This window comes from Mixta sp. BE291, assembly GCF_031457955.1.
Taxonomy (GTDB): Bacteria; Pseudomonadota; Gammaproteobacteria; order Enterobacterales; family Enterobacteriaceae; genus Mixta.
The window spans coordinates 1-57,671 of the sequence record NZ_JAVDXN010000009.1; the positions used below are offsets into that span (position 1 = coordinate 1).

General features: G+C 53.7%; 50 protein-coding genes, 1 pseudogene and 1 riboswitch (1 of these 52 running past the window's edge). Of the genes and pseudogenes, 26 read left to right on the plus strand and 25 right to left on the minus strand.

All coding sequences use genetic code 11. The features are described from left to right. The 3 genes and pseudogenes from J2X14_RS17615 to btuB all read right to left on the minus strand — a co-directional run. Positions 1–290 (minus strand): annotated as a pseudogene (locus tag J2X14_RS17615) (hypothetical protein); the annotation flags it as partial. Further along, positions 290–1,141, minus strand: coding sequence for a glutamate racemase (gene murI, locus J2X14_RS17620; protein WP_352412480.1), 852 nt, complete (start codon positions 1,139–1,141; stop codon positions 290–292). The pseudogene J2X14_RS17615 and the gene murI, both read right to left, overlap by 1 nt. Further along, the gene (btuB, locus tag J2X14_RS17625; RefSeq protein WP_352412481.1) at positions 1,086–2,966 is read right to left on the minus strand and encodes a TonB-dependent vitamin B12 receptor BtuB; all 1,881 of its coding nucleotides are present in this window, start codon (positions 2,964–2,966) and stop codon (positions 1,086–1,088) included. The genes murI and btuB overlap by 56 nt, the downstream gene beginning before the upstream one ends. Positions 2,967–3,035: 69 nt before the next feature. Next, positions 3,036–3,216: riboswitch (cobalamin riboswitch) on the minus strand. A 121-nt stretch (positions 3,217–3,337) separates the two neighbouring features. On the opposite strand from btuB, the gene trmA reads away from it, so the two are divergent. Continuing rightward, positions 3,338–4,438: a tRNA (uridine(54)-C5)-methyltransferase TrmA gene (gene trmA / locus J2X14_RS17630; RefSeq protein ID WP_352412482.1), complete on the plus strand. Its 1,101-nt coding sequence runs from the start codon at positions 3,338–3,340 to the stop codon at positions 4,436–4,438. On the opposite strand, the gene J2X14_RS17635 is transcribed toward trmA, so the two are convergent. The 3 genes from J2X14_RS17635 to fabR all read right to left on the minus strand — a co-directional run bounded on the left by J2X14_RS17635 (position 4,435) and on the right by fabR (position 5,774). Next, positions 4,435–4,704, minus strand: a complete 270-nt coding sequence (locus J2X14_RS17635) for a hypothetical protein (protein WP_352412483.1) — start codon at positions 4,702–4,704, stop codon at positions 4,435–4,437. The genes trmA and J2X14_RS17635 overlap by 4 nt on opposite strands. A gap of 63 nt (positions 4,705–4,767) precedes the next feature. Next, entirely contained in the window at positions 4,768–5,115 is a 348-nt protein-coding gene (locus J2X14_RS17640) for a YijD family membrane protein (protein ID WP_352412484.1), read from the minus strand. Positions 5,116–5,132: 17 nt separating this feature from the next. Continuing rightward, entirely contained in the window at positions 5,133–5,774 is a 642-nt protein-coding gene (fabR, locus tag J2X14_RS17645) for an HTH-type transcriptional repressor FabR (protein ID WP_352412485.1), read from the minus strand. Between the two features lie 195 nt (positions 5,775–5,969). Here fabR and sthA point away from each other — a divergent pair, with 195 nt between their 5' ends. After that, complete coding sequence (gene sthA, locus J2X14_RS17650; RefSeq protein ID WP_352412486.1) at positions 5,970–7,370, plus strand: Si-specific NAD(P)(+) transhydrogenase; 1,401 nt, start codon at positions 5,970–5,972, stop codon at positions 7,368–7,370. Here the strand turns inward: sthA and oxyR are convergent. Beyond that, on the minus strand, positions 7,353–8,270 hold the full coding sequence (gene oxyR, locus J2X14_RS17655) for a DNA-binding transcriptional regulator OxyR (protein WP_352412487.1): 918 nt from the start codon (positions 8,268–8,270) through the stop codon (positions 7,353–7,355). The genes sthA and oxyR overlap by 18 nt on opposite strands. Positions 8,271–8,410: 140 nt before the next feature. Here oxyR and J2X14_RS17660 point away from each other — a divergent pair, with 140 nt between their 5' ends. Beyond that, positions 8,411–9,145, plus strand: a complete 735-nt coding sequence (locus J2X14_RS17660) for a glutathione peroxidase (protein WP_352412488.1) — start codon at positions 8,411–8,413, stop codon at positions 9,143–9,145. A 120-nt stretch (positions 9,146–9,265) separates the two neighbouring features. Here J2X14_RS17660 and argH read toward each other — a convergent pair whose 3' ends face one another. The 4 genes from argH to argC all read right to left on the minus strand — a co-directional run bounded on the left by argH (position 9,266) and on the right by argC (position 13,760). Next, on the minus strand, positions 9,266–10,639 hold the full coding sequence (gene argH / locus J2X14_RS17665; protein ID WP_352412489.1) for an argininosuccinate lyase: 1,374 nt from the start codon (positions 10,637–10,639) through the stop codon (positions 9,266–9,268). A gap of 89 nt (positions 10,640–10,728) precedes the next feature. Further along, positions 10,729–11,940, minus strand: coding sequence for an argininosuccinate synthase (locus J2X14_RS17670; protein WP_352412490.1), 1,212 nt, complete (start codon positions 11,938–11,940; stop codon positions 10,729–10,731). Between the two features lie 25 nt (positions 11,941–11,965). After that, entirely contained in the window at positions 11,966–12,742 is a 777-nt protein-coding gene (argB, locus tag J2X14_RS17675) for an acetylglutamate kinase (protein WP_352412491.1), read from the minus strand. 13 nt (positions 12,743–12,755) lie between these two features. Then, positions 12,756–13,760: an N-acetyl-gamma-glutamyl-phosphate reductase gene (argC, locus tag J2X14_RS17680; protein WP_352412492.1), complete on the minus strand. Its 1,005-nt coding sequence runs from the start codon at positions 13,758–13,760 to the stop codon at positions 12,756–12,758. A gap of 177 nt (positions 13,761–13,937) precedes the next feature. On the opposite strand from argC, the gene argE reads away from it, so the two are divergent. Next, positions 13,938–15,086, plus strand: coding sequence for an acetylornithine deacetylase (gene argE / locus J2X14_RS17685; RefSeq protein WP_352412493.1), 1,149 nt, complete (start codon positions 13,938–13,940; stop codon positions 15,084–15,086). A gap of 243 nt (positions 15,087–15,329) precedes the next feature. Further along, positions 15,330–17,981: a phosphoenolpyruvate carboxylase gene (ppc, locus tag J2X14_RS17690; RefSeq protein ID WP_352412494.1), complete on the plus strand. Its 2,652-nt coding sequence runs from the start codon at positions 15,330–15,332 to the stop codon at positions 17,979–17,981. 155 nt (positions 17,982–18,136) lie between these two features. Here the strand turns inward: ppc and metF are convergent, their stop codons facing one another. Beyond that, positions 18,137–19,039, minus strand: coding sequence for a methylenetetrahydrofolate reductase (metF, locus tag J2X14_RS17695; RefSeq protein WP_352412495.1), 903 nt, complete (start codon positions 19,037–19,039; stop codon positions 18,137–18,139). Positions 19,040–19,563: 524 nt separating this feature from the next. On the opposite strand from metF, the gene J2X14_RS17700 reads away from it, so the two are divergent. The 4 genes from J2X14_RS17700 (at position 19,564) to J2X14_RS17715 (ending at position 25,957) form a co-directional block, all read left to right on the plus strand. Continuing rightward, positions 19,564–21,291 (plus strand): type I secretion system permease/ATPase, encoded by a 1,728-nt coding sequence (locus tag J2X14_RS17700; protein WP_352412496.1) that lies wholly within the window; start codon positions 19,564–19,566, stop codon positions 21,289–21,291. Positions 21,292–21,320: 29 nt separating this feature from the next. Beyond that, complete coding sequence (locus J2X14_RS17705; RefSeq protein WP_352412497.1) at positions 21,321–22,664, plus strand: HlyD family type I secretion periplasmic adaptor subunit; 1,344 nt, start codon at positions 21,321–21,323, stop codon at positions 22,662–22,664. A gap of 2 nt (positions 22,665–22,666) precedes the next feature. Further along, positions 22,667–24,031, plus strand: a complete 1,365-nt coding sequence (locus tag J2X14_RS17710) for a TolC family outer membrane protein (protein ID WP_352412498.1) — start codon at positions 22,667–22,669, stop codon at positions 24,029–24,031. Positions 24,032–24,199: 168 nt separating this feature from the next. Continuing rightward, on the plus strand, positions 24,200–25,957 hold the full coding sequence (locus J2X14_RS17715) for a polyurethane esterase (protein WP_352412499.1): 1,758 nt from the start codon (positions 24,200–24,202) through the stop codon (positions 25,955–25,957). A 34-nt stretch (positions 25,958–25,991) separates the two neighbouring features. On the opposite strand, the gene J2X14_RS17720 is transcribed toward J2X14_RS17715, so the two are convergent. Both J2X14_RS17720 and metB read right to left on the minus strand, forming a co-directional pair. Further along, complete coding sequence (locus J2X14_RS17720; RefSeq protein ID WP_352412500.1) at positions 25,992–28,427, minus strand: bifunctional aspartate kinase/homoserine dehydrogenase II; 2,436 nt, start codon at positions 28,425–28,427, stop codon at positions 25,992–25,994. Positions 28,428–28,430: 3 nt separating this feature from the next. After that, positions 28,431–29,591, minus strand: a complete 1,161-nt coding sequence (gene metB, locus J2X14_RS17725; protein ID WP_352412501.1) for a cystathionine gamma-synthase — start codon at positions 29,589–29,591, stop codon at positions 28,431–28,433. A 281-nt stretch (positions 29,592–29,872) separates the two neighbouring features. Between metB and metJ the strand changes: the two genes are divergently transcribed. After that, complete coding sequence (metJ, locus tag J2X14_RS17730; RefSeq protein WP_038629044.1) at positions 29,873–30,190, plus strand: met regulon transcriptional regulator MetJ; 318 nt, start codon at positions 29,873–29,875, stop codon at positions 30,188–30,190. Positions 30,191–30,282: 92 nt separating this feature from the next. Here metJ and rpmE read toward each other — a convergent pair whose 3' ends face one another. Next, positions 30,283–30,495: a 50S ribosomal protein L31 gene (rpmE, locus tag J2X14_RS17735; RefSeq protein ID WP_085069375.1), complete on the minus strand. Its 213-nt coding sequence runs from the start codon at positions 30,493–30,495 to the stop codon at positions 30,283–30,285. Between the two features lie 217 nt (positions 30,496–30,712). Between rpmE and priA the strand changes: the two genes are divergently transcribed. The 7 genes from priA (at position 30,713) to rraA (ending at position 38,931) form a co-directional block, all read left to right on the plus strand. Then, a complete protein-coding gene (priA, locus tag J2X14_RS17740) occupies positions 30,713–32,908 on the plus strand; it encodes a primosomal protein N' (protein ID WP_352412502.1) in 2,196 nt (731 codons plus the stop codon). A gap of 229 nt (positions 32,909–33,137) precedes the next feature. Next, the gene (cytR, locus tag J2X14_RS17745; protein ID WP_352412503.1) at positions 33,138–34,163 is read left to right on the plus strand and encodes a DNA-binding transcriptional regulator CytR; all 1,026 of its coding nucleotides are present in this window, start codon (positions 33,138–33,140) and stop codon (positions 34,161–34,163) included. A gap of 176 nt (positions 34,164–34,339) precedes the next feature. Continuing rightward, positions 34,340–35,305, plus strand: a complete 966-nt coding sequence (gene ftsN, locus J2X14_RS17750) for a cell division protein FtsN (protein WP_352412504.1) — start codon at positions 34,340–34,342, stop codon at positions 35,303–35,305. A gap of 90 nt (positions 35,306–35,395) precedes the next feature. Then, positions 35,396–35,926, plus strand: a complete 531-nt coding sequence (gene hslV / locus J2X14_RS17755) for an ATP-dependent protease subunit HslV (protein WP_085069368.1) — start codon at positions 35,396–35,398, stop codon at positions 35,924–35,926. Between the two features lie 11 nt (positions 35,927–35,937). Then, positions 35,938–37,269 carry an ATP-dependent protease ATPase subunit HslU gene (gene hslU / locus J2X14_RS17760; RefSeq protein ID WP_352412505.1) on the plus strand — a complete coding sequence of 444 codons (1,332 nt, stop codon included), beginning with the start codon at positions 35,938–35,940 and terminating at the stop codon, positions 37,267–37,269. A gap of 159 nt (positions 37,270–37,428) precedes the next feature. Continuing rightward, entirely contained in the window at positions 37,429–38,349 is a 921-nt protein-coding gene (locus J2X14_RS17765) for a 1,4-dihydroxy-2-naphthoate polyprenyltransferase (protein ID WP_352412506.1), read from the plus strand. 96 nt (positions 38,350–38,445) lie between these two features. Then, the gene (gene rraA, locus J2X14_RS17770; RefSeq protein WP_352412507.1) at positions 38,446–38,931 is read left to right on the plus strand and encodes a ribonuclease E activity regulator RraA; all 486 of its coding nucleotides are present in this window, start codon (positions 38,446–38,448) and stop codon (positions 38,929–38,931) included. Between the two features lie 108 nt (positions 38,932–39,039). Here rraA and zapB read toward each other — a convergent pair whose 3' ends face one another. Continuing rightward, a complete protein-coding gene (gene zapB / locus J2X14_RS17775) occupies positions 39,040–39,279 on the minus strand; it encodes a cell division protein ZapB (protein WP_352412508.1) in 240 nt (79 codons plus the stop codon). Between the two features lie 440 nt (positions 39,280–39,719). Here zapB and J2X14_RS17780 point away from each other — a divergent pair, with 440 nt between their 5' ends. The 3 genes from J2X14_RS17780 to glpX all read left to right on the plus strand — a co-directional run bounded on the left by J2X14_RS17780 (position 39,720) and on the right by glpX (position 43,228). Beyond that, positions 39,720–40,577 carry an MIP/aquaporin family protein gene (locus tag J2X14_RS17780; protein WP_352412509.1) on the plus strand — a complete coding sequence of 286 codons (858 nt, stop codon included), beginning with the start codon at positions 39,720–39,722 and terminating at the stop codon, positions 40,575–40,577. A gap of 30 nt (positions 40,578–40,607) precedes the next feature. Continuing rightward, on the plus strand, positions 40,608–42,122 hold the full coding sequence (gene glpK / locus J2X14_RS17785) for a glycerol kinase GlpK (RefSeq protein WP_352412589.1): 1,515 nt from the start codon (positions 40,608–40,610) through the stop codon (positions 42,120–42,122). Between the two features lie 95 nt (positions 42,123–42,217). Next, entirely contained in the window at positions 42,218–43,228 is a 1,011-nt protein-coding gene (gene glpX, locus J2X14_RS17790; RefSeq protein WP_352412510.1) for a class II fructose-bisphosphatase, read from the plus strand. Between the two features lie 3 nt (positions 43,229–43,231). On the opposite strand, the gene emrD is transcribed toward glpX, so the two are convergent. Further along, on the minus strand, positions 43,232–44,410 hold the full coding sequence (gene emrD / locus J2X14_RS17795) for a multidrug efflux MFS transporter EmrD (protein WP_352412511.1): 1,179 nt from the start codon (positions 44,408–44,410) through the stop codon (positions 43,232–43,234). A gap of 303 nt (positions 44,411–44,713) precedes the next feature. On the opposite strand from emrD, the gene fpr reads away from it, so the two are divergent. Beyond that, the gene (gene fpr, locus J2X14_RS17800) at positions 44,714–45,460 is read left to right on the plus strand and encodes a ferredoxin--NADP(+) reductase (protein ID WP_352412512.1); all 747 of its coding nucleotides are present in this window, start codon (positions 44,714–44,716) and stop codon (positions 45,458–45,460) included. Here the strand turns inward: fpr and J2X14_RS17805 are convergent. After that, a complete protein-coding gene (locus J2X14_RS17805; RefSeq protein WP_352412513.1) occupies positions 45,451–45,903 on the minus strand; it encodes a DUF805 domain-containing protein in 453 nt (150 codons plus the stop codon). The genes fpr and J2X14_RS17805 overlap by 10 nt on opposite strands. 103 nt (positions 45,904–46,006) lie before the next feature. On the opposite strand from J2X14_RS17805, the gene J2X14_RS17810 reads away from it, so the two are divergent. Then, positions 46,007–46,609, plus strand: a complete 603-nt coding sequence (locus tag J2X14_RS17810; RefSeq protein ID WP_352412514.1) for a DUF1454 family protein — start codon at positions 46,007–46,009, stop codon at positions 46,607–46,609. A gap of 124 nt (positions 46,610–46,733) precedes the next feature. After that, positions 46,734–47,498, plus strand: coding sequence for a triose-phosphate isomerase (gene tpiA, locus J2X14_RS17815; RefSeq protein ID WP_352412590.1), 765 nt, complete (start codon positions 46,734–46,736; stop codon positions 47,496–47,498). A 40-nt stretch (positions 47,499–47,538) separates the two neighbouring features. On the opposite strand, the gene J2X14_RS17820 is transcribed toward tpiA, so the two are convergent. The 6 genes from J2X14_RS17820 to cpxP form a co-directional block, all read right to left on the minus strand. Beyond that, positions 47,539–48,294, minus strand: a complete 756-nt coding sequence (locus J2X14_RS17820) for a CDP-diacylglycerol diphosphatase (protein ID WP_352412515.1) — start codon at positions 48,292–48,294, stop codon at positions 47,539–47,541. A gap of 80 nt (positions 48,295–48,374) precedes the next feature. Next, positions 48,375–49,364 carry a sulfate ABC transporter substrate-binding protein gene (locus tag J2X14_RS17825; protein WP_352412516.1) on the minus strand — a complete coding sequence of 330 codons (990 nt, stop codon included), beginning with the start codon at positions 49,362–49,364 and terminating at the stop codon, positions 48,375–48,377. A gap of 142 nt (positions 49,365–49,506) precedes the next feature. Next, the gene (gene pfkA, locus J2X14_RS17830; RefSeq protein ID WP_352412517.1) at positions 49,507–50,469 is read right to left on the minus strand and encodes a 6-phosphofructokinase; all 963 of its coding nucleotides are present in this window, start codon (positions 50,467–50,469) and stop codon (positions 49,507–49,509) included. Positions 50,470–50,687: 218 nt separating this feature from the next. Continuing rightward, complete coding sequence (gene fieF / locus J2X14_RS17835) at positions 50,688–51,584, minus strand: CDF family cation-efflux transporter FieF (RefSeq protein WP_352412518.1); 897 nt, start codon at positions 51,582–51,584, stop codon at positions 50,688–50,690. A gap of 449 nt (positions 51,585–52,033) precedes the next feature. Further along, complete coding sequence (locus tag J2X14_RS17840; RefSeq protein WP_352412591.1) at positions 52,034–53,065, minus strand: glycosyltransferase family 9 protein; 1,032 nt, start codon at positions 53,063–53,065, stop codon at positions 52,034–52,036. 697 nt (positions 53,066–53,762) lie between these two features. After that, entirely contained in the window at positions 53,763–54,278 is a 516-nt protein-coding gene (gene cpxP, locus J2X14_RS17845) for a cell-envelope stress modulator CpxP (protein WP_352412519.1), read from the minus strand. Positions 54,279–54,429: 151 nt separating this feature from the next. Here cpxP and cpxR point away from each other — a divergent pair, with 151 nt between their 5' ends. Genes cpxR through trmL form a run of 3 tightly spaced genes read left to right on the plus strand, consistent with a single transcriptional unit; the run spans position 54,430 to position 57,007 of the window. Continuing rightward, on the plus strand, positions 54,430–55,128 hold the full coding sequence (gene cpxR, locus J2X14_RS17850) for an envelope stress response regulator transcription factor CpxR (protein WP_352412520.1): 699 nt from the start codon (positions 54,430–54,432) through the stop codon (positions 55,126–55,128). Continuing rightward, positions 55,125–56,498, plus strand: coding sequence for an envelope stress sensor histidine kinase CpxA (cpxA, locus tag J2X14_RS17855; protein WP_352412521.1), 1,374 nt, complete (start codon positions 55,125–55,127; stop codon positions 56,496–56,498). Before cpxR ends, cpxA begins: the two co-directional genes overlap by 4 nt. 35 nt (positions 56,499–56,533) lie before the next feature. Then, on the plus strand, positions 56,534–57,007 hold the full coding sequence (trmL, locus tag J2X14_RS17860; RefSeq protein ID WP_352412522.1) for a tRNA (uridine(34)/cytosine(34)/5-carboxymethylaminomethyluridine(34)-2'-O)-methyltransferase TrmL: 474 nt from the start codon (positions 56,534–56,536) through the stop codon (positions 57,005–57,007). 17 nt (positions 57,008–57,024) lie between these two features. Here trmL and cysE read toward each other — a convergent pair whose 3' ends face one another. Next, on the minus strand, positions 57,025–57,671 hold the 3' portion of the coding sequence (cysE, locus tag J2X14_RS17865; protein WP_352412523.1) for a serine O-acetyltransferase. Its footprint extends 175 nt past the window's final position; the window shows 647 of its 822 coding nt (coding positions 176–822); its start codon lies off the right edge, out of view; it ends in the stop codon at positions 57,025–57,027.

Genomic DNA, 57,671 nt, shown 5'->3' on the forward strand with positions numbered 1-57,671 from the left:
ACGTGTTCACTCTGAGACTTGATACTGCAATATTTTTTGCGATATCCCGTCCGTGAGTGCCCACACAGATTGTCTGATAAATTGTTAAAGAGCGGCGCCACATTCTCAGTGGCGCGGGCTGCGTATATTACGCTTTCCCGCTGAAGAGTCAAGAGTTTATTTTCTTTTCCCTTCCTGACATGGCCGACTAAGAAGTCGTTGTTCCGTGTCAGTGGAGGCGCATTATAGGGAGTTCTTTTTTCCTGACAAGCACTAATTTCAAAAATAAATTCGGATGTTGTTTTTTTCATCAAAGTGCGAGTTTTTCCAGCTTTTCGAAGCCATGACGCTGTAAAACGGGCATTAATTGTACTGTTTCCGGCGTTATTTCCATACACAACGCCAGATTGTCATGCGTTGAGCAGGCCTTTGGCGCTTCATGTTCCAGCAGCCATACGGTTCGTCGGGCTATCGCCGCACCAGAATCAATCAATCGGGTGCCTTCCGGCAGCACCGCCTGCAGCTCATCGGCTAATAGAGGAAAGTGCGTACATCCCAGCACAACGGTATCGGGCGGCTCAGACATACGCAGCCAGGGCTGTAAAATGCGACGAATCGCTTCAAGAGGAATAACTTGCCCGTGGAGCTTCATTTCGGCCAGTTCCACCAGCTCTGCTGACCCGAGCATTTCGGTTTTGCACTCGCTGGCAAATTGCGCCACCAGATCGCGTGTATAAGGACGACGTACCGTTGCCCGCGTCGCCAATAGTCCGACAATACCGTTGCGGGTCAGTCTGGCGGCAGGCTTAATCGCCGGAACCACCCCGACAACCGGAAAAGCGAAGCGCGCGCGTAATGCAGGCAGGGAAACAGTGCTGGCCGTGTTGCAGGCAATAACGACCATCGCAAGTGGATAGCGCTTTACCACCGCATCAACAATGTCCACCACGCGGGAGACGATAAACTCTTCGCTTTTCTCCCCATAAGGAAAAGCGACATTATCAAAAGCGTAAATGTAATGAAGGTTCGGCAACAGCTGCCGAACCTCATTATAGACAGAGAGGCCGCCCACGCCGGAATCAAACACCAGCACGGTAGGCCGTAACTCAGAAGCTGTAGATTCCGCTGAGGTAGTACTCTCTTCCTGCAGTTGGATAGCCATACACTGTCTCGTAATCTTTATCGAACAGGTTGGCAATTCTACCACGAACCGTCAGGCGAGAGGTGAGCGGATAAGAAGCGGAGATATCCACCAGGCTGACGCCGCCCAGTTTTACGCGACGAGTTGGATAGCTGTTAAAGTCCTGATCGTAACGTTGACCTAAATAGTGCCAGGTTAAGGACCAGTCAAACTGATAGAACGTCCAGTCCATTTGATATTTAACCTGCTGTTTAGCACGGCGAAGCAATACCTCATTGGTTTCGCCATCGCGCGGATCCACATAATCATAAGATATTTGATGACTAAGCGGCCCGGTATCAAACTGTGCGGTTGCCTCAACTCCTTTAATACGAGCTTTTCCAATATTGTAATAGCGGAACGTTGCCGGATCGCCGCTAATCAAATTATCGATATCGTTACGATACGCGGAAACACGCCAGTTCACCGCACCGGTCAACCCTTCTACGCCCCCTTCCCACTGTTTACTTTTCTCTGGATTAAGGTCAGGGTTGCCATAATTTTGGCTATAAACCTGTCCTAAGTTGGGGGCCTTAAACGCCGTACCGTAAGAAGCAAACAGGCGATAGCCTTCCACAAACTCCCAAGCGGCGGCGGTTTGCCATGTGCTGTGCCAGCCAAATTGATTGTTATCATCGCCACGCAATGCGCCTTCCAGCGTCACGCTGCCTAACTGCTGCTGAGCGGTAAGATAGATGCCCGTATTACGCTGCTCATAGCCCTCATCCAGATAGTTAGTGCCGGGTTTGGTCGTTTCTTTTTGCCAGTCGACGCCAGCGCTTAACGCACCATTACCCACCTGAAAAGTATTGCCCCACTGCAAGTTATATTGCTCAAGATCATCCAACGTGCCATAAGCGCTGTAGCGACCAACACGAGGATCATAGTAATAATCTTTGCTATGGCTGTAGCTGGCTATTAACTGAGTAGAATAGATGCCATCCTGGAATTTCAGGCCGCTGTCCCATGTTCGGCTATAGAGCTGGCGCGTATCCTGCAGTACGCCAGGAACCAACTGATTATTTGAGTCGTAAGTATATGACGCATCAATATCTGTACGGTTATCAAAACCATATCCACGCACGAAGCCGCTGAATCGATCATCAAACTGATGTTCCAGTGAGCCATAAAGCGTTTTGCTCATAAACCCATCGCGGTCTGGCTGCACCGGGCCACTGCTGCTTGGAAATCCCGCTTTAACATCATAGCCTTTGGTGTAGGTGTAATTACCCGCCAGCGTTAGTTTGGTTGCGTCGCCCAGCATTTGTTGTGTTGCAGCATCGTAGGATTGATAGCCATTGGAGCCCAGGCCCGCAGTTAAAGTTGTGCCCGGCCGATCACGCCCGGTAATAATGTTAATAACGCCGCCAATAGCATCGGAACCGTACACGGCTGAACGCGCGCCGCGGATATATTCGATACGCTGCACCAACGAAATTGGGATTTGACTCAAATCGGAAGAACCGCTAATACCCGCCTGATTCAGTCGAATGCCATCAATCAGAATCAGGACATGCCTCGATTCGGTACCCCGAATAAATAACGAACTGAGCTGCCCCATACCGCCGCTTACAGCGACGTCAACACCGGGCAGACGCCGCATAACATCGACCAGAGTCTTCGCCTGCCAGCGATCGATATCCTCATGAGTAACAATAGTTGTTGGGGCTAGTACAGAGGAAACGGGCTGAGCATAGCGGTTAGCCGTCACCGTCATCGCATCGCTTTTTGCAGCAACGGCGGATTGCGCCCAGAGAGAAACCGCCGTGACAGCAAGTGCCAACGGCGTTTTTTTTGTTATGATCATCGATTTCAAGCATCCAAAAAACACAGCAGGATGCCGCAGGCATACGGCTGATAGTACGCGATAGCCGTAAAGTGCGACGTATTACCGGCAGGTCTTCGGGCTTGGAATCGATTAAATGGCGAAGACTTCCCATCAAATGACAGTGTCTGCGTTAGCAATCGCCACGACATTCCTTACCGCTGCGCGTCAGCTCCAGAGTTTCACTGGATTCCCTATTAACTCAGCAAGAGGCCGGCTCGCGCAGTCTACAATTGAGGTTTATGGAAGTCCAGACTTCCGGCCAGCCAGACGCGTGTCGATCACAGTACTGGACATCACCTGGTGAATCCCTACAATCGCCCGGCAAGTTAGCCACTCAATCAGGAAAAGCCATGACGCCCGAAAAACTGCCTGTCGAACAGTATGAAACCCAGCTCGCGGAGAAAACCACGCGCCTGCAAAACATGATGGCCCCTTTTGCTGCGCCCGCCGTTGAGGTCTATCGCTCGCCGGTCAGCCATTATCGTATGCGCGCCGAGTTTCGTATCTGGCATGAGGGCAACGACCTTTACCACATCATGTTTGATCAGCAGACGCGCGATCGTATCCGCGTTGATCAATTCCCGGCGGCAAGCGAACTGATTAACCAGCTTATGCCGCTGATGATAGGCAGAATCCGCGATAACGATACGCTGCGTCGTAAGCTTTTCCAGATCGACTACCTTTCGACGATGAGCGGCCAGGTGGTGATCACGCTGATTTATCATCGCAAACTGGATGATATCTGGCAGCAGGCGGCGGCAGCGCTGCGTAATGAACTGCGGGCGCAGGGCTTTGATCTGCAACTGATTGGCCGGGCGACGAAAACCAAAATCTCTCTCGACCGCGATTATGTCGATGAGTGTTTGCCGGTGGCGGGCCGCGATATGATTTATCGCCAGATTGAGAACAGCTTTACCCAGCCTAATGCCGCCATGAATATTCAGATGCTGGAATGGGCGCTGGATGTGACCAAAGATGCCTCTGGCGATTTGCTGGAACTCTACTGCGGCAACGGTAACTTTTCTCTGGCGCTGGCGCGCAATTTCCGCCGGGTGCTAGCTACCGAGATCGCGAAACCATCGGTCGCGGCGGCGCAGTATAATATTGCGGCGAATCAGATCGATAACGTGCAGATTATCCGTATGTCAGCAGAAGAGTTTACTCAGGCAATGAAAGGTGTGCGCACCTTTAACCGCCTGCAAGGCATCAATCTGGCGGATTATCAGTGCGAAACCATTTTTGTCGATCCGCCGCGTAGTGGCCTTGATGAAGAGACGGTAAAACTGGTGCAGGACTATCCGCAGATTCTCTATATTTCCTGTAATCCGCAAACGCTGTGCGCGAACCTGGAAACGTTGTCGCAGACGCATGAGATCACGCGTCTGGCGCTGTTCGATCAGTTCCCTTACACCCATCATATGGAGTGCGGCGTCCTGCTGACCCGACGCTAAAACTGAAACGGGAAAGAGACACCGACATAGTCAGGATCGGGGTAGTGCGAGCGCGCTGAACAGCGGCTGCGCTCGGCCTTGCTATCCGCTTTCCTGCTGGAGGAAAGGCAATCCTGGTATCGTTGTGTCTGGCTGCGTTCATCGCCATGGATGCGGCCTGGCGTCGAAGCCGGATAAACAGCATTGCCCGGCGACCATTCTCTACCGTGATAGTCGCTGCAGCTCACACCTAAAAACATCACGACTAACAAGCTATATTTGCGCATTACTTACCTCCCTGTAAGTTTATTTATTTCAGCGCAGCCACCCTGGCTGCGCCGCAAGCCGCGTTAGCTTCTACGACGCAGCCTGGTACCAATCCAGAAAATCAGTGCCACCATTAATACCACGGGCAGGAAGTTAGAACCAATCTCCGGGTAGTCGGCACGCACAATCGCACTATAAACCAGGATTCCCAGCAGGAAAAAGGCGGCGGCCAGCGAAGGCATTCCGTCCGGCATGGCGCGATTAAGATAGCGTTGATGCAAACACCAGGCGGCAAGGCCCAGCGCAATCAGCGGGAAAATTGAAAACGGCACAAAAGAGTTGAAAAGCACTGAAAAGGAGCCGTTGATCGCAAGGCCGGTAATAAACGCCAGCGCTAATGTTCCTTTGTCACGTGAATGCTTGTCTGTCATGTCATCTCCTTTTGCATTTAGTTATGGTTATCAAGCGTAACGGCCGTGCGTTCTTGTTCACGACGATACCAGTAATAGGCGCCTTTAGAAATCATGCGCAATTGTAAAACCAGACGCTCTTCCAGCTTACGTCGTTGTTCAACATCGATATCCAGCGCCTCGGCACCGGCGTTAAAAACAATAATCACCATCGCTTCCGCCTGCGCTTCGGTAAAGCTACGCGGCATACGATTTTCTAATTCGAGATAGTCCGCCAGTTCGGCGATAAAATGCTGAATTTCACGTGCGACAGCGGCGCGGAAAGCGGCAGAGGTGCCGGAGCGTTCGCGCAGCAACAGGCGAAACGCATTAGGATTACTGTCGATAAATTCCATAAAGGTGGCGACGGAGGTTTTGATGACGCTGCCGCCTTTCGCGATACGCTGACGCGCCTGACGCATAAGCTGCCTTAACATCAGGCCGCTTTCATCCACCATGGTTAAACCCAGCTCATCGACATCACGGAAATGGCGGTAAAAAGAGGTTGGCGCGATTCCGGCTTCACGCGCAACTTCACGCAGGCTCAGGCTGGCAAAACTGCGTTCGGCACTTAATTGGCTGAATGCTGCTTCAATTAGCGAACGTCGTGTACGTTCTTTTTGCTGTGCTCTAACGCCCATTTTTCCGCCTGTTAGCCTGCCGAATGCTCACTATAACAAATAACTCAGCGTACAGTCCGGCAAAGTTTGTGACCGACTGTTAACCCTCCATGTTTAGCGAATTGCGTCTAAAATCACTCGAAGAATTGGGATGTCGGCGTCGGGAATGTTAGAATCTCGTTGCTAAAATGTATATAAAATAAAGGAAGTGCCGGTATGCAACATGCTTACGATTACGATGTTATTGTGATTGGGTCCGGTCCCGGCGGTGAAGGCGCCGCGATGGGCCTGGTCAAACAAGGGGCCCATATCGCCGTTATTGAGCGCTATCACAATATTGGCGGCGGCTGCACACATTGGGGGACGATACCGTCCAAAGCTTTACGCCATGCAGTCAGCCGTACCATCGAATTCAACCAAAACCCTTTATACAGCGATCACTCCCGCCACCTTCGCTCTTCATTCGCCGATATCCTTAACCATACAGAAAACGTTATCAGTCAGCAGACGCGTATGCGCCAAAGCTTTTATGAGCGCAACCGCTGCGAACTTCATCAGGGCGACGCGCGCTTTATTGATATGAACACCATCGCGTTAACCCGTCCTGATGGTTCCGTTGAGCGCCTGACGGCAGAGAAATTCGTTATCGCCTGCGGCTCGCGTCCTTATCATCCGGTTGACGTTGATTTTACCCATCCGCGCATTTATGACTCTGACTCGATCCTTAACCTGCACCACGAGCCGGGCCACGTCATTATCTACGGCGCCGGGGTGATTGGCTGTGAATATGCCTCTATTTTCCGCGGCCTGAATGTAAAAGTGGATTTGATCAATACGCGCGACCGCCTGCTGGCGTTCCTCGATCAGGAGATGTCCGATGCGCTCTCCTACCATTTCTGGAACAGCGGCGTGGTGATTCGTCATAACGAAGAGTTCGAGAAAATCGAAGGCGTGAATGACGGCGTGGTGATGCACCTGAAGTCTGGCAAAAAATTGAAGGCGGATTGCCTGCTGTATGCCAACGGACGCACGGGCAACACCGATTCTCTGTCACTGGAAAACGTTGGGCTGGAAGCTGACGGTCGCGGCCTGTTAAAAGTTAACAGCATGTACCAGACGGCGCAGCCGCATATCTATGCGGTAGGCGACGTTATCGGTTATCCGAGCCTGGCTTCCGCCGCTTACGACCAGGGGCGCATTGCCGCGCAGGCGGTGATTAAAGGCGAAGCGACGGCGCATCTGATTGAAGACATTCCGACCGGTATCTATACCATTCCTGAAATCAGTTCGGTAGGGAAAACTGAACAGCAGCTGACGGCGATGAAAGTGCCTTATGAAGTGGGCCGGGCGCAGTTTAAACATCTGGCGCGCGCGCAGATTGTCGGCATGAATGTTGGCAGCCTGAAAATCCTGTTCCATCGCGATACCAAAGAGATCCTCGGCATTCACTGCTTTGGCGAACGTGCAGCGGAGATTATTCACATCGGCCAGGCGATTATGGAGCAAAAAAATGGTGGCAACACGATCGAATATTTCGTGAATACCACCTTTAACTATCCCACGATGGCGGAAGCGTATCGCGTTGCCGCGCTGAACGGCTTAAACCGCCTGTTTTAACGTGGTTTCCATATAGGCCTGCATTTGGGTACGGATAGCCTCGGCCAGTTGCTCATAACGGCTGCGCAGAGGCGATCCCGGGCGATAAACCAGCGCGATAGTGCGCTGCGGCACCGGCTTGTAGCAGGAAACGTAGGTGATGCCGTCGCGGGTGCGGTCCTGCGGCACCGCCAGCGCGGGCAGCAGCGTAATGCCGCTTCCTGCCGCTACCATATTGCGCAGCGTTTCGAGGCTGGTAGCACGGAAATGCGTATCTTCATCGGCACCCGCCTGGAAACAGAAGCCCATCGCCTGATCGCGCAGGCAGTGCCCATCTTCCAGCATCAGCAACTTCTCGCCAGAAAGATCGGACATCGGCACACGATCGCGATCTTTCCACGGGTGATCCTGCCAGATCGCCAACTTCATTGGCTCATCGAACAACGGCACCTCGATAAAGGCTTCGCTCTCTTTAACCAGCGCAACGATCGCGCAGTCGAGCTTACCGCTATCCAGCTGGCTTAACAGCTGCTGCGTTTGCGCTTCATGCAGATACATTTCCAGCTTAGGGAAGCTTTGATGCAGTTGAGGAATAATGTGCGGCAGCAGATAAGGCCCAACCGTTGGAATTAAGCCGATATGCAGCGGGCCGGACATCGCTTCGCCCTGCTGGCTGGCCATCTCTTTCAGCACTTTCACTTCACGCAGCACGGTGCGCGCCTGATCCACCAGCAGCATGCCCGCCTGGGTGAACAGCACTTTACGGCTGGTGCGCTCCAGCAGCATCACGCCCAGCTCATCTTCCAGCTTACGGATCTGACCGCTTAAGGTCGGCTGGCTGACATGACAGGCGTCGGCGGCGCGACGGAAATGGCGATGTTCCGCCAAAGAGACCAGGTATTCAAGATCACGAATATTCATTTTATCCTCCGAGCCACGATAGCCCGTGGCAATGAATAGAATAGCAATGAACGATTAGCCCTATCAAGCGGTGATGGGAATAATGCACACCAGAAGTTCATCATATCAAACGCAACGTTAACGAAGAGGTATTGATTCTTATGTTTGCAAGTCAGGAAGGTAAACGCGTCCCACAGGTAACTTTTCATACGCGTCAGGGCGATAGCTGGGTCGATGTGACAACTGACGAGCTGTTTAAGGGCAAAACCGTTATCGTATTTTCGCTGCCGGGCGCCTTTACGCCTACCTGCTCCTCCAGCCATCTGCCGCGTTACAACGAGCTGGCGAGCGTGTTTGCACAGCACGGCGTGGACAGCGTACTGTGTGTTTCCGTTAACGACACCTTCGTTATGAATGCCTGGAAAGCCGATCAGCACGCAGAAAACATCACCTTTATTCCCGATGGCAACGGTGATTTCACCCGTGGCATGGAGATGCTGGTTGAGAAGGCTGACTTAGGTTTCGGTCCGCGCTCATGGCGTTATTCAATGCTGGTGCGTGACGGCGTGGTAGCAAAAATGTTCGTTGAGCCGAACAAGCCGGGCGACCCGTTCGAAGTTTCTGATGCCGATACCATGCTGCGTTACCTGGCACCGGAATTTAAAGTGCAGGAATCGGTCTCGCTGTTTACTAAACCGGGCTGCCCGTTCTGTACCAAAGCGAAGCAGATGCTGATCGATCGCGGCATTCAGTTTGAAGAAATTGTGCTGGGACAAGATGCCACTACCGTTAGCCTGCGCGCTGTGACCGGTCGTGCGACCGTGCCGCAGGTCTTTATCGGCGGACGCCACATTGGCGGCAGCGACGATCTGGAAAAATTCTTTAACCTTGTTTAAAAATTCGGGAGCCGACCCCGTTACCCTGGTCGGCTTTCAGATGTGCCCATAACAAAAAATAATTGAAGTCAGAGGTTGGCGGGCTAGTATGCCCGCCCTTTTTTTGCCCGCTGAACAGGGCTATTGCAGGCGCTGTTTGGCTGCTGCAATGGCGTTAGCCACCTGCTGCGGCGCCACGCCCCCTTTGGCATTACGCTTATCCAGACAGGACTGCAGCGAAAGAATGGGATACACATCCTGTTCGATCTGCGGACTGAACTGCTGAAGCTGTGCCAGCGTCAACGCTTCCAGCGCCACGCCCTGGCCGATGGCCGCCACTACCGCTTCGCCCACGATATGATGCGCTTCGCGGAACGGGATACCTTTCGCCACCAGATAATCCGCCAGTTCGGTCGCATTGGCGTAGCCCTGCTCCGCCGCTTCCTGACAGCGCGGACGTTTTACCTGAATGCCATCCAGCACCAGCACCGACATATGCAGGCAGTCGAGCCAGGTATCCAGCGCGTCAAATAGCCCTTCTTTGTCTTCCTGCATATCTTTGTTATAGGCCAGCGGCAACCCTTTCAGCGTCATCATCATGCCGGTGAGCGCGCCCTGTACCCGACCGCATTTGCCACGAATCAGCTCCAGCGCATCCGGGTTTTTCTTCTGCGGCATCAGCGATGAGCCGGAAGTTACCCGATCGGATAACTCAACAAAGTTGGCTTCGCCGGTGTTGAAAAAGATCAGGTCTTCCGCAAAACGCGACAGATGCACCATACCGATCGCCGCATCCGAAAGCAGCTCCAGCGCATGATCGCGATCGGAAACGCTGTCCAGGCTGTTGCGGGTGGCGCTGGCAAAACCCAGCCATTGCGCCAGCTGGTCGCGATCGATCTCATAAGCGGTTCCCGCCAGTGCGCCGCTGCCCAGCGGGCTGACATCCAGACGCTTCAGGGTATCCTGCAGGCGACTTTCGTCACGCGCCAGCATCTCAACGTAGGCCAGGCACCAGTGCGCGAAGGTCACCGGCTGCGCGCGTTGCAGGTGCGTATAACCCGGCATCACCGCATCCTGATTGGCCTCGGCGGTTGCGACTAACGCCTGTTGCAGCTCACGCACCGCGCTCAGCAGCAGTAAAACCTGCTCTTTACACCAGAGTTTTAAATCGGTCGCAACCTGATCGTTACGGCTGCGTCCGGTATGCAGCTTTTTGCCTAACGCGCCCACTTTTTCAATCAGACGGCCTTCAACCCAGCTATGGATATCCTCAGCGTCGCTTTGCAGAATCTGCTGCGGATCGGCTTGCACCTCTTCCAGCAGCGTATTCAGCGCCACTTCCAGCTGCTGCTGCTCATCCTGAGTCAGTACGTTAACGGTCACCAGCGCTTTTGACCAGGCAACAGAACCGATAATATCCTGCTCCGCCAGGCGATAATCAAAGCGCAGCGAATCATTGAACTGTTTAAACCGTCCGTCAGCCGCTTGTGTAAACCGTCCACCCCATAGTGCCATCTTGAATGCTCCTGAAATCTGTTGCGCGCAAGGCTCAGCCTGGCGTGTGATCGGGGCGGCGTACTGCTTGCCGCCCGTTGCCGTTCCGGTTATTTCTTCTCGTTCAGCGCCCGAATGCGTGAAGAGAGAGAGAACAGACGGATAAAGCCGCCCGCGTGGCTGTGATCGTAAACTTCATCTTCGCCAAAGGTCGCGAACTCTTCAGAGTAAAGGCTGTTAGCTGATTGTTTCTGAATCGCCGTCACCTGGCCTTTATAAAGCTGCAGCACCACTTCGCCGTTGACTTCGCTGGCCAGCGACTCGGCTGCCGCCTGAATTGATTTACGCAGCGGCGCGAACCAGCGTCCGTCATACACCACGTAAGACATCTCCAGGCCCAGCTGCTCGCGCCATTTAAAGCTATCGCGATCCAGCACCAGCTGTTCTACCGCGCGCAGCGCGTTAACCATAATGGTGCCGCCGGGCGTTTCATAGCAGCCGCGCGACTTAATGCCCACCAGACGGTTTTCCACGATATCGATACGACCCACGCCATGCTTCGCGCCCAGCGCATTCAGTTTATCCAGGCACTGGAACGGGCTTGAGCGCTCGCCGTTCACCGCGACTACGCGGCCTTTTTCAACCGTGACGGTGACCTGCTCCGGCTGATCCGGCGCTTCCAGCGGATCAACGGTCCAGACCCAGCAATCTTTATTCGGTGCGTTCCACGGGCTTTCCAGCACGCCGCCTTCGGTAGAAATATGCCAGGCGTTTTCATCACGGCTGTAGATTTTTTCCAGCGAGGCGGTGGTCGGGATATTGCGCTCTTTCAGATAGTCGAGCAGCGCTTCACGCGAACGCAGGTTCCACTCACGCCATGGCGCCACCACTTTCAGCTGCGGAGCCAGCGCGGTATAGGTGGTTTCAAAACGCACCTGGTCGTTACCTTTACCGGTCGCGCCGTGACATAACGCATCGGCGCCGACTTTCAGCGCCAGTTCAACCTGCGCTTTGGCGATAATCGGACGCGCCATAGAGGTGCCCAGCAGATAAGTGCCTTCATACAGCGCGCCGGTTTGCAGCACCGGATAAACGTAGTCGCTAATAAATTCTTCACGCAGATCGGCGATATGGCACTCGGACGCTCCTGACTGCAGCGCTTTTTTCTCTACGCCGACTAAATCTTCGCGATCCTGACCAATATCCGCCACGAAGGCGACCACTTCACAACCGTAGTTCTCTTTCAGCCAAGGAATAATGGCCGAAGTATCCAGGCCGCCCGAATAAGCCAGAACGATTTTTTTGATGTCTTGATTTTGCATATCTTAATCCTTGAATGTTTTTACTTTATGCGTGAATCCGGGTGCCGATAGACACACCGTTAAACAGAGAAGGCAGCTGCTCAGCGTGACGCCAGCTGGCGATATCGACCGGACGCCCCAGCGTCCGCGCCGCATCCAGAGCCGCATGCACTTTGACAATCATGCCATCGGTAATAATGCCCTGCGCGATCAGCTGTTCCGCTTTCGCCGCCGTCATTTCAGCAATCCGCTGGCCTTTGCCATCCAGAATCCCGCTGACGTCAGAGAGTAAAACCAGATCCGCGCCCAGGGTGGCCGCCAGCGCCGTGGCCGCCTGATCGGCGTTAACGTTCATTAACTGGCCCGCTTCGGTAATACCGATGGAGCTGACAACCGGCATATAACCTGCCTGCAGCAGCGTATTCAGCAAGGCAGGCGAGCCCGGCAGCGCATTACCTACGTGACCCAGCTCGTCATCAAACGGTGCAACGTTCGCCATACCGCCGTCGCCCAGACAGAGTCCTACCGCCTGAATATGATGTTTCTTCGCCCAGGCCAGCAGCATTTTATTGGCGGTGCCCGCCAGCGCGCCGGTGATAATGTCGATCTGATCGGCGGGCGTCACGCGTAAGCCATTTTTCTTCTGTACCGGCAGCGCCAGCTTTTTCATCAGTTCGTCGACCAGGCAGCCGCCGCCGTGAACGATCAGCAGCGGGCGCTGATGCGCTTCCCGATAGGTCACCAATGCCGTAAACAGACGCGCCAGCGCTTCTTCGCTATCCAGCAACACGCCGCCCAGTTTGATAATTAATGGAGTTGTCATCGTGGTTATCCGCTTAAATAAGTGACTGGGTTTCCGGGAAACCGAAACGAATATTGAGGCACTGCACCGCCTGCGAGGCCGCGCCCTTCAACAGATTGTCTTCCGCCGCCACCACAATCAAGTGCTCATCCTGTACCGCGAAGCCGATATCGCAAAACGGCAGGCCAACCACCGATTTCAACGCCGGTACGCCCTGCTCATAAAGACGCACCAGCGGCTTATCCTGATAGGCGTTATGGAAAGCTTCGGCGACATCGTCGCGACTGACGCCCGGCTGCAGGCGACAGGTAATGGTGGCAAGGATGCCGCGCGGGAAATTCCCCAGATGCGGGGTAAAAATAACCGGCACGCCAAGATGCGCGACGATTTCAGGATGGTGGCGATGATTAAAGATGCCGTAAGGTTGCAGGCTCACTTCACAGAAGCTGTTGTTGATGCTGGCTTTGCGTCCGGCACCGCTTACGCCGCTGGTGGCGTTAATCACCGGCCACTGCGCATCATTCAGCAAGCCCGCTTCAATCAGCGGTTTTAGCGCCAGCTGTGCGGCGGTGGGATAGCAGCCGGGCACCGCGATCAGCTGCGCCTCTTTGATAGCGTCATGCTGCCACTCCGCCAGGCCGTAAACGGCCTTATCCAGCCATGCCGCATGCTGATGGCTAAAACCGTAATAGCGCGTATAAAAATCAGCATCGTTAACGCGGAACGCGCCGGAGAGATCAAACACCACGCAGCCCGCCGCCAAAAACTGCGGAGCCAGATCGTGGCTTACTTCATGCGCGGTGGCCAGGAACACCACATCCACTTTGTCGGCCCAGACTGAGACATCGCTCAGCGGCTCCAGCGGCAGATCAAGGATCCCTTTTAGCTGCGGATGCAGGTCGGAAAGACGTTTTCCGGCATCCGGGCTTTGCGCTGAAACCGCTAAAGCGGTTATGTTCATATGCGGATGACGATTCAGGAAGGTCGCCAGCTCAACGCCAGCATAGCCACTGGCACCTACAATCAGCGTATTCAACATCAGGCTGTATACCTTTTACAGTCAGTCAGATCCGGTGTGCAGCCGTGTCGCCGCGCGCCCATGAAGTTTAACGTCAGTCAGCGGGTTAATTCATTTCCCATCCCGCGCACGTTATTGTATTTTTATTCACTATTAATGCATGAATATTGATACATCCTAACTCAAGGACCGTCAACAGTGAAGACAAAATTACCGCCATTTATCGAACTTTACCGCCAGCTGATAGCCACGCCATCCATCAGCGCGACCGACAGCGCGCTCGATCAGAGCAATGAAAGTTTAATCACTCTGCTGGCGGGCTGGTTTCGTGATTTAGGGTTCAGTGTGGACGTTCAGCCGGTGCCGGGCACGCGGCATAAATTTAATATGCTGGCGAAAAGCGGCGCGGGTGCGGGCGGCCTGCTGCTGGCTGGGCATACCGATACGGTGCCCTTTGATGACGGGCGCTGGACGCGCGATCCCTTTACCCTCGCCGAGCATGACAACAAGCTGTACGGCCTTGGCACGGCGGATATGAAAGGGTTCTTCGCTTTTATTCTTGATACGCTGCGTGACACGGATATCAGCACGCTGAAAAAGCCGCTCTATATTCTTGCCACGGCGGATGAAGAAACCACTATGGCAGGCGCTAAATATTTTGCTGAGTCCACCACGCTGCGTCCCGACTGCGCGATTATTGGCGAGCCGACGTCGTTGAAACCGGTGCGGGCGCATAAAGGCCATCTCTCTAACGCGATTCGCATCGAAGGGCAATCGGGACATTCCAGCGATCCGTCACGCGGCGTTAATGCTATTGAGCTAATGCATGAATCAATCGGCCATCTAATGCAGCTGCGTAATACGCTAAAAGAGCGTTATCACCATGACGGCTTCGCTATCCCTTATCCCACCATGAATTTTGGTCATATCCACGGCGGCGACGCGGCAAACCGCATTTGCGCCTGCTGTGAGTTACATATGGATATTCGTCCGCTGCCGGGCCTGACGCTGACCGATCTGGATGAACTATTAAATGAGGCGCTGGCACCGGTGAGCATGCGCTGGCCGGGCCGATTAACGGTGGCTGAGCTGCATCCGCCGATTCCGGGCTATGAATGTCCGCGTGAGCATCAGCTGGTGCAGGTGGTGGAGAAGCTGCTGGGTACGCCAACCGAGGTGGTGAATTACTGTACCGAAGCGCCCTTTATTCAGCAGCTCTGCCCGACGTTGGTGCTGGGGCCGGGATCGATTAATCAGGCGCATCAGCCCGATGAATTTATCGATATGGCATTTATCAAGCCGACGCGCGCGCTGATCGGTCAACTGGTTAACCATTTTTGTTACTGATTACCATTATTTGGGGCAATTCACTGCTAAAACGGTAAATTGCTCCCGCAAAGTTTCAACTTTGCCGATAAGAATAACTTATCCCACTCCGCTATGATTAAATTTCTTAATTTACCAGTAGTTAGCGACATTAGGCGGCATGTTTTACGCAATTGACGAAAGATAAGTTACATGGCTAGATAAAAGGCAGTGTTATGCCCGCAAGGGTGAAAATTAAAAGACAAGAAGGGTGTCAGGGGTCATATGAACGAACAATATTCCGCAATGCGAAGTAATGTCAGTATGCTCGGCAAACTGCTCGGGGATACAATTAAGGATGCGCTGGGAGAAAACATCCTTGATCGGGTGGAAACCATCCGCAAACTCTCCAAGTCATCCCGTGCGGGAAATGAGACTCATCGTCAGGAGCTGTTAACCACCTTACAGAATCTTTCTAATGATGAATTACTGCCGGTCGCGCGCGCTTTCAGCCAGTTTCTTAACCTGACTAACGTTGCGGAACAATTCCAGACCATTTCCCCTAACGGCGAAGGCGCTAACCACCCTGAGCTGATGAAAAAAGCGTTTGAGCGCCTGAAGCAGCAGCCTGACCTGAACGAAGCGGATATCCGCGCCGCGATTGAATCGCTGTCGCTGGAGCTGGTGCTCACCGCCCATCCCACGGAAATTACGCGCCGCACCCTGATTCATAAGCTGGTTGAGGTGAATACCTGCTTAAAGCAGCTCGATCACAACGATATCTCTGACTATGACCGCAACCAGATCATGCGTCGTCTGCGTCAGCTGGTCGCGCAGGCCTGGCATACCGATGAGATTCGTAAATATCGCCCTTCCCCCGTTGATGAAGCGAAATGGGGCTTTGCGGTAATAGAAAACAGCCTGTGGGATGGCGTGCCCAATTTTCTGCGCGAACTGAACGAACAGGTTGAAGAAACGTTCGGCTATACGCTGCCGGTGGATTTTGTTCCGGTGCAGTTTACCTCCTGGATGGGCGGCGATCGCGACGGTAACCCCAACGTTACCGCTAATATCACTCATCATGTGTTACAGCTAAGCCGCTGGAAAGCCGCCGATCTTTTCCTGCGCGACATTGGCATTTTGGTCTCTGAGCTATCGATGTCGGAGTGTACCGAAGAGCTACGCGAGCTGTGCGGCGATCCACAGGCGCTGGAGCCTTACCGCGAAATTCTAAAACGCCTGCGTACGCAGTTGATGATCACGCAGGCTTACCTGGAGCGCCGCCTGAAAGGCGAGCGCCTGCCGCGCCCGGAAGGGCTGCTGATTTCCAACGATCAGCTGTGGGATCCGCTGTATGCCTGTTACCAGTCGCTACAGGCGTGCGGCATGGGCATTATTGCCAACGGACAGCTGCTTGATACGCTGCGCCGGGTGAAATGCTTTGGCGTTCCGCTGGTGCGCATCGATCTGCGTCAGGAAAGCACGCGTCATACCGAAGCGCTGGCGGAAGTCACGCGCTACCTCGGCCTCGGTGATTACGAAAGCTGGTCTGAAGCGGATAAACAGGCGTTCCTGATCCGTGAGCTGAACTCGAAACGCCCGCTGCTGCCGCGTCAGTGGGAGCCGAGCGCAGAGACGCGCGAAGTGCTGGAAACCTGCCGCGTAGCGGCGGAAGCGCCGCGCGGCTCCATTGCTGCCTATGTTATTTCGATGGCGAAAACGCCTTCCGATGTGCTGGCGGTGCATTTGCTGTTAAAAGAAGCCGGTATTCCTTTTGCACTGCCGGTCGCGCCGCTGTTTGAAACGCTGGACGATCTGAATAACGCCAATGATGTGATGTCGCAGCTGCTCAGCATCGACTGGTATCGCGGCTTTATTCAGGGCAAGCAGATGGTGATGATCGGCTATTCCGATTCAGCCAAAGACGCTGGCGTGATGGCCGCCTCCTGGGCGCAATATCAGGCGCAGGACGCCCTGATTAAAACCTGTGAAAAAGCGGGCATCGCCCTGACGCTGTTTCATGGACGTGGCGGCACCATTGGTCGCGGCGGCGCACCGGCACAGGCCGCGCTGCTTTCCCAGCCGCCGGGCAGCCTGAAAGGCGGGCTGCGCGTCACCGAACAGGGAGAGATGATCCGCTTTAAATATGGCCTGCCGGAAGTCGCCGTCGCCAGCCTGTCGCTCTACACCAGCGCGATACTCGAAGCGAATCTGTTGCCGCCGCCGGAGCCGAAAAACGAATGGCGCGAGATGATGAATCAGCTTTCTGAAACCTCTTGCGCGATCTATCGTGGTTACGTGCGTGAAAACCCGGACTTTGTGCCCTACTTCCGCTCTGCCACGCCGGAACTGGAGTTAGGCAAGCTGCCGCTGGGATCGCGTCCGGCTAAGCGTCGTCCTACCGGCGGCGTTGAGTCGCTGCGCGCGATCCCATGGATTTTCGCCTGGACGCAAAACCGTCTGATGCTGCCCGCCTGGCTGGGCGCGGGCGCGGCGCTACAGCAAGCGATGGATGAAGGCCATCAGGATCGGCTGGAAGCGATGTGCCACGGCTGGCCATTCTTCTCTACCCGCCTCGGCATGCTGGAAATGGTTTTCTCCAAGGCTGACCTGTGGCTGGCGGAGTATTACGATCAGCGGCTGGTTGACGCTTCGCTGTGGCCGCTGGGTAAACAGCTGCGCGATCGGCTGGAAGCGGATATTAAAGCGGTGCTGACCATCGCTAACGATTCGCATCTAATGGCCGATGAGCCGTGGATTGCCGAATCCATCGCCCTGCGTAATGTCTATACCGATCCGCTTAACGTTCTGCAGGCCGAGCTGCTGCACCGTTCGCGAGCGCAGGAAGCCAAAGGGGAAGATTCGGACCCTTGCGTTGAACAGGCGCTGATGGTCACCATCGCTGGCGTGGCGGCGGGGATGCGCAACACCGGTTAAGTAACATGCGTTACATCGGATAATAAAAAAGGGAGCCATTAACGGCTCCCTTCTTTCATCAACAATCCCTCTGCTGGCGACAAGCCTGATAACCTCAAAGCGGCTTATCCCGCCGGGCTTCTGAAAAAAAGCGCGGTAACCCAAGCCGTCTTTTATCAGGCAACCAGCTGCGCGGCCGGACGCACGCCCAGCGTATGACAAATGGCATAGCTCATTTCAGCGCGGTTTAGCGTATAGAAGTGGAAATCCTTTACCCCTTCACGGCTAAGAATCTTCACCATATCCATCGCCACGTTCGCACCGACCATTTTGCGCGTTTCAGGATCGTCATCCAGGCCAGCAAACATGCTGTTCATCCAGCCCGGCACACGTACGTTCGTCATGGTGGCGAAACGCTGTAGCTGCTTAAAGTTAGAAACCGGTAAAATCCCTGGCACGATCTCGACATCAATGCCGGTGGCGACACAGCGGTCACGAAAACGCAGATAGCTTTCCACATCAAAGAAAAACTGGGTAATCGCGCGGTTGGCGCCCGCATCGATTTTACGTTTCAGGTTAATCAAATCCGCCTGCGCGCTTTTCGCTTCCGGGTGGACTTCAGGGTAAGCGGCGACGGAAATATCGAAATCGCCCACCTCTTTCAGCAGCGCAACCAGATCGGTGGCATACATATCGGGCTTGCCGCCGCCCGGTGGCAGATCGCCACGTAGCGCCACGATATGCCGAATACCGTTGTTCCAGTAATCCTGAGCGATGGTGCGCAGCTCATCGCGCGTGGCGTCAACGCAGGTCAAATGCGGTGCCGCTTCCAGCCCGGTGCGCTCTTTAATGCCTTTAATAATTGAGTGGGTACGATCGCGTTCGCCGGAATTCGCGCCGTAGGTGACGGAAACGAATTTTGGCTTCAGGCTGCTAAGCCGATCAATAGAGCTCCATAGCGTTTCTTCCATTTCACTGGTACGCGGCGGAAAGAACTCAAAAGAAACATTAATCCGCCCGTTCAGTTCTGCCAGGCTCTGGTTCAGCGCTTCGCGCTGGTTGGCGTGAAAGAAACTCATATCCGCTTACCTTATCAATCGCTTAGGGGGATGGTGCGTCAACACCGCTCCAAACATCTATACGTTTAGACGTCTACATATCCACAAGATGCTATCTGCTCAACTTTTTGTCAATCGAAAAGCTGTATCTGATCAATGAAATTCTTTCACGGCAACATGAATAATTAACAACATTATCAGCAACCCTGTCGCCCATAAATATAAAGAAGGAATTTTCCTTATTAGCAAATTCCTAAAATTTAATTTCTTTCATTATTTTAAAGTGTTCGTTTAATTAAAAGAGATTGAATGTCCGATAGGAAATTTTTTATTGATCGTATCAAGAAAATAATTTAGATTGCATCAATGAACATTTTTCCATCTGAGCATCAGCGATTAGCCATTGATAATGGTATAAAATTTCATAAGTAAAATTCACCACATTCATTTAGTCAATCACTGGGAAATTGATTGCCATTAACATTGCCACTATCCTCTATGGGCCTGTTTTCAACATGCAGATATAGCATCAGGGAAGAAGCAGCATGCCAGCACTATCTGGGTTAACCTTCATCAGAAGTATATTTAAAAACCATAAGAAATCACTGTGGTGTATAGCACTGTTCTCCGCAATTATTAACATAATGATATTGTCTCCATCTGTTTATATGCTGCAGGTATATGACCGGGTATTACCATCGCGCAATGAAATGACCTTGATTATGCTAACCATTATCGTTGTTGGCATGTTAATCATTATCGCCTTTCTGGAATATTGCCGCAGCATGATCGCAATTTATGTCAGCGAAAAAATTGACTGCGATTTAAGTAATGCTGTATATCAGGCGGCTTTTGCCGCTAATATCAAGCAGCAAAATAAGGATGCGTCCAATTATTTAAGCGATGTGACAACTATACGTCAGTTCTTTACAGGCAACGCCATTTTTGCCTTTCTGGATGCTCCCTGGTTTCCCTTTTTCATCCTGGTTATCTTCTTTTTTAATCCCTGGCTTGGGCTTTTTTCGCTTGTAGGGTCGGGCTTATTGATCGCTCTGGCGGTGGTTAACCAGCAACTCACTAAAAAACCCTTAACGGAAGCGGGCAAAACCGCTTATCAATCGGCGAATATCGCCGGAACGAATTTACGCTACGCGGGTACTATCGAAGCGATGGGTATGCTGCCCGCTTTTCAGCGCCGCTGGTGGGCCTTGCATGAAAAGTTTATTCACTTACAGCAATGCGCCAGCGAATACAGCGGCCGCATAACCGCTTTAACACGTTTCACCCGCATGGCCTTACAGTCTCTGATTTTGGGCCTGGGGGGTTGGCTGGCGATTAGCGATCAGATCACGCCCGGTATGATGATTGCCGGTTCTATTCTGCTGGGCCGCGCGCTGGCACCGATAGAACAGCTTATTGGTGCCTGGAAGCAATGGGGAAATACGCAAAGCGCGCTGCTCCGGCTGGAGACACTGCTAACCCGCTATCCCGTCCCGGCGGAGAAAATGCGCTTTCCCGCTCCTCAGGGCAGGCTCTCCGTTGAGAACGTTTCGCTCCATGCGGCACAGGATGAAAACGTTCATATTCTTGACCAAATTAGCTTCACGCTGGAGGCAGGAGATATTCTCGGCGTCATCGGTTCCAGCGCTTGCGGAAAAAGCACGCTTGCCCAGTTGCTGGTAGGGATACGGCCCGTTAGCAGCGGCGCAATCCGCATTGACGATGCCGATATCAACCACTGGGATCGGGCGCAGCTGGGGCCAGCTATCGGTTACCTATCACAGGAGGTAGAGCTGTTCGCCGGCACTATTGCTGAGAATATTGCTCGCTTCGCCGATATTGATGCGGAACAGATGATTGAAGCGGCGAAAAAAGCAGGTATCCATGAAATGATCCTCCGCCTGCCCGCTGGTTACGACACACCGTTAGGAAATGGCGGACTCGGATTATCAGGCGGTCAGAAACAGCGTATCGCCCTGGCGCGGGCGCTCTATGGTTCACCGAAGCTGCTGGTGCTGGATGAGCCTGACGCCAGCCTGGATGACACCGGCATGGTCGCGCTGGCGCAGGCGCTGGCCGCTTTGCGCAAAGAGAAAACAACTATCGTGCTGATCACCCACCGCAAGCAGCTGCTCTCGTTAACCAATAAATTGTTAATGATGCATAGCGGCAAGATTCAGCTGTTGGGTGAGACTCGCCGCGTGGTGCAAGAGCTAACAAAACAATTTGAAGCAGGAAAGAACATTAATCAAAACCAGCCCGCGCCGCATTAAAATTTGTCAGCTAAAGGATTAGCTCTTCCATGGATAAAATAGATCGTTCGAATACATTACTTTTATCAGGTGATGAGAAGAAAAGAGCAACAAATAAAGAGCATTACTTTCAATGGTTAGGTCTTGCCACTATTTTCGCAGGCTTCTTTGGTTTCTTGTTGTGGGCCGCCATCGCGCCTTTAGATAAAGGCGTCACCGCGCCAGGTACGGTAACGGTCACCGGTAATCGTAAAGCCATTCAGTCGCCGGGCAACGGCATCGTCGAAAAAGTCTGGGTTAAAGAGGGTAATATTGTTGAGGCTGGCGCTACGCTGATTGAATTAAGCCGCACCCAGATTCAGGCGCGTTACGATCAATATCGTGATAAATATTTAACCGCGCTGGCGACTCACGCCAGGCTACAGGCAGAACAGAGCGGCAGCGGTCAGCCTCAATTCCCGGCACTCCTGCTTAACGAAGCGTGGCGCGCCCAGGGCGATGCGATTATAGGGCTGCAACAAGCCCTGCTACAGGCGCGTAGAGAGGCTTTAGCCAGCGAAATCAGCGTCAGCCAACATACGCTTACCGGCCTGCGCTATCAGACAGAGAGCCTGCAAAACTCACTGGCCCTACGGCGAAAACTCAACCTGAGTTTACAGCAACAGCTTGCTGATATGCGTCCACTGGCTAAGGAGAATTATCTACCGCGCAACCGCTATCGGGAACTGGAGAGACAGCAGCATGAAACAGAAAGCCAGATAGCGGAACTCAACGGGCAGATAAAAATTAACCGGGAAAAAATAAAAGAAACTGAACAGCATATTAAAAAAATTGTGGCGGAATACCATAAAGATGTCAGTAACCAGTTAGCTAAAACCACAATAGACGTTGACGAACTACAAAAGAATATGGAGATTGCCCGTTACGATCTTGATAACACCCGAATAGTTGCTTCCACCTCAGGCACGGTAATGGCGCTTAATACGCTTACGCCGGGCAGCGTCCTTTCAACAGGCGAAACCCTGATGGAGATTGTTCCTCAGGACACGCCGCTTATTATCGAATCGCAGATTGGCCCGGAACTTATCGATAAAGTTTATGCAGGCCTGACGGTTAATATGATGTTTACCGCATTAAATCAAAATAAAACGCCGGTTATTCCAGGTTACGTCAAACTGGTGTCGCCTGACAGACTGGTAAATAAAAATAACGGTGAGCCTTACTATCACATTCAGGTTGCCGTTTCTGAACAGGGTCGGCAACTGTTACAGAATGCGGATATACGACCTGGCATGCCGGTCAGCATATTGATAAAAACCGGCTCACGTTCCCTGCTGAGCTATCTGTTTAAGCCCGTTCTGGATCGCGTTCAGACGGCATTAACAGAGGAATAATCATGAACACAAAAATCATCGGCTCATTCCTTTTTTATGCGTTATGTAGCCTGCCTGCACATGCATTAAGCATGGTTGATATTTATGCCCTCGCACAACAAAAAGACCCTGCCATTCAGGCTGCAATGCAGGAAAAACTTGCCGGGGAAGAAGATGTCAATATTGGCCGGGCAGGATTGCTGCCTACCGTTTCCCTTTCATGGCAAAGCGGCTTAAAAAACTGGCAAACCAGTGAAACAGAGCAGAGCAAAGGATTATTCAGCAAGGAAACGCACCGGGTCACCACCCGAAGACAATATCAGTCACAAAGCGGTTCAATTATGCTGAAGCAACCTCTGTTTAATTATCAGGCATGGGCAGGTTACCAGAAGGGAAAAGCACAATCGCTGATGTCAGAGGCTAACTGGCGCGCCAGCTTTATGGATCTGGCGGTCAGAGTGATCAACCGTTATCTGGACGTGATGGCCGCGCAGGATAAAGTCATGCTGGTTGATGAACAGCAGGCAGCATATCGTCAACAGCTCAGACAAAACCAATTGATGCTGGATTCAGGCGAAGGGACGATTACAGAGGTAATAGAAACGGAGTCTCGCCTGTCGCTTTCAGCAGCGGAACGGATGGTAGCGCTGGATGAGTTGTCGGCTGCGCAACATGAGCTGGAAAGCTTGATTGGGCAGCGTATCGAGTCGCTTTCCCAGCTTGATCGATTAACGCCGGGAAATTTTCAGCCGATCGCGTTGGTTCCGGCAGGTTTTGAGCAGTGGCAACAGCTTGCGCTTCAGGATAATGCTGAGCTGGCGGTATCCCGACAGCAGCTAAGAGTGAATCATTATCAAACCGAACAGCAGCGCGCGGGCTTTTTCCCACAGGTCGAGCTGTATGCTTCACACACTATTAATCACTCCTCCAGTGACAGTACGATTAACCAACGTCACCAGACAAATAGTATCGGCATTCAGTTAAATTATGCTCTGTTTACTGGCGGACAGAGTAGCGCAACATTAAGGCAGTCCAGCGCTTTATATAATAAAAGTAAATTTGAACTGGAAAAAGATACCCAGACTGCCCTTAATAACCTGCACATTTTTTTCAATCGATGCCATAACGCACAGCAGCGCCTGACGGCCTACCAACAGGCGGTTCAATCCGCCACGCTACAGATAAAAGCGGTTCAGCAAGGCATTATCGCAGGCATGCGGACTAATCTTGATCTGCTTAATGCTGAGCGTCAATTATTTAATGCCCGTCTCGATCTGGAAAATGAGAAATATAATTATCTCCGCGCCAGGGTAAAGCTGCTTTACCATTCTGGACAGCTGGCGCCAGATAAGATGGCCGAAATAGCGGGCTACTTCACCAGGCAATAGCTGTTTCGCGGCAAAAAGAGTTTTCAAAAGTCACAGCGCAAAATAATTATTCATTATTATCGGTCGTTTTTATCAGCGGCCGATCTTCTTTACCGTTATTACCAGCGGTAATAAACCGTCCTTAATGAAAAGGGCTTTTAAATAAACACGATAGCAAAAGGATTATAAATGGCTATTTTTGACTACCAGGGATCACAGAATAAATCATTAATTAGTGATGCCTTAACGCTGAACGCTTACAGCACGGAGCTGGCAGGTTTTACTTTAGATAAATCATTTCAGCAACGTAGCGAGGAAAGCGGCTGGAAAGTTTTGAATGCAGAGGATTTATCCTACACGGGCGCGTTTGACCAGCACAATATTTTCAGTGGAGAGAATGCTTTTTACTGGTCAGCGCAGGTAAACGTTTTTGGTAAATATAATGAAGCAGGAGAATTAGTCTCTATTGGTGTTTGCTATTGGGGAACGGGCGATGTTAAAGACTCACCTAACGCCGATGCAAATACACAGCAAGATGGTCTGCACGATATTCTCATCGCGCTGAGCAGTGAATTTACCGAAAGTTATGTATCAAACGCTTTTGGCGATCTGTTAAGCTGCGTTGCCCGCTTTGCCACAGAAAATGGGCTTACCGGCAAAGATGTTCTGTTCAGTGGCATGAGTCTTGGCGGGATGGCGGTGAACAGCACGGCGATGGCCTCGGCAAATAATGAGTGGGACGGTTTTTATGAAGACGCTAACTATATTGCCATCTCCTCGCCTGTCCAGAATACCGCTGATGATAAAGTCCTGAATCTTGGTTGCGAAAACGATCCTGTCTATCGCGCAATGGAAGGTACAACCGTTAACTTCCCTGATTCTTTATTTGTTCATGACAAGCCGCTGGAGAGCTGTGTTAATAATCTGGTGATATTTAATGATTATTATGCTTCCGAAGATTTCACCATATTTTCGATTGCGGGTCAGATGTGGGGAGCATGGGCAGGACATGATGCCGTTAACTATGTAGAGGGTTTACAAAGCGTTCTTAATTCCATTTATTATAATTTTACCGATAAAGACTCTACGGTTATTGTTTCCCGCATGTCAGATGAAATGCGAGCAACCACCTGGGTAAAAGACCTCAACCACTTCGCTGAAGCTCATGAAGGCCCGACCTTTATTCTTGGCTCAGAAAAAGCTGACCTGATTGAGGGCGGTAAGGGTATGGATTATCTGGAGGGCTTTGGCGGTAATGATATCTTCAGGGACGCAGGCGGCTTTAATGCAATTGATGGCGGCGCTGGCTACGATCTGTTTGATCTGCAGGGCGAAATCAGCAAAACCTCTATTGCTCACCTGGGCGGCGGCACCTTAGCGATTAAAGGTGCCGATGGCGGCGTAACCATCATGAATAACGTCGAAGCGATAAAAGAAACCTACTGGTTCCTTTTCCAGGACAAATATATTACCTATGACGTGACCAGCGAAGGCCTGGCCGTGGACGGCAAAATCGCCCTTAACTATGCCAACTCGGTTCATGGCAGCGAACAAAAATCCAGTGAGATCTTCGCGCCGGAAAACGGCGGGTTCTACACCAACCAGACCAGTTGGCTGGTCGGTACCGGTCAGGACACCACCATGCACGGCTCAACCAGCAGCGATGTGTTTGTTTGTCAGGGGGGCAATGACACCATTTATACCCATGGTGGTGACGATACTATCCTGTTCGCCAGTGAGAATATTGGTAACAACACCGTTTATGGTTTCGGTAAGGACGATAAACTGGCCTTTATGGGCAACAAAGAAATTACCGCCAACGGTAACTATCTCGATTACCTCACTGAGTGTGAAGAGGGTGTGCAGTTTACCTGCGACGGGGGCAGCGTCCTGCTTGTGGGCCTGACGCTCGATCAGGTGCATGAAAGTCAGTTCGTGCTGGCATAAAAACAACGGGTGGCGCAGGCCACCCGTTTTAACATTACAGCAGCTGCGCCAACCGATTGATATCAGACTGGATCGCGCCCGCCGTTACATCGCGTCCGGCACCCGGCCCGCGAATCACCAGCGGATTATCGCGATACCAGCGGCTCTCGATGGCAAAGACGTTATCGCACGGTAACAGCGCCGCCAGCGGATGTTCAGGCCGTACCGCTTCGATGCCAACGCGCGCCTTGCCATTGGCGTCAAAACGCGCGACGTAGCGCAACACCAGCCCCAGCTCCTGCGCCGCTTCCAGACGTTGAAGCATCTGTTCGTTAAGCGCATCGCTGTTTTCAAAGAAATGATCCACCGAGCCGGTTTCACAGCCCGCTGGCACCAGCGATTCGACGCGCACCTGATCCGGTTCGATATCGTAACCCGCTTCACGCGCCAGAATAACCAGCTTACGCATCACATCCTGACCGGAAAGGTCAACGCGCGGATCTGGCTCGGTTAATCCCTGCTGCCAGGCCTGATCCACCAGCTCGCTAAACGGCACCGTGCCGTCAAACTGCAGGAACAGCCAGGAGAGCGTGCCGGAGAAGATGCCGCTGATAGAGAGAATACTGTCGCCGCTTTCGCGCAGATCGCGCACCGTATGGTTGACCGGCAAACCAGCGCCCACCGTGGCGTTATATAGCCACTGACGGCCGGTTTTCGCAAATGCGTCACGAATCTGACGCCATTGCGCGCTGCCTGACGCGCCAGCGACTTTATTGGCGCTGATCACATGGAAACCGTGGCTGGCGAAATCAAGATATTGCTGCGCCAGCGCTTCGCTGGCGGTGACATCCAGCACCACCAGGTCATCATAAGGATGCGCCCGCATCCACAAAAACAGCGACTCTTCATCCTGCGCAATCGCTTCATCTTCAAAGAAGGCCAGCGCCCGGCTGGCATCCAGCCCCTCATAGCTCAGCAGGCTGCGGCGGCTGTCCACTACGCCCGCCAGCACAAACTCAAAACCAGTGCGGGCTGAAAGGTTTTTCTGCTCGCGGGCAAACAGCTCCAGCCAGCGCGAGCCGATATTGCCTTTGCCAAACAGCACCAGGCCAAGGCGTTTTTCCGCCCGGAACAGCGACTGATGCAGTCCCTGTACTAAATGTTCGGTTGGGCCAACGCGCAGTACCGCCACCAGACTGATTTTATCTTCCGACTGCCAGATAAACTCTACCGGCTGATCGTTGATCTGCTGCCAAAAACGATGACTGTGCAGCGGGTTACGACTGACGCCCGCGCCAACCAGCGCCACCAGCGCCAGCCCTTCCCGCAGCTGCAAATGGCCCGGCAATCCGGCATCCTGCAACAGGGCGAAAACGCTGTTAACCACTTCGGAGGTGTAACAGAGCTGAATCAGGTTGCGATCGCTATGCACGCCCATCGCCAGCGGACGAATCTGCGCGCGCTTTAACAGGTGATCGACTTCTTTATGCAGCGCGGCGAAATCGTGCTGGGCAGAGACTTCAATATCGATCAGGCAGACGTCATCATGACTGGTCACAATGCGCGCGCCGGTGCCGGAAGCCAGCACGCGTTCGATGCGCGTTGAGCCCTGCTCCGGCTGATAGCTACAGCGCAGCTGGAGATCGATATCGCTGTTGGAAACCGGCTGTAGCGTGCGGGCATGCAGCACCGGTGCCGCCAGACGCGCTAACTCGCTGGCTTCATCCAGCCGCAGCAGCGGCAGCAGGCAGGCATCTTTGACTTTACGCGGATCGGCACTGTATACCCCGGCGACATCGCTCCAGATGGTAACGCGGCTGACGCCCGCCAGCGCGCCGATTTGCGTGGCGGAATAGTCAGAACCATTGCGCCCCAACAGCACGGTTTCACCAGCATCATTGCGACAGATAAAGCCGGTGACCACCAAACGCTGATGCGTATGCTGCGCCATCAGCTGCTGCAACAGCGGCCAGGATTTCCCTTCATCGACCTGCGGCTGCGCCGCGCGTTCGGCACGCAAAAACTCGCGCGCGTCCAGCCAGCATGCGTCTAAATCGCGCTGCTGTAACACCGCCGCCATCAGGCGCGCCGACCAAATCTCGCCGTGCCCGACCACTTCGGCATAAACCGCATCGGTAATGTGGCCATCCAGCAACCCGGCCAAACGCTCCAGATCATGAATAAAGCGGCTCAGCAACGGCTGAGCTAGCTCCGGCGACAGCAGCCCGCTGATCAGCTCGGACTGATAACGACGCAGGCTCTGCTGCACCTGATGCGCCGATAAGCGATCGTTCTGGCTGAGCTTCAGCCAGCTGATCAGCTGGTTAGTGGTGCTGCCAGCAGCTGACACCACCATCAAATCACCCGGCTGACTGTAATCCGCCATAATGCCTGCGACGCGCTGATAACAGCTAACATCGGCAAGACTGCTGCCGCCAAATTTATGCAGTTGCCTGCTGTGCGACGCGCCCGCTGCGGCTGAAATACTCATCTCTTAATCCTCGGCTGCCAACCGGAATGCATTATCCAGATCGGCGATTAAATCTTCGTGATCTTCTATCCCAACCGACACGCGCAGTAAGGTATCAGAAATACCTGCCGCCGCACGCGCTTCTGCCGACATCCCGGCATGCGTCATGGTTGCGGTATGGGAAATCAAACTTTCCACTCCCCCCAGCGACTCCGCCAGGGTGAATAATTCCAGCGCTTTCAGGAAACGACGCAGGCGCTGTTCATCGCCATCAAGCTCAAAACTTAACATGGCGCCAAAGCCGCGCTGCTGACGTACCGCATGCTGATGGCCTGGGTTTTGCGGCAGCGAAGGATGATACAGTTTTTTCACCAGCGGCTGCTGCTGCAAATAATCCACAATCGCCAGCGCATTACGCTGCGCCGCCGCCATACGCGGACCTAAAGTACGCATGCCGCGCAGCAGCAGATAGCTGTCGAACGCCGAGCCGGTAACGCCAATATTATTGGCCCACCAGGCCAGCTCCGTTGCCAACGCTGCATCTTTGGCAATCACCGCGCCTGCAACCACATCAGAATGGCCGTTAAGGTATTTGGTACAGGAATGCAGCACCAGATCGGCACCCAGCGCCAGCGGGTTTTGCAGAGCCGGACTTAAAAAGGTGTTATCCACCACGCTAATCGCACCGGCGGCGCGCGCGGCCTGACAAATCGCCGCGATATCCACTACGCGCAGCAGTGGGTTGCTGGGGCTTTCCACCAGGACCAGTTTCGGCTGTTCAGCCAGCGCCGCCTGCAACGCTTCGGCATCACTCTGATCGACAAACTTAACGCGATAGGCGCCGCGCTTGCTTTGGCTGTCAAACAGACGATAGCTGCCGCCGTAGCAGTCATGCGGCGCAACCAATAGATCGCCAGGCTTCAGAAACAGCGTACAGACCAGATGAATCGCGGACATCCCGGTGTTGGTCATGACCGCGCCAGCGCCGCCTTCCAGCTCAGCTAATGCCCGCTGCACAACATCACGCGTTGGATTACCACGGCGTGAGTAATCATGAGCGCGAGGCTGATTAAAATCGGTGAAGTTATAGGTGCTGGAAAGGTGAATCGGAGGGACAACGCAGCCATACTGTTCATCATCATTCAAACCGCTGCGCACTGCGATGGTTGCCTGTTTACGCGTCATAGTGCTTACTGTTTCCTGAAAGACCCGAAAAGAAGGCTAACAGGATAACACCCCGCCACTGGACGTCAATACATCTGGACATCTAAATGTCTTTGCGTATAGATTGAGCAAAGATGCAATACCCGCTAAAATTGCAGTGAATTGCCTTTAACTGCACACGCACTCCATGTAAAAGCGGCAAAGTTACCGATTAAATGCTGACTTTGATTAGTGAGGCGTGAAAATATCGGGCATAATTGGCTGATTTTCGACAATTTAACTTTTAATAATTAAGGTAACTCATGGCTGAATGGAATGGCGAATATATCAGCCCTTATGCTGAGCACGGTAAGAAGAGCGAGCAGGTCAAAAAAATTACCGTGTCTATTCCGCTGAAAGTATTAAAAATCCTGACAGATGAACGTACGCGTCGTCAGGTGAATAACCTGCGTCATGCGACGAACAGCGAGCTGTTATGCGAAGCATTCCTGCATGCGTTTACCGGTCAGCCGCTGCCGGACGATGTTGACCTGCGTAAAGAGCGCAGCGATGAAATCCCGGAAGAGGCGAAAAAGATTATGCGTGAGCTGGGTAAAGATCCCGATACCTGGGAATATTAATACGCTGTTTGTTACGCATAAAAAAACCCAGCCGAAGCTGGGTTTTTTCTTGCATCCGCTCCGTGAAAAACCGGTAGCGTCTGCCGGGAAACTTATTTGCTGCCCGGAATGCTGAAGCGTTTGTTGAAGCGCTCAACACGACCACCGGTATCAACAACACGCTGTTTGCCGGTGTAGAACGGGTGGCATTTACCGCACACGTCCAGGTTCAGATCGTGACCCACTGTAGAGCGAGTTTTGATCACATTACCGCAAGAACAAGTTGCAGTAATTTCAACATACTTAGGATGAATACCTTCTTTCATGGGGTAACCTCAGTAAAGGCCGTGTCGCTCTCCCGCGCCAGGCAAAAACCTGCGCCGGCACCACACGCGGATTGAACATTCAGGTGATTTTTGATGCCTTATTCCGCATCAAAGGCGGCGAACTATACAGAAAATAACCGCGCAATGCAATCGAATCCGCACATTTATGGCTACACAGTGTACACTACGCCGTTCAACTCTTTTTACGGATAACGTCATGCCCGTTGCTCAGGTCGCGCTGCCCGTTCCGCTCGCACGCCAGTTTGATTACCTGCTTCCCGCTCATCTGCACCCGGTGCCTGGCGGGCGCGTTCGCGTACCCTTTGGTAATCGCAAGGCGATCGGCATTGTTGTCAGCGTCAGCGAACACAGCGATCTGCCAGACGAACAGTTGAAAAGCGTGCTGGAGGTGCTCGACAGCGAATCGCTGTTTCCCGCTTCTCTCTGGCGCATTCTGCACTGGGCCGCCGACTATTATCACTATCCGCTGGGCGAGGTGCTGTTCCATGCGCTGCCGGTGCTGCTGCGCCAGGGGAAACCGGCGCAGGAAACGCCGCTCTGGCAATGGTTTATCACCGAACTGGGGCGGGAAACCGCGCCGGAAAGTCTGAAGCGCGCGCCAAAACAACAGCAGGCACTGGCCGCTTTACGCCAGCAGCCGCTCTATCGCCATGAGATCGCTCAGCATGCGCTGGCGGACGCGGCGCTACAGGCGCTACGCGCCAAAGGCCTGTGCGACCTGCGCGAGCATCTGCCCGCCCGCCAGGACTGGCGTGCGCATTTTGCCGTAAACGGCGAGCGGCTGCGGCTGAATACCGAACAGGCATTAGCGGTAGGCGCGATTCGCAGCGAGGATGAGCAATTTGCGCCCTGGCTGCTGGCCGGGATCACCGGCTCAGGCAAAACGGAAGTCTATCTTAGCGTGCTGGAGAATGTGCTGAGCCGTGGACGTCAGGCGCTGGTGCTGGTGCCGGAAATCGGCCTGACGCCGCAAACCATTGCCCGCTTCCGGGCGCGTTTTGCGGCGCCGATCGATGTGCTGCACTCTGGCCTGAATGACAGCGAACGCATGGCGGTCTGGCTGCGGGCGCGGCAGGGCGAAAACGCCATTGTGATCGGCACCCGTTCCGCGCTGTTTACCCCTTTCGCCCGTCCTGGCGTCATCATTATCGATGAAGAGCATGACAGCTCTTATAAACAGCAGGAAGGCTGGCGTTATCACGCGCGCGACCTGGCGGTGTTCCGGGCACGTGAAGAAAATATTCCGATTGTGATGGGTTCGGCGACGCCCGCGCTGGAAACGCTGCATAACGTGCAGAGCGGCAAATATCGCCAGCTTAATCTCAGCAAACGCGCCGGTAATGCCAGCCAGGCGACGCAGCAGCTGATCGATTTAAAAGGCGTGCAGCTACAGGGAGGGCTGTCGCCCGCGCTGATTCAGCGCATGCGCCTGCATTTACAGGCTGACAATCAGGTGCTGCTGTTTCTTAACCGCCGTGGTTTCTCGCCTGCGCTGCTCTGCCATGACTGCGGCTGGACCGCCGAATGTCAGCGCTGCGATCACTACTACACCCTACACCAGCAGCAGCGCCAGCTACGCTGTCACCATTGCGACAGCCAGCGTCCGGTGCCGCGCCAGTGCCCGCAGTGCGGCTCAACGCATCTGGTACCGGTAGGGCTTGGCACCGAGCAGCTGGAGCATAATCTGCAAAGCCTGTTTCCGGGCATTCCGCTGTCGCGCATTGACCGTGACACCACCAGCCGCAAAGGGGCGCTGGAGCAGCATCTGGCCGATGTCTTTCGCGGCGGCGCGCGTATCCTGATTGGTACGCAGATGCTGGCGAAAGGGCACCATTTTCCTGATGTCACGCTGGTTTCGTTGCTGGATGTGGATGGCGCGCTGTTTTCGGCCGATTTCCGCGCGGCGGAACGCTTCGCTCAGCTCTATATCCAGGTGGCCGGGCGCGCGGGGCGTGCCGGAAAACAGGGGGAAGTGCTGCTGCAAACGCATCACCCTGAACATCCGCTGCTGCAAATTTTACTGCATCAGGGCTACGACGCATTTGCCAGCCAGACCTTAAGCGAGCGTCGCAGCGTGCAGCTGCCGCCCTTTACCAGCCACGCGCTGTTCCGCGCGGACGATCATGATAATCAGCAGGCGGCGGCGTTTTTACATCAGCTGCGCAATCTGCTGGAAGCCAGCCCGCTGCGTGATGAGCCGTTGTGGATTATGGGGCCGGTGCCCGCGTTGCTGGCCAAGCGTGGCGGGCGCTATCGCTGGCAGCTGTTGCTACAGCACCCTTCCCGCCTCCGGTTACAGCAGCTGTTAAAAAGCAGCCTGCCGCTGATTTCGACCTTGCCGCTGTCGCGTAAGGTCAAATGGACGCTGGATATTGACCCAACGGAAAGCTAACCGTAACGCTCTGGTAAGCTTGCTGCGCCTGAAAGCTCACCGTTCTCTGCATGAAGGTTTGCGAGCTGGATCGAAAAACCTCGAATAAGTCACAGTTTCCATGCAATTTAGGTAACAGCACCTTATACAATCTGTTAGAAATGTGATGGCCGTCAGCTTTAACCGCAACAAGCGCAGCAGACGACATATCAACATCCTACTTATTCAGGCTGGCGTAAGGAGATAAGCGTTGGAGCAGAACCAGGAGTCAACGGCGGCTACGATGAAAGATGTGGCTGAGCGCGCGGGAGTATCAACCGCTACCGTATCCCGCGCACTGATGAATCCTGAAAAGGTTTCAGCCATCACCCGCCAAAAGGTTGAGCAGGCGGTCATCGACGTCGGCTACTCTCCTCATGCTCTGGCGCGCAATGCCAAACGCAGCGAATCACGCACCATTTTGGTGATTGTTCCCGATATCTGCGATCCCTTTTTCAGCGAAATCATTCGCGGCGTCGAAGTCACTGCGGCGGCCGAAGGCTATCTGGTGCTGATTGGCGACTGCGCCCATCAGAACCAGCAGGAAAAAACCTTTCTGAGCCTGATGCTGACGCGTCAGATTGATGGCATGGTGCTGCTGGGCTCGCGCGTGCCTTTCGATACCGGCGTAGAAGAGCAGCGCGCATTACCGCCAATGGTGATGGCGAATGAGTTCGCGCCCGATCTGGAGCTGCCTACGGTACATATCGATAACCTGACTGCCGCCTTCGAGGCGGTCAATCATTTGTGGCAGTTGGGTCATCGCCGCATCGCCTGTATTGCTGGCCCGGAAGAGATGCCGCTCAGCCATTATCGTTTGCAGGGCTATATTCAGGCGCTACGCCGTCATGGTCAATCCATCGAGCCACGCTATATCGTGCGCGGCGACTTTACCTTTGAAGCCGGAGCCGTGGCCTTTAAGCGGCTAATGGCGCTACCGCAGCCTCCTCAGGCGCTGTTTTGCCATAACGACATTATGGCGCTGGGCGCGATGTCGCAGGCAAAAAGCATGGGCCTGCGCATTCCGCAGGACATTTCTCTGGTTGGCTTCGATGACATTGAGCTTTCACGTTACAGCGATCCGCCGCTGACCACTATCGCGCAGCCGCGCTTTGCGCTGGGACGGGAAGCGATGCTGCTGTTGCTGGAACAGCTGCAGGGCCGCACCGTCAATAACGGCTCGCGTCTGCTGGAGTTCGAACTCAAGCTGCGCGGAAGCACAATACACGCCAGTTAAGCGTTCCAATGATGCCAATCGGACAGTTTCAGTGAATTCTTAAATGACTCACTGCTGGTCAAACTTCCAGCCCTTGAGTAACATGGCGGGCTAATAGCCGGATAGCTAAAGCGTTGCGCTCTGTTAGCGTCTTTTATCCGGCAGGCATTTTCTTCTTTGAATTAGCGGAACGATTAGTGGCACAAAAAGATTATGTAGGCCGCGGGCGTTCGACAGGGACGCGTCGCAAAAAAAGTAATAGCCGCAGCAAGAAACGTACCGGCAACGCTGGCGTTTCAAAAGTGATGATAGGGCTGGCGGTCGCGGTGCTGGTGGCGTTTGCGGGTGGGCTGTGGTTTATCGCTCACCATAAAAAAGAAGAGACGCCGGTTATTCCCGATCACAAAGTCAGCGGCAATGGCCTGCCGCCCAAGCCTGAAGAGCGCTGGAAATATATTAAAGAGCTGGAAAATCGTCAGCTTAGCGTGCCCACACCAAAAGAACCTTCCTCGGGCGGCGAAGTTCAGTCGCACACGCAGCTTACTGATGAACAGCGTCAGCTGCTGGAGCAGATGCAGGCCGATATGCGTCAGGCGCCGACCCAGTTAAACGAAGTGCCGTGGGATGAACAAACGCCGATCCAGCGTCAGCAGACGCTACAGCGCCAACAGCAGCAACAGTTACAGCAGCAGCGCCTTGAGCAACAGCAGCGCGCCCAGCAGCAACAGCTCCAGCAGCAGCAGCGCCTTGAGCAGCAGCAGCGCGCCCAACAGCAACAATTCCAGCAGCAACAGCGCGCCCAGCAGCAGGCGACGCAGCAGACGCATATGCTGCCGCAAAATGGATCGCAGCCGGTAAGCACGTCGAAAGCGCAGGAAAGCAGCCGCGCGAAGCAGCAGGAAACCACGCAAGCCAAAGCGGTGGAAAAAGCGAAGTCGCAGCGCTGGATGGTGCAGTGCGGCTCGTTTAAAGGCAGCGATCAGGCGGAATCGATTCGCGCCCAGCTGGCCTTTGAAGGCTTTGAAAGCCGCATCACCAACGGCGGCGGCTGGCACCGGGTGGTTATCGGGCCTTATAACAACCGCGGCGGCGCCGACGCCACCCTGAAACGCCTGCGCAGTTCCGGCCATTCAGGCTGTATTCCTCTCGCTGTTGGGGGTTGAAACCCTCTAAACCTGCCCCATATCTTGTTGCATTATGCTTCGCGCCACGCTGCGCGAAGCGCTTTTTCCACTGTAACAAGGGGTCTGCCCGTGACAACGATAGTAAGTGTACGACGCAACGGCCACGTAGTAATTGGCGGTGATGGCCAGGCTACGCTCGGTAATACCGTAATGAAAGGCAACGTCAAAAAAGTGCGTCGTCTCTACAATGATAAAGTGATTGCGGGTTTTGCTGGCGGTACAGCCGATGCCTTTACGCTGTTTGAGCTTTTCGAGCGTAAGCTGGAAATGCACCAGGGCCATCTGGTGAAAGCCGCAGTGGAACTTGCTAAAGACTGGCGTACCGACCGTATGCTGCGCAAGCTTGAAGCGTTGCTGGCGGTAGCGGATGAAAACGCCTCCCTGATTATTACCGGTAATGGCGATGTCATTCAGCCTGAAAACGATCTGATCGCGATTGGCTCCGGCGGCCCGTACGCGCAGGCGGCGGCGCGCGCCATGCTGGAAAACACCGAGCTTAGCGCTCGCGACATTACTGAAAAAGCCTTGGGTATTGCAGGCGACATCTGCATTTACACCAACCACAATCTGACTATTGAAGAATTAGCGTCCAAAGCGTAAGGATCGAAACTATGTCTGAGATGACTCCGCGCGAGATTGTCAGCGAACTGAACAGATTTATCATCGGCCAGGATGGCGCCAAGCGTGCTGTGGCGATCGCCCTGCGCAACCGCTGGCGTCGTATGCAGCTGGAAGAAGATCTGCGCCATGAAGTTACGCCGAAAAATATTCTGATGATTGGCCCGACCGGCGTCGGTAAAACCGAAATCGCCCGCCGTCTGGCCAAGCTGGCTAACGCGCCTTTTATCAAGGTAGAAGCCACCAAGTTCACCGAAGTGGGCTACGTGGGCAAAGAAGTGGATTCCATTATCCGCGACCTGACCGATGCCGCAATGAAAATGGTGCGTATGCAGGCGATTGAACGGAATCGCTACCGCGCCGAAGAGATGGCGGAAGAGCGCATTCTCGACGCCCTGATCCCACCGGCGAAAAATAACTGGGGCCAGGCGGAGCAAAATGCTGAGCCATCCGCCGCGCGTCAGTCCTTCCGTAAAAAACTGCGTGAAGGCCAGCTGGATGATAAAGAGATTGAAATCAATCTGGCTGCCGCACCGATGGGCGTGGAAATCATGGCGCCTCCGGGCATGGAAGAGATGACCAGCCAGCTGCAATCGATGTTCCAGAATCTGGGCGGCCAAAAGCAGAAGCCGCGCAAGCTGAAAATCAAAGATGCGATGAAGCTGCTGGTGGAAGAGGAAGCGGCCAAACTGGTTAATCCGGAAGAGCTGAAAGAAGAAGCGATCGAAGCGGTTGAGCAACACGGCATCGTGTTTATCGATGAGATCGATAAAATCTGTAAGCGCGGCGAAACCTCCGGCCCGGACGTTTCACGCGAAGGCGTGCAGCGTGACCTGCTGCCGCTGGTGGAAGGCTGTACCGTCTCTACCAAGCACGGCATGGTGAAAACCGACCATATTCTGTTTATCGCTTCCGGCGCATTCCAGGTTGCCAGCCCGTCCGATCTGATCCCGGAGCTGCAAGGCCGTCTGCCGATTCGCGTTGAGCTGCAGCCGCTGACCGTGAATGATTTCGAGCGTATCCTGACCGAGCCAAGCGCTTCGGTAACCGTGCAGTATAAAGCGCTGATGGGTACGGAAGGCGTGAATATCAGCTTTACCGATGATGGCATTCGTCGCATCGCCGAAGCCGCCTGGCAGGTTAACGAAACCACCGAGAACATCGGTGCGCGTCGTCTGCACACGGTGCTGGAGCGTCTGATGGAAGACATTTCCTATGACGCCAGCGATCGCAACGGCGACAGCATTACTATCGATGCCGCGTACGTTTCGCAGCATCTGGATCAGCTGGTTGCTGACGAAGATCTTAGCCGCTTCATTCTGTAATCACGCATTATTCTTAATAAGGAGGCTACGGCCTCCTTTTTTTATGCCTGTTCGCCATGCTTAACCTGAGCCAATTTGACAGAGATTAACATGCTGCGCGTCCTGCCGCCGTAGACTCCATCTACCCCTTTTGGATTAACAACAGCGGCGGTCTCGCTTATGGAACAGATTCAACCGGCTCCTTTATTTCATTTTCGCGCCTGGCTGGAAAGCCTGCGTTTACGTACGCTGCCGCTGGCGTTCGCCTCTATTCTCACCGGCTCCGCGCTCGCCTGGTGGCAAGGCTCCTTCAACCTGACCATTGCCCTGCTCTGCTTTCTTACCAGCGGCCTGCTACAGGTGCTTTCAAATCTGGCTAATGATTATGGCGATGCCGTAAAAGGCAGCGACGGCAGCGCCCGCCTCGGCCCGCTGCGCGGTATTCAAAAAGGCGCGATTACCTTAGCGCAGCTGCGCAGGTCGATCATTATCGCTACCGCAATGGCGCTGATGTGCGGCATTTTACTGATTAGCTATGCCTGCGATTCGTTAAGCGACGTGTTTAGCTTTCTGCTGTTGGGCGCGCTGGCGATCGTGGCGGCCATCGCCTATACCGTGGGTAAAAAACCCTATGGCTATTTAGGTTTAGGCGATCTCTCGGTGCTGATATTTTTCGGCTGGCTGGGCGTCAGCGGCAGCTTTTACCTGCAAAGCCATCTTATCGCGCCGCTGGTGTTGTTACCGGCCACGGCCTGCGGCCTGCTGGCGGCGGCGGTGCTTAATATCAATAACCTGCGCGATATCGAAACCGATCGTCAGTGCGGCAAAATGACGCTGGCGGTGCGCCTCGGAGGCGATAACGCCCGGCGCTATCATCTTTTACTGCTGAGCGGCGCGCTGCTCTGCTTCGCCCTGTTCGCCTACCTGGGCGGCGCGGGCTGGGGAAGCTGGCTGTTTCTGCTCGCCGTGCCGCTGTTCTGGCGCCAGGGCCGCTATATTCTGCGTGAAAAGTCCCCTGCAGCTATGCGTCCGATGCTGGAGAAGACCGTAAAAGCGGCATTATTAGCGAACGTACTGTTTTCTATAGGAATGCTGCTTTGATTGATGTATCGCAACTTTTGCACCATTGATGATTTTGCCAACAACTTAAATAAAGCGATATACTTACCGCTCCTGTGGCAAACAGACGAAAATCCTATGAAATACGATACTTCCGAACTCTGCGACATCTATCACGAGGATGTAAACGTGGTAGAGCCCCTCTTCTCCAATTTTGGAGGTCGCACCTCGTTTGGCGGCCAAATCACGACGGTGAAATGTTTCGAGGACAACGGCCTGTTATACGACCTGCTGGAAGAAAATGGCCGCGGTCGTGTGCTGCTGGTGGATGGCGGCGGCTCGGTACGGCGCGCATTGGTTGATGCGGCGCTGGCGCAGCTGGCGGTGCAAAATGAATGGGAAGGCATCGTGGTTTATGGCTCGGTGCGTCAGGTTGACGATCTGGAAGAACTGGATATTGGTATTCAGGCTATCGCCGCGATTCCGGTTGGCGCGGCGGGCGAAGGCATCGGCGAAAGTGATATTCGCGTGAATTTCGGCGGCGTGACCTTCTTTTCCGGCGACCATCTGTACGCTGACAACACCGGTATTATCTTAGCGGAAGATGCGCTGGATATTGAATAGCGGGTTCTGAATCCATCCGGGGCTTGCGCACTGGGTGTATCGCGGACAGCAAAAACGGGTGCCTGGGCACCCGTTTTTTATGTTCGATGAAAGCAGCATCCGTGCGGATTAAACTTCTTCCATCTTACCTAACAAAGCCCGCAGGCGCTCCTGCCACTGGCCCTGTTCTTCTTTCAGATGCTGGTTTTCACGCACCAGCGCTTCGCTGTTTCCCGAGGCCTGCTGAACTTCATGCTTCAGGCTGTTGTTCTGCTCTTTCAGCTCTTCGATTTCCATCTGCAGCAGCGTGATGGTATCAATCGCCTGCTGTACTTTGGCTTCCAGTTTCTCGAATACTTCAAATGACATTCTATGACTTCTCCTAATCGCAAGGCGTTGATGATGCCAGCCGCAGACGACGAGACATCACAAAAATACGTAAAAGACCCTAACACTCCGATTGTAAGTAGCCGCACAGCCCAAGTCCAGCGGCGAACCGTTGTGAAGCGCAGTATGTAACAATTTTCAGCATATACCGACAGCAGCATAGCGCGTTATGTCGTAATAATGACGTATATGTTAATAAAACGAACGCAACGTGGTGCCAGCAGGCGCAAAAAGCACATTAAAGAACCGGTAAAGACGCGAAAACGCGCATTTTTTTGATGCACCACACAGTTTTAACGTTCGCTATTTCTCGTTTATGCGCGTTAACGATAAATTCACACCAGCCCTACAATTGTTTGGGTGGATCAATGGAATGAAAACAACGATTGATAAAATTTAACCTCGCCTTCAGGAATTTCATTATGAGCCAGACAGCAACTAGCACACTTAAAGGTCAGTGCATTGCCGAATTTCTTGGAACCGGCATGATCATCTTCTTCGGTGCGGGTTGTGTCGCCGCCATGAAGCTTGCCGGTGCCGCTTTCGGCCAGTGGGAAATCTGCATTATCTGGGGCCTGGCCGTTTCCATGGCTGCCTATATGACCGCGGGCGTTTCAGGCGCGCATCTGAACCCTGCCGTTACCGTCGCACTTTGTTTGTTCGCCAACTTTGAAGGCCGCAAAGTCGTGCCTTATATTGTGGCGCAGATTGCTGGCGCGTTTAGCTCTGCCGCGCTGGTCTACGGCCTCTATTACAATCTGTTTATCGATTATGAAGCCAGTCACCAGTTGCTGCGTGGTAGCGTAGAAAGTCTCGATCTGGCCGGGATCTTCTCGACCTACCCTAATCCGCATATCAGCGTAGGTCAGGCATTTTTGGTCGAGATGGTGATTACCGCAGTGCTGATGTCGGTGATTATGGCGCTGACCGATGACGGCAACGGCGTACCGCGTGGTCCGCTGGCGCCGTTACTGATCGGCCTGCTGGTTGCGGTTATCGGCGGTGCAATGGGTCCGCTGACCGGCTTTGCATTAAACCCGGCACGTGATTTTGGCCCGAAAATTTTTGCCTGGCTGGCAGGCTGGGGCAACGTCGCCTTTACCGGCGGTCGTGATATTCCTTATTTCCTCGTGCCGATTTTTGGCCCGCTGGTGGGTGCCTGCCTGGGCGCATGGGGATATCGCTCGCTGATCTGCCGTCACCTGCCCTGCAACCTGAATATCACGCAGGAGACTAAAGCGGAAAAGCCAGTCGCACGCGCTGAGCAACGTAAAGCGTAACCCTGTTCAATCTTTGCACATCAGGAATTGATTATGTCTACAGATAAAAAATATATTGTCGCGCTCGATCAGGGTACGACCAGCTCGCGCGCCGTGGTTCTCGACCATGACGCCAATATCGTTGCGGTCTCACAACGTGAATTTACGCAGATCTACCCGAAAGCAGGCTGGGTTGAACACGACCCCATGGACATTTGGGCTTCACAAAGCTCGACGCTGGTTGAAGTGCTGGCGCATGCGGATATCAATTCCGATCAGATTGCCGCCATCGGCATCACTAACCAGCGCGAAACGGCGATTGTCTGGGATAAAGAATCAGGCAAACCGATCTATAACGCGATTGTCTGGCAGGATCCGCGCACGGCCGACTACTGCGAAAAGCTGAAAAAAGAGGGGCTGGAAGAGTATATCCAGCACACCACCGGCCTGGTGATTAACCCTTATTTCTCCGGCACCAAAGTTAAATGGATTCTCGATCACGTTGAGGGCGCCCGCGAACGCGCCAAACGCGGCGAACTGCTGTTCGGCACCGTAGATACCTGGCTTATCTGGAAAATGACGCAGGGACGGGTGCATGTTACCGATCACACCAACGCGTCACGTACCATGATGTACAACATTCACAAGCTGGAATGGGATCAGCGCATGCTGGATATCCTCGATATTCCGCGTGAAATGCTGCCGGAAGTGAAATCCTCTTCTGAGGTTTATGGTCAAACCAACATCGGCGGTAAAGGCGGCACGCGTATTCCTATTGCCGGTATCGCAGGCGATCAGCAGGCGGCGCTTTACGGCCAGCTCTGCGTGCTGCCGGGTATGGCGAAAAACACCTACGGCACCGGCTGCTTTATGTTGATGAACACCGGCGCTGAAGCAGTGACCTCTACGCATGGCCTGTTAACCACCATCGCCTGCGGCCCGCGCGGCGAAGTTAACTACGCGCTGGAAGGCGCGGTGTTTATCGGCGGCGCGGCGATTCAGTGGCTGCGCGATGAGATGAAACTGATCAGCGATTCTGCCGACTCAGAATATTTCGCCATGAAAGTCAAAGATTCAAACGGCGTGTATATGGTTCCAGCCTTTACCGGCCTGGGCGCGCCTTACTGGGACCCGTATGCGCGCGGTGCGCTGTTCGGCCTGACGCGCGGCGCCAACGCCAACCATATTATCCGTGCGACGCTGGAATCCATCGCCTATCAGACGCGTGACGTGCTGGAAGCGATGCAGAACGATGCGAATACGCGCCTGCAGTCGCTGCGCGTTGACGGCGGCGCCGTCGCTAACAACTTCCTGATGCAGTTCCAGTCCGATATCCTCGGCACCCGCGTAGAGCGGCCGGAAGTGCGCGAAGTCACCGCGCTGGGCGCGGCTTACCTTGCCGGTCTGGCGGTGGGCTTCTGGAAAGATCTGGAGGAAGTGCGCGCTAAATCCATTATTGAGCGTGAATTCCGCCCCAGCATCGAAACCACCGAGCGTAACTATCGCTACGCTGGCTGGCGTAAAGCCGTGGCCCGTGCGCAGGCATGGGAAGAACACGAAGAGTAATGTTTCAGGCCCGCGTCGCCAGCTGGCGCGGGCTTTTCTCTCCCCTCTCCCCGCTGTGATACACTTTTGCCTCATTTGTTTTTCCGAGGCTGGTCATGAAACGAGAACTCGCCATTGAATTTTCCCGCGTTACCGAAGCTGCCGCGCTGGCAGGCTATAAATGGTTAGGTCGCGGCGACAAAAATCAGGCTGATGGCGCGGCGGTCAACGCCATGCGCATTATGCTCAACAAGGTTGATATCGACGGTCAGATTGTTATCGGTGAAGGCGAAATCGATGAAGCGCCGATGCTCTACATCGGTGAGAAAGTCGGCACCGGCAACGGCGATGGTGTTGATATTGCCGTCGATCCGATTGAAGGCACGCGCATGACCGCGATGGGTCAGGCGAATGCGCTGGCGGTGCTGGCAGTGGGCGATCGCGGCACCTTCCTGCATGCGCCTGATATGTATATGGAAAAGCTGATTGTCGGCCCAGGCGCGAAAGGCCATATCGATCTCACTCTGCCGCTGGAAACTAACCTGAAAAATATCGCGGCGGCGTTGGGTAAATCGCTCGGCGAGCTAACGGTATCCATTCTGGCGAAGCCGCGGCATGATGGCGTGATTAAGCAGATGCAGCAGCTGGGCGTGCGCATCTTTGCGATTCCAGATGGCGATGTCGCCGCCTCGATCCTGACCTGTATGCCCGATAGCGAAGTTGACGTGCTGTACGGTATCGGCGGCGCGCCGGAAGGCGTGATATCCGCTGCGGTTATTCGCGCGCTGGATGGCGATATGCAGGGGCGTCTGCTGCCGCGGCATGAGGTGAAAGGTGAAAGCGAAGAAAACCGTCGCCTCGGCGAGCAGGAGCTGGCGCGTTGCCAGGAGATGGGTATTAACGCGCATCAGGCGCTGACGTTAGAGATGATGGCGCGCAACGACAACGTGATTTTCGCCGCCACCGGCATTACCAGTGGCGACCTGCTGAAAGGTATTACGCGCCAGGGAAATATCGCCACCAGTGAAACGCTGCTGATCCGCGGTAAATCACGCACCATCCGCCGCATCCAGTCGATTCACTATCTCGACCGCAAGGATGCCGCGCTGCATCAGTGGCTCCTGTAAACATCAAACGGCCTGCGGTTCCGGGCCTTTTGATAGCGGCCACCAGCACAGCAGCATTAACAGGGCGGTCGCGCACATCAGCATGCCCAAACTAAACTGGCTGTTCTGCGGCAGCATCGCCGACAGCCAGGCAATCAAACCCGATCCCAGGTTTTGCAGCCCGCCGATAAGCGCCCCCGCCGTTCCCGCCAGCCAGGCATAGGGCTCCATCGCGCCGGACGTCGCCAGCGGAAACATCATTCCCGCGCCAAAGAAAAACAGCGAGGCCGGTACTAACAGCGTCCAGATATTCATAATGCCAAACCAGGCGGGCAGCCACATCAACACGCCAGCCAGCAGGCAGCTGTTTACCGCATACCACATCAGCGTATGGAAGCTTTTCTCGTCACGTCCGGCAAACCAGGCGCCAAAAAAGGCGGCCGGGATCGGCAGGATAAACAGAATGCTGACCGTCATGGCGTCCAGCCCCAGCACGCCGCCCATCAGAATGCCGCAGCTTGCCTCATAAACGGCGATGCCCGCCAGCGCGCCAATCAGCATAATCAGATAGCATACAAAGATGCGATCGCTGAGCAGAGGGCGGTAGCGCGAAAACAACGGTCGCATCTCGCCCACCGGCGGACGCGTTTCCGGTAGCCAGCGCGCCATGGCGCCAGTGACCAACAGGCACAGCAGCAGCAGAAACGCGAAACAGGCGTGCCAGCCAAACAGATGCGTCAGCATCGCGCCAATCATCGGTGCCACCAGCGGGCTAACCAGAATGCCCATATTCAACAGGCTGTTTGCCTGACGCAGCGCGCTTCCCGCGTAGAGATCGCGCGGCATGGTACGCGCCATCACGCCTGCCACACCGGTGCCCAGCCCTTGCAGGGCGCTGGCGGCGATCAGGGTATCAATAGAAGGCGCAAACAACGCGCCCAGCGCGCCGAGCATAAAAATAGTCATGCCCGCCAGAATCACCGGCTTACGCCCCACGCTATCGGAGAGCGGCCCGTAAACCAGCTGGGAGCCGCCGTAGGTCATCAGGTAGGCGGCCATCACGCGCTGCATGACGCCGTCGCGTACGTTAAACGATGCGGCAATATCAGCCATTGCCGGAACATAAATGGTTTGCGCCATCTGTCCTACCGCTACCAATATAATCAGCATCAGTAACAGGTGTCCGTTTTCTATCTTTTTCATAGCCACTTAGCGGAAAGTTGCAGGATAAAAGCCCGCTGTTTCGTTGTTATTCAGCAAATCAGCAGGCGTTTCAGGTTTGATGGCGGCAAAAATACCAGTTTGCTCAGGGAAAGGAATCCGGCGATACGAAGTTTTTTTACTATTCTGTCAGCAGAAATTTCCCATCTTTGTAAAACTAACTATACGGCAGCACAAACTGAGCGCGCATTTTGTCGCGCAGAGCTTTTCTGACGCCGACAAGGTGGAAAAAGCAGCGCTGAGTAGCGAAGATAAGCATAAAGCTAACCGCAGAGAGGAAACGTCATGGCTGAATGGGTTAACGGCAGCGTCACGGAAGTTACACACTGGACGGAGAGTCTGTTCAGCATCAAGGTTAATGCTCCCGTCACGCCCTTTACCGCAGGCCAGTTTGCCAAACTGGCGCTGGAGATCGACGGCGAACGCGTACAGCGTGCCTATTCATACGTTAATGCGCCCGCCAATCCCGCGCTGGAATTTTATCTGGTCAATGTTCCGGAGGGTAAGCTCAGCCCACGGCTGCATGTGCTACAGCCTGGCGATCGGCTGATGGTGACCAAAGAAGCGGCCGGATTTTTCGTGCTGGATGAAATACCTGAATGCCAAACTCTGTGGATGCTGGCGACCGGCACGGCCATCGGCCCCTACCTGTCGATTCTGCAACAGGGCGAAGGGCTGGAACGTTTCCAAAACCTGGTGCTGGTGCATGCCGCGCGCTACGCCGCCGACCTGAGCTATTTGCCGCTGATGCAGCAGCTGGAGCAGCGCTATGGCGGCAAGCTGCGTATCCAGACGGTGGTCAGTCGCGAAGAGAGCCCAGGCTCGCTAACGGGCCGCGTTCCGGCGCTGATTGCCAGCGGCGAGCTGGAGCAGGCGGTGGGGCTGCCGATGGACGCCGACAGCGGCCATATCATGCTGTGCGGTAACCCGCAGATGGTGCGTGATACCCAGCAGTTACTCAAAGAGACGCGTGCGATGAATAAACATCTGCGGCGTAAACCCGGTCACATCACCAGCGAACATTACTGGTAAGGGCTTTTTTCCACGCTGCGCTTGCCGAAATATCTCACCGGCTGCGCGGCGCGGCCATAACGATTTTCACCAGCGGAACCGCTCAGCAGCCCTAACTCGCATAGCATGGCGATAAAGATCAAGGCAGGCACGAAGCGCCCCAGGCCGCTATGCCAGGCCGTGCCTAACACGCCCCAGTTACCGGCCAGCAGTATCCAGGCGACCACCAACAGCAGCGCCCAGTAGCCGCGTTTGTTACGATCGTGCAGGCGTTTCACCAGCACTGCGCTGGCGGGCCACAGTAAACAGACCACGCAGAACGCTGCCGTCTGCGTATCCAGCAGATCGTTTCCCGCCAGCGTGAAAAGCGCCGTCATGGTCAACAGCCAGACTATCTGCCAAATCCAGAAGTCCCGCCGTCCCAGGCGACCACGATAAGAAAAACACCATTGCTGTAGCGTCATGCTTTCGTCCCGAGGAAAACTAAAAAGGGTTGCCGCAGTTTTTGACTTTGGCGGGTAAAAACCGTTCTAATCTGGGCTGAGTTTACTGGACGGGACAGAAAAAATGAAGAAAGCGCCAGGCTCTTTGCTGACGCCCATCCCAATACTGTTGGCACTGCTGACGGGTAGCGCCGCGCACGCCGATGAGGTCTCGCCGCGTAGCAGCGCCTTACCGACTGCGCCTTACCTGCTGCCAGGCGCACCGACATTTGATATGAGTATTGCGCAGTTTCGGGAAAAATATAATACGGCTAATCCGGATTTACCGCTCAGCGAATACCGGGCGGTGGACAGCCGACGGGATAAAAGTACGCTCACGCGCGCGGCCAGTAAGATCAGCGAAACGCTCTATGCTTCTACGGCACTGGAGCCGGGCACCGGGAAAATCAAAACGCTGCAAATTACCTGGCTGCCGATCCCTGGCCCCGATGAAAAAGCGGCGCAGGAGAAAGCACAGGCCTATATGGCAGCGCTGATGCGTTTCTTTGTGCCGACGCGTTCGCCAGAAGAGAGCCGTAAACGGCTGAATGAACTGCTGAGCAAAGGTAAAGGCGCGCGTTATTATACGCAGACCGAAGGGGCGCTACGCTTCGTGGTTGCCGACAACGGCGACAAGGGGCTCACCTTCGCTATCGAGCCGATTAAGCTGTCGCTGACAGCGCCCTAAGGCTTGTGCTTAAAATGACGAAAAGCAAAGCCATTCAGGTTTAACATCTCTATACTGTCTGGCAGACATCGCTGCCCGTCGGGCAGTGTACTTTACTGGTATTGCGTTACACGTGGAGGATATGATGCGACATCCATTAGTTATGGGTAACTGGAAACTGAACGGCAACAAAAAAATGGTCAGCGATCTGATCGATGGCCTGCGTAAAGAACTGAATGCCGTTCAGGGCTGTGGCGTTGCCATCGCCCCGCCAGTGATGTATCTGGATCAGGCGCAGCAGGCGCTGGCCGACAGTCAGATCGTACTGGGTGCCCAGAACGTTGATGTTAACCTGTCTGGCGCATTTACCGGTGAAGTTTCCGCCGACATGCTGAAGGATATTGGCGCGCGCTATATCATTATCGGCCATTCAGAACGTCGCACTTATCACAAAGAAAGCGATGAGTTTATTGCGAAAAAATTCGCCGTGCTGAAAGAAGCGGGCCTGACCCCGGTTCTCTGCATCGGTGAAACCGAAGCAGAAAACGAAGCAGGCAAAACCGAAGAAGTTTGCGCACGTCAGATTGACGCCGTGCTGGAAAGCCAGGGCGCAGCCGCGTTTAACGACGCAGTGATTGCCTATGAACCGATTTGGGCGATTGGTACCGGCAAATCAGCCACCCCGGCGCAGGCGCAGGCGGTGCATAAGTTCATTCGTGACCATATTGCGAAGAAAGATGCCAAAGTAGCCGAACAGGTTATTATCCAATACGGCGGCTCCGTGAACGATAAAAATGCCGCAGAGCTTTTCGCTCAGCCGGATATCGACGGCGCGCTGGTTGGCGGCGCTTCACTGAAAGCTGACGCCTTTGCCGTTATCGTCAAGGCCGCTGCCGCAGCGAAAGCCTGATGCTTCACGGGCGGCGCTGTCGCCCGTTTTCCATTACCTCTTAATGCAGCAGCGTACAGCTGTGCTCCTGCACCTCTTCAGCCGAAGCCCGATTCATTTTCAGCCAGTTTCGCTCAATCGCCATTAATGCCAGCCGTCCGTCGGATAAGCTTGCCAGCGCCAGGCCATATTTCCCCATATTCTGCTGTGCCTGCGGCACTTCCTGCATCAAACGGATAAAACTGCTCTGCTGAGCCAGTTCAGCAGAGGTCAGGGTACGAATCAGCCAGCGATGCTGCTGTAGCGTCTGCGGCTGCCAGCGCGCATTGAGCTGCGGCGTTAAGCTGTCCAGCTGCCGTCGCACCTCAGGACGTAAACAGGAAATATGAATGTGTAGCTGGTTCTGCGTGCGGCCATATTCAGAATTGATGGTTAACGAAATAACGCTATCAGGCACCGCAGAGCCATGACGCATGGTCAGCAGCGCTCGCTGTTGCCAGGCGAGGGCAAAGAAGTTGGGCGTGGCGGGATCCTGTAGCGCCGGGCTTTCGATACCGCTGATGCGGGCGACAGGCATTAATAAATATTGCAAAGCGCCGTTACGGTCTTTCAGGGTGACATAGCCTGCATCGAGATCGACGCGCTGGCAGGGAGCAGGATCGTTTCTTTGCTGCTGTCCCGGCACGCACTGCTGGCTAATAATCTGCCACAGCGCGTTGCCGTTATGATGGAAATGCCATGCGGCAAAAGCCAGCGCGATAACAATAAAAACAATAACAAGCGCAACGATTTTTACCGCACGTGCGTGGGCTGACATAGCAACTCCTCCTGATGATTGCGGACAATCCTCGTTCCCTTAACCAGAATTGTCACGCTAACTCATCAAAGGAGAACACACTAACGTTTCATTACCTGGTCGTAACTACCGCCTTCTGCAAAATGGGTTTTCTGCGCCTGCGTCCAGCCGCCAAATTTGTTATCAACAGTGAACAGTTTCAGCGGCGTAAAGGTGCTGGCATATTTTTTCGCCACTTCGGCATCACGCGGACGATAGAAGTTTTGCGCAGCGATAGCCTGCCCTTCCGGCGAGTAGAGATAATTCAGATAGTCGTTAGCCGCTTTGCGCGTGTCACGGTCATCAACCACGCGATCCACCACGGATACGGTCGGCTCGGCAAGAATCGACTCGCTGGGGGTAATAATCTCAAACTGATCTTTGCCCAGTTTGTTTACCGCCAGATACGCTTCGTTTTCCCAAGCGATCAGCACGTCGCCAATGCCGCGTTCGACAAAGGTGTTGGTTGCGCCGCGCGCGCCGGAATCCTGTACTTCTACGTTTTTAAACAGCGCTTTGACAAAATCCAGCGCTTTGCTCTGATCGCCGTTATTCTGATCCAGGGCGTAGCCCCAGGCGGCCAGATAGTTCCAGCGTGCGCCGCCAGAGGTTTTTGGATTCGGGGTAATTACCGCCACGCCAGGCTTCAGCAGATCGGGCCAGTCGTGGATCTGTTTCGGATTGCCTTTACGTACCAGAAAAACAATGGTGGAGGTATAAGGCGCAGAATTATTCGGCAGACGTTTTATCCACGCTTTATCCACCCGGCCACGCTCGGCAATGGCATCAATATCAGAGGCCAGCGCCAGCGTCACCACATCGGCGCGAATACCGTTGATAACCGAGGTCGCCTGCTTACCGGAGCCGCCGTGCGACTGGCGAATAACGATATTGTCGCCGGTTTCCTGCTTGTAATGCGCGCTGAAGGCTTTGTTATATTGTTCATACAGCTCACGCGTTGGATCGTAAGACACGTTCAGCAGCTCAATATTTTTTGCCAGTACGCTTGTCGATGCCAGCAAAACCGCCAGCCCCAGACTCCACTTATTCATTGCACGCTCTCCCGGAAGGTTGTTAACGGAAGCGTGACATAAAGCTAACTGCGTTTTAAAGAATTAAAAAGGAAAGGTTATTACTTTATGGAATATATAGAGAGGTAAATCGGGCGCCGTGAACACAGCGCCCTGAAAAGCATTAATAAAGTTTTTTCGCGGTTTCCAGCCAGTCGCGTTTGAAAGGACGCTTCATGTTCTCAATGGCATCGATGATATCGTGATGCACCATCTTCTCATTCTGAATACCTACGCAGCGACCGCCGTAGCCCTGCAGCAGCAGCTCAATGGCATAAGCCCCCATACGTGAGGCCAGAATACGGTCATAAGCGACCGGCGCCCCGCCACGCTGAATATGACCCAGCACGGTGGCACGCGTTTCACGTTTGGTTTCCGCTTCGATATATTTCGCCAGATCATCGATATCGCAAATGTGCTCGGTAATCGCAACGATGGCATGTTTTTTACCTTTCTCGATACCGGCTTTGATCTCCTGAACCAGCTCTTCACGCGTGTAAGGAATTTCCGGCAGAACGATAAATTCACAGCCACCGGCAATCGCCGCCGCCAGCGTCAGATCGCCGCAGTAACGTCCCATCACTTCAACGATAGAAATACGCTGATGTGAAGAGGAGGTATCACGCAGGCGGTCAATCGCTTCAACCACCGTTTCCAGCGCCGTGAAATACCCGATGGTATAGTCGGTTCCGGCAACGTCGTTATCAATGGTGCCCGGCAAGCCAATGCAGGGGAAACCCATTTCAGTCAGGCGTTTCGCGCCCATGTAAGAGCCGTCGCCGCCAATCACCACCAGCGCATCGATATTGCGCTTTTTCATGTTCTCAATAGCGATCTGGCGCGTTTCTTCATTACGGAATTCAGGGAAACGCGCGGAGCCGAGAAAGGTACCGCCGCGGTTGATCATGTCAGAAACGCTGTAGCGGTCGAGGTTAATCATCCGGTCTTCATACAAGCCGAGATAGCCATCATAAATGCCACAAACTTCCAGTCCTTCACTCAGGGCGGAGCGGACTACACCGCGAATGGCTGCGTTCATCCCTGGGGCGTCGCCGCCGCTTGTCAGTACACCGATTTTCTTAATCATGGCTACCTCTGGACTTAATACTTAATGATGAATTCGTTACGCCGGAAAGGTTCGACGTCCGCTCTGTGTCCGATCTTACCGACTCATAATGGCAAATAGTATATCAAACCCCTGTAGCTGAATTGATTCAGGTCAGGCTAGTTTCGGGTAAAAACCTTTACGCAATGTGACTTTGTGTCTCGCTTAAAAGCCAGGCTGATATTATTTCACACTTCCGCTTATAAAAAACCCTGCGGCTCGGTATGGGCGACAGAACAGGGATCCTGATGGATGATGATATCCGAGCCAGGAAATTGCTTTAAAAGCGCCTGCTCAACCTGCTCCGCCACATGATGCGCCTGAATTAACGGCAAATTATCTTCTATTTCAAGGTGGACCTGAATAAAGCGCGTTGGGCCGGATTGCCTTGTGCGTAAATCGTGCGCACCCTGTACGCCGGGCCAGGTGGTGACGATCTGAACAATCTGCTGCCGCTCCGCATCGGGCAGCGCGCGGTCAAGAAGGGACTGCACGGCATCGTAGCCCATCCGTAATGCACTAAACAGAATCCATACGCCAATACCTAACGCAAACAGCGCATCGGCGCGGGTAAAGCCATACCAGCTCAGCGCTAACGCCAGTAGAATTGCGCCGTTCATCAACACATCAGATTGATAATGCAGCATATCGGCACGAATCGCCTGGCTGTGGGTTTTGCGCACAACCCAACGCTGAAAAGTAACCAGCAGCAGCGTAGAGAGCAAAGCAACCAGCGTCACCGTTATGCCCACCAGCGGCGCATGCAGCACGCCCGGACTGGCTAAATGCTGAATGCCGGTGAGAAACAGAAACAGGGCGGAGCCGGAAATAAACATGCTTTGCGCCAGCGCCGCCAGCGATTCCGCTTTGCCATGGCCGAACGTATGCTCCTCATCCGCAGGCTGCAATGAGTAGCGTACCACTAAAAGATTAGTCAGTGAGGCGGCGGTGTCCACCAGCGAATCGACCAGCGCCGCCAGCACGCTCACCGAACCGGTATACCACCAGGCAACAATTTTGATCAGTAACAGCAGCACCGCCAGCGCCGTGGCTGCCATCGCCGCCCGGTTAACCAACCGCGCATAGGAAGCTATCATCCGCACCCTCGCTAAAAAAATAAAAGCTAAGTATAAGGGCTGTATCGCAAAATGAGGCAGAGTGAGCGCCAGAATCTCGACACTCACGCTGAAGGTACTGAGGTTAAAGCCTGCAAAAGTTTAACTGAAGAAGCCAGATTATTACTGTAAAAAATGTCGCCGATAAATGAAAAATAATCCGTCAGCGATTACTATCCTTTTTAATAACATCACAAAACTCGCTAATTTTCGCAATTAAAACGCCCTTCTTCATTATTCCTTTCGATATATAGCCCACCGCGCAATAACGCTATAAGTTGAAAATAGCAATTATCACAAAGCGTATTGTCTGTTGCGGTTAACCGGTTCAACAGGCTCCGCTTAACACCACAATCTATGCAATATTTTAGTGATAAGAAACGCATAGCGTTAAAGTTTCATCCGTTTTTATAATGAGGAGGTATAATCTGCTACTTCAGGTTGCTGAACTTTTTAATCCCCTTCTGCCAACCGGCGTTCGTATGAATTTTACTAACCAGTTCCTCGACCGCTGAGGAAACTGACTCAACGGAAATATCCTCTACCCGTTTTCCTTCATGAAGAAGGATATGTTTTACGCCTAAAGGGTACCAGCGTTGATATTTTTCTGGCCGGGACTCAAATAAAGCGACGACGGGAACCTGTAGTGCGGAGGCAAAATGTACCGGCGCGCTGTCGGCAGAAACAATGAGGTCAAGGTGAGTCATGGCAGCCACAAGATCGGAAACGGTTTCCGTTGACACCCGTTGCACATCGTCCCCGTTCATCCAGCTAAAAGAAAAGTGGTCCTGTGGCGAAACAAAAAAGATTATTTCATACGTTTCTGACAGCATTTCAGTTAGCGCCTGCCACTTGTCCCATGACCAGCGTCGATTGACGCTATTATTTGAGACAAAAAAACCTATTTTAGGCTTTGCCCTGTTTTTAAGCCGCCTGCGCCAGAGCGTGATGATATCCGTACGCGGGTAAACGCGAAGACGTAGCTGGTCTGGTTCGGGCTTCACCAGCTCGGGCAAAAGGTTAAAACCGGACAACGCCTCATGCTCGATGATCCGGGAATCAACATGGCTTTGCACCCGATCGTCAAACTCGGTATCGGCATTATGCCAGCGGCAATCCGGCACAGACAGCCGCTTTGCAAAACGAATTGCACTCCTGCTCATCCCACCATTCGGAATAATAAGTAAATCAAATTTAAGCCTTCGCAGAGTAATGATTAGGTTTAGTCTGTCTATGAGTGCGTTAAAAAAACCGGGCCTGGGATTTTTTTGATAATTTTTTGAGTAGATATAATAATGAATTTCATCAACATCACTATTATTATCGAGAACGGGAGCATTATACTTATTTGCCAGCACATGGATTTCCGCTTGCGGCCAACGACGCCGTAAAGAATGCAGCAGCGGTGTCGTACAAACCATGTCGCCAAGAAAATCAATGCGGATAACTAAAATTTTATTTATTTTTTCCTGATCCATCAGCCTTCCTTAATTAAGCTATCAATGACTCTTATTCCGCCACCCCAGATAAAAACCTCTTAACCATTCCCTTTAGATTTTCAGGATGCATTAGAGTTCAGGACTGTATAAAATAACCTATACAGAAAACCATAAAAATATAATTATTTTTATGCCCCATGAGCAAGTTGGTTATCGCAAAAGTGCCCGCGGTATCACCTAAAATACCCTGTAAGGAAAATTTACAGCGATCAACTTTATGGCAATAAAAACGTCATGGTTTTCAACATAAAGAGATCATTTACCACTTTTATTTTCTATCTAAAAAAACCATTCATCATTTATTATTCTCAGGCAAGAGGGCTTTGTCATACGCTTTGTGAAAATGCGTAATGCTATTGCTATAATTAAACGCATTGGTGAAATATTGCGGCGCGACCGGACAAGGATTTTGCAACAGTTTGTAGCTGCTCCAGAGGCAAATGATTTGTGGGTGTTGTTGAGCGGCTGATCCAGGAAAAATGATTAGTGGGGGTTGTTGAGCGGCTGATCCAGGAAAACGATTTGCGGGTGTTGTTGAACTGCTGCTGCCGGGGAAAAACGATTTGCGGGGTTTTAGCCAGCTGCGGATAAAAAAAAACCCCCTCATCATGAGGGGGAAGACAGGGATGGTGTCTATGGCAAGGAAAACAGGGATACTATGTTACTGGTTACTGCCGGCACTACTCACTTCATGCAGCGGTGAAACCTGCTGCAGATTCGTCAGCCTGCGCAACTCGTTCATACGTTGCTCATGCTTCTGTTGCAAAACAGCTTGTTGCTGCGGCGTTAGCAGGTGATACATCTGGTTGCGAATGCGGGCCATCTCGACCTGCCGCGTAACCTGCTCCTGTGCTAACTTCTCTGCCTGGCTCTTCACAGCTGTTTCATTAAACTTTTCTGCAATGACCAGATTATGCAGAGTTTCTAAATCGCTCACGTTCACGGGAGGACGCTCATGTTGCGTTTGCTGCATCAGGTCCCGCATCTGCTGACGCTGTTGCTCCGAAAGCTTAATGCCGTCAAACATATGGCTTTGCGGATTTTGCGCTATGCTGCCAGTCATCAATTCGCCTGGTGGATGCATCCCGTCAATCGTCGTAACGTCTGCTGCCCACGCGCTGGAGTAACTAAAAACCACCGAGGCTGAAGCAAAGACGGCGGCGGTTACTTTGCGCATCGTTTACTCCCACATTCGTTTGCATCATTTGATTCAACGAGGTTCAGACTACAGAGATAGCTGCAAACTAGCGTCAGGGGGTGTAAAACTACGTAAAGCGATGGAATGGGGTAGGCGATCACGCTATTTTGCCTGCGGAGGGCTTAAGAAAATGAATAAAATCCTGTTGGTTGATGATGACCGCGAATTAACTTCGCTGCTTAAAGAACTGCTTGAAATGGAAGGGTTTGACATCGTTGTCGCCTCAGATGGAGAACAGGCGCTTAGCCTGCTCGACGACACGATCGATCTGTTATTACTTGATGTGATGATGCCTAAAAAGAACGGCATCGATACCTTAAAAGAACTGCGTCAGCAGTACCAAACGCCGGTGATTATGTTGACCGCGCGCGGCAGTGAACTGGACCGCGTTTTAGGTCTTGAGCTGGGCGCCGATGATTATCTACCCAAGCCTTTCAACGATCGCGAACTGGTGGCGCGTATCCGCGCGATTCTGCGCCGTTCCAGCTGGAGCGAACAGCAGCAACAGCACGACAACAGCTCGCCAACGCTGGAAGTTGACTGTCTGCGCCTGAATCCGGGGCGTCAGGAAGCCAGCTTCGATAACATTACGCTCGATTTAACCGGTACCGAATTTACCCTGCTCTATCTGTTGGCTCAGCATCTTGGTCAGGTGGTCTCGCGCGAGCATTTAAGTCAGGAGGTGCTGGGTAAGCGTTTGACGCCGTTCGATCGCGCTATCGATATGCATATCTCTAACCTGCGCCGTAAACTGCCTGAACGCCGCGACGGCCATCCCTGGTTTAAAACGCTGCGCGGTCGTGGATATCTGATGGTCTCCGCCTCATGATAAGCAGCCTGACCACCCGCATCTTTGCCATCTTCTGGTTAACGCTGGCGCTGGTTCTGATGCTGGTGTTAATGCTTCCTAAGCTTGATTCGCGTCAGCTTACCTCGCTGCTGGAAAATGAGCAGCGTCAGGGCACGATGATTGAGCAGCACGTTGAGGCGGAGCTTATGCAGGATCCGCCGAATGATTTGATGTGGTGGCGTCGGCTGTTCCGCGCCATCGACAAATGGGCGCCGCCCGGTCAACGCCTGCTGCTGGTCACCAGCGAAGGGCGCGTGATTGGCGCTCAGCACAATGAAATGCAGATTATCCGTAACTTTATCGGGCAATCTGACAATGCCGATCATCCCCAGAAAAAGAAATATGGCCGCGTCGAGCTGGTAGGGCCTTTTGCCGTACGTGACGGTGAAGATAATTACCAACTCTATCTGATGCGTCCGGCCAATAGCTCTCAGCTGGATTTTATCAACCTGTTGTTCGACCGCCCGCTGTTGCTGTTGATTGTCACCATGCTTATCAGTGCGCCGCTGCTGCTGTGGCTGGCCTGGAGCCTGGCAAAACCGGCGCGTAAGTTAAAACACGCGGCGGACGAGGTCGCCAGCGGCAATCTGCGTCAGCATCCGGAACTGGAAGCGGGGCCGCAGGAGTTTCTTGCCGCCGGTTCCAGCTTTAATCAGATGGTCAGCGCGCTGGAGCGTATGATGACCTCGCAACAGCGTCTGCTTTCCGATATTTCTCACGAGCTGCGTACGCCGTTAACGCGCCTGCAGCTGGCCACCGCGCTGATGCGTCGCCGCTATGGCGAAGGCAAAGAGTTGGGCCGTATTGAGCTGGAAGCGCAGCGTCTCGACGGCATGATCAACGATTTGCTGGTGCTGTCGCGCACACAGCATAAAAACGCGTTGGTTAGCGAAGCGATGAAGGCAAACCACCTGTGGAATGGCGTACTGGAAGATGCCAAATTTGAAGCAGAACAGATGGGTAAAAAGCTGGAGGTGCCCTATCCACCTGGCCCGTGGCCGCTGTACGGCAACCCGCATGCGCTGGAAAGCGCGCTGGAAAACATCGTACGCAATGCGCTGCGCTACTCCAACACGCATATTTCGGTCAGCTTCTCGGTTGATAACCAGGGCATTACGGTACATGTGGATGATGATGGTCCCGGCGTCAGCGAGGAAGATCGCGAACAGATATTCCGTCCCTTCTATCGCACCGACGAAGCGCGCGACCGGGAATCGGGCGGCACCGGTCTGGGCCTGGCGATTGTCGAAACGGCGATTCAGCAGCATCGCGGCTGGGTCAAAGCCGATGACAGCCCGCTCGGCGGCCTGCGTCTGACCATCTGGCTACCGCTGTACTCTGTGCGCTAATTTGTTATGCTCACGCCCTCGCTATCGGGGGCCTTATGCTGAACATCGTTTTATTTGAACCTGAAATTCCGCCGAATACCGGCAATATCATTCGCCTGTGCGCCAATACGGGCTTCCAGCTGCATCTGATTGAGCCGCTTGGCTTTACCTGGGATGACAAGCGCCTGCGCCGCGCCGGGCTTGATTATCACGAATTCACTGCGATTAAACGCCATGCCAACTTTGAAGCTTTTTGCCTTGATGAAAAGCCTGAGCGCCTGTTTGCGCTCACCACCAAAGGCACGCCTGAGCATAGCGCGGTCGAGTATCAAGTCGGGGATTATCTGCTGTTTGGCCCGGAAAGTCGGGGATTGCCCGATACCATTCTGGGTTCGCTGCCGCCGCAGCAGAAAATCCGCATTCCTATGCTGGCGCAAAGTCGCAGCATGAACCTGTCGAATGCGGTTTCGGTGGTGGTTTATGAAGCCTGGCGACAGCTGGAATATCGCGGCGCCCTGCTGAAAAGCTGACGCCAGCGCAGGGCGAGTCAGATGCCGTCGCCGTATTCAAAGCCAGCGATGGTGCCGTTGAAATGCTGATCCATATCCATAGATGGCTTATCGCTGGCCGGTTTGCCCACAATGCGCGCCGGTACGCCAGCAGCGGTAGTATGCGGCGGCACCGGCTGTAGCACCACCGATCCGGCGCCAATTTTCGCGCCGCGCCCAACTTCAATATTGCCAAGAATTTTCGCCCCGGCGCCAATCATCACGCCTTCACGAATTTTAGGATGGCGATCGCCGCTGGTTTTACCCGTTCCGCCCAGGGTAACCGACTGCAGAATAGAGACATCGTTCTCAACCACCGCCGTTTCACCAATCACAATGCCGGTGGCATGGTCGAGCATAATACCGCAGCCGATACGCGCGGCCGGATGGATATCCACGGCAAAGGAGACTGAAATTTCATTTTGCAGATAGACTGCCAGCGCTCGACGGCCTTCGTTCCACAGCCAGTGACCGATGCGGTAAGCCTGCAACGCATGGAACCCTTTCAGATAGAGCAGCGGCGTAGAGTATTTATCTATTGCCGGATCGCGCTGGCGAACGGCCAGAATATCGCGCGCCGCAGCGGCAATCATGGTTGGATCCTGACGATAAGCCTCTTCGACAATCTCGCGAATGGCAATAGCGG

Coding starts and splice junctions, on each gene's coding strand:
- ppc (WP_352412494.1), top strand. CDS start 15,330: ATGAACGAACAATATTCCGCAATGCGAAGTAATGTCAGTATGCTCGGC.
- J2X14_RS17765 (WP_352412506.1), top strand. CDS start 37,429: ATGGAACAGATTCAACCGGCTCCTTTATTTCATTTTCGCGCCTGGCTG.
- trmA (WP_352412482.1), top strand. CDS start 3,338: ATGACGCCCGAAAAACTGCCTGTCGAACAGTATGAAACCCAGCTCGCG.
- J2X14_RS17820 (WP_352412515.1), bottom strand. CDS start 48,294: ATGTCAGCCCACGCACGTGCGGTAAAAATCGTTGCGCTTGTTATTGTT.
- J2X14_RS17715 (WP_352412499.1), top strand. CDS start 24,200: ATGGCTATTTTTGACTACCAGGGATCACAGAATAAATCATTAATTAGT.
- trmL (WP_352412522.1), top strand. CDS start 56,534: ATGCTGAACATCGTTTTATTTGAACCTGAAATTCCGCCGAATACCGGC.
- pfkA (WP_352412517.1), bottom strand. CDS start 50,469: ATGATTAAGAAAATCGGTGTACTGACAAGCGGCGGCGACGCCCCAGGG.
- J2X14_RS17635 (WP_352412483.1), bottom strand. CDS start 4,704: ATGCGCAAATATAGCTTGTTAGTCGTGATGTTTTTAGGTGTGAGCTGC.
- cpxA (WP_352412521.1), top strand. CDS start 55,125: ATGATAAGCAGCCTGACCACCCGCATCTTTGCCATCTTCTGGTTAACG.
- J2X14_RS17670 (WP_352412490.1), bottom strand. CDS start 11,940: ATGCAAAATCAAGACATCAAAAAAATCGTTCTGGCTTATTCGGGCGGC.
- metJ (WP_038629044.1), top strand. CDS start 29,873: ATGGCTGAATGGAATGGCGAATATATCAGCCCTTATGCTGAGCACGGT.
- zapB (WP_352412508.1), bottom strand. CDS start 39,279: ATGTCATTTGAAGTATTCGAGAAACTGGAAGCCAAAGTACAGCAGGCG.
- sthA (WP_352412486.1), top strand. CDS start 5,970: ATGCAACATGCTTACGATTACGATGTTATTGTGATTGGGTCCGGTCCC.
- rpmE (WP_085069375.1), bottom strand. CDS start 30,495: ATGAAAGAAGGTATTCATCCTAAGTATGTTGAAATTACTGCAACTTGT.
- J2X14_RS17805 (WP_352412513.1), bottom strand. CDS start 45,903: ATGACGCTACAGCAATGGTGTTTTTCTTATCGTGGTCGCCTGGGACGG.
- J2X14_RS17660 (WP_352412488.1), top strand. CDS start 8,411: ATGTTTGCAAGTCAGGAAGGTAAACGCGTCCCACAGGTAACTTTTCAT.
- J2X14_RS17810 (WP_352412514.1), top strand. CDS start 46,007: ATGAAGAAAGCGCCAGGCTCTTTGCTGACGCCCATCCCAATACTGTTG.
- argC (WP_352412492.1), bottom strand. CDS start 13,760: ATGTTGAATACGCTGATTGTAGGTGCCAGTGGCTATGCTGGCGTTGAG.
- J2X14_RS17640 (WP_352412484.1), bottom strand. CDS start 5,115: ATGACAGACAAGCATTCACGTGACAAAGGAACATTAGCGCTGGCGTTT.
- tpiA (WP_352412590.1), top strand. CDS start 46,734: ATGCGACATCCATTAGTTATGGGTAACTGGAAACTGAACGGCAACAAA.
- J2X14_RS17720 (WP_352412500.1), bottom strand. CDS start 28,427: ATGAGTATTTCAGCCGCAGCGGGCGCGTCGCACAGCAGGCAACTGCAT.
- rraA (WP_352412507.1), top strand. CDS start 38,446: ATGAAATACGATACTTCCGAACTCTGCGACATCTATCACGAGGATGTA.
- oxyR (WP_352412487.1), bottom strand. CDS start 8,270: ATGAATATTCGTGATCTTGAATACCTGGTCTCTTTGGCGGAACATCGC.
- metB (WP_352412501.1), bottom strand. CDS start 29,591: ATGACGCGTAAACAGGCAACCATCGCAGTGCGCAGCGGTTTGAATGAT.
- argH (WP_352412489.1), bottom strand. CDS start 10,639: ATGGCACTATGGGGTGGACGGTTTACACAAGCGGCTGACGGACGGTTT.
- J2X14_RS17705 (WP_352412497.1), top strand. CDS start 21,321: ATGGATAAAATAGATCGTTCGAATACATTACTTTTATCAGGTGATGAG.
- emrD (WP_352412511.1), bottom strand. CDS start 44,410: ATGAAAAAGATAGAAAACGGACACCTGTTACTGATGCTGATTATATTG.
- J2X14_RS17780 (WP_352412509.1), top strand. CDS start 39,720: ATGAGCCAGACAGCAACTAGCACACTTAAAGGTCAGTGCATTGCCGAA.
- cpxP (WP_352412519.1), bottom strand. CDS start 54,278: ATGCGCAAAGTAACCGCCGCCGTCTTTGCTTCAGCCTCGGTGGTTTTT.
- priA (WP_352412502.1), top strand. CDS start 30,713: ATGCCCGTTGCTCAGGTCGCGCTGCCCGTTCCGCTCGCACGCCAGTTT.
- fpr (WP_352412512.1), top strand. CDS start 44,714: ATGGCTGAATGGGTTAACGGCAGCGTCACGGAAGTTACACACTGGACG.
- cpxR (WP_352412520.1), top strand. CDS start 54,430: ATGAATAAAATCCTGTTGGTTGATGATGACCGCGAATTAACTTCGCTG.
- glpX (WP_352412510.1), top strand. CDS start 42,218: ATGAAACGAGAACTCGCCATTGAATTTTCCCGCGTTACCGAAGCTGCC.
- hslU (WP_352412505.1), top strand. CDS start 35,938: ATGTCTGAGATGACTCCGCGCGAGATTGTCAGCGAACTGAACAGATTT.
- murI (WP_352412480.1), bottom strand. CDS start 1,141: ATGGCTATCCAACTGCAGGAAGAGAGTACTACCTCAGCGGAATCTACA.
- J2X14_RS17700 (WP_352412496.1), top strand. CDS start 19,564: ATGCCAGCACTATCTGGGTTAACCTTCATCAGAAGTATATTTAAAAAC.
- metF (WP_352412495.1), bottom strand. CDS start 19,039: ATGAGTTTCTTTCACGCCAACCAGCGCGAAGCGCTGAACCAGAGCCTG.
- J2X14_RS17710 (WP_352412498.1), top strand. CDS start 22,667: ATGAACACAAAAATCATCGGCTCATTCCTTTTTTATGCGTTATGTAGC.
- J2X14_RS17825 (WP_352412516.1), bottom strand. CDS start 49,364: ATGAATAAGTGGAGTCTGGGGCTGGCGGTTTTGCTGGCATCGACAAGC.
- fabR (WP_352412485.1), bottom strand. CDS start 5,774: ATGGGCGTTAGAGCACAGCAAAAAGAACGTACACGACGTTCGCTAATT.
- fieF (WP_352412518.1), bottom strand. CDS start 51,584: ATGATAGCTTCCTATGCGCGGTTGGTTAACCGGGCGGCGATGGCAGCC.
- argB (WP_352412491.1), bottom strand. CDS start 12,742: ATGACAACTCCATTAATTATCAAACTGGGCGGCGTGTTGCTGGATAGC.
- btuB (WP_352412481.1), bottom strand. CDS start 2,966: ATGATCATAACAAAAAAAACGCCGTTGGCACTTGCTGTCACGGCGGTT.